This window comes from Njordella calcicola (assembly GCF_056494125.1).
In genome coordinates, this window is the sequence record NZ_CM151396.1 from 2,710,561 (window position 1) to 2,768,231 (window position 57,671).

Sequence of the window (57,671 nt, forward strand, 5' to 3'; positions counted from 1 at the left end):
CATTTGGAAGTTCCCTTGAGCGTTCTTGCCTACGGTCGCATGCGTCAGCTTACCTTCGCTCTGTAGCAGCTTCAAAGCGTACGCTGCTTCGGAGATGCCTTGATCTTCGCTAATAGCCAGTATCTTGTGAGCAATCGAGCCGGCTGGTAGGTAGTACAGCGATTGACTGGTAAGGTTACTTAATCGCAACTGATGTTCGGGTGGCATCAGATGAAGGATCGAGTCCATTAAGGTGGTCTTACCGGCTGCGCTGTTGGACCTCACGAGGATCGCCAGTGGCTTGTCTAGCAAACGACTGGTTGCCGCCAGGTACGCAGCGAGTTTATTGAAGGGCTCGCCCACCATGCCACACTGATCCAGATCGCTAATGATGCGGCTGATCAACTGGGGATCGCTCAGCAAGCCCAGTGCCTGCTGCTGCTCTTGCGGCGATAGCTCGACGGGTTTAGTAATCCCCTTGGCCGCTTCGATCTGGCGATTGCGCAGCTCTTCAATATGGAGTAAGACTTGGCCGAGATCACGCTTGATGGTGTCCTCCTCGCAGTACAACTCCACAGCGGTTGCGCGTTGGAAGCTATTGCGCGATTGAGCTTTCATCAGATCGACCGTGTCGACGTGAATCAAGTCCGCTCGCGCTGCGGTGACGTTGACCTTCAAAGATAAGCTGGATATGTTGCGATCCAGCCCTCGGATGCGATAGCTGCGGTCACCGCGTGTGATCAACACCGATTCAGATTCCACGGTGAAGCTGACGCCGCTGCCCGGCGGAACTTCATTCGTGCTCTTGCTCGTGCTCGTGCTCGTGCTCGTACTCGTGCTCGTACTCGTACTCGTACTCGTACTCGTACTCGACCCATCGCCCGTCACTTCTTGTACAGCCACTGCATCTTGCAACACTTCCTCTTCCTGAAGTCTGACTCCTGAAGCCTGATCCCTGTTCAGATCCCTTCTCTCAAGCTTGCTGCATCCCGTACCAATCACAAGCCGCTGGGGGTTCTTGCTTTTGGCATCCAGCCGCCAGCCTTCGATGCCCGAGATCACGCCAGCTTCATCCCACAGCGGGATCGTCACGTAACCACGCATCGTCTCTCGGCCATTGTCCTTGTAGATCCCCAACTGCGTTAGTCGATTGCGAATCTCTTGGCCCAGCTTCACGCGATTGCTTGGAACTTCACTGCCCAGCGAGCGATCGGAGAAGCCGACTTGGTACTGAGCCGCTTGAGCGATCGAAAGCCCAAACTGTTCCTGCAAGAAAGTTATCAGCGCCGGTCGATCCAGCATCCCTTGCAGACTATCGGCATAGGCTTCGACGGTCGCTTGCCATGGGGCTGTCAGAAAGACCTCTAAGCGTGGAAAGCTATCTTGATAAGTTCGTGATCGTTGAAGCATGAGAGCGGGTCCATCAAGAGTGTTTGTGTGGGCGATAGATGGAATCAAACAGAAGTTCTTCAAAGCAGGCCCCTTCAGCAGAACGGGCCAGCAAGGCCTTGTGCAAGGGCTGATGATGAAGAATCAAAAGAATTCTTTGGAGGCCATCGATCAGCGTCGGCATCATAGTGCAGGTCATGCTCTACAATGCAGCTACATGCGTCGCAGTTATGACGGTACTTTTACTGAATCAGTCAACAAACGTGAGCACCAAGACGATCTCCTGCTCGCTGAATCATCGTTTACCAGGGGAACCAAGCGAGAATGTACTTGCAGCTCTGCGTCACTATGGCAAAGCGTACTTGTACGATGATTCTATTCCACGATATGCGAGACATGCGCTGGACAAGATCCTCGAATGCCGCTCCGGTGCGTATGGCTCCAGTTGGTTCCGCTGCGGCCAGTGTGATTCCAAACGCATTCTGTATTCGCCATGCTCCAATCGTCATTGCCCCAACTGCGGCTGGCTCAAGCGTAAGAAATGGCTCGATACGATCCAGTCCTGGGAGCTAGATACGAAGTACTATCACGTCGTCTTTACCGCGCCGCATGAACTGACCGAGCTATTCGGAGACAATGCGGCTGAGAGCTATAAGCTGTTCTTCCAGTGTGCGCAAAAGACGCTGCTAGAAACCTGCCAAGAAGCTTTCGGTTGCCGTCCTGGGATCTTGATGACCCTGCACACGTGGGGGCAACGGATGCTGCCGCATGTTCACATCCACGTCATGATGACTGCCGGTGGCATTGACCAGGAAAGTCGACAGTGGACAGAGATCCCTTCCGATGCGCCGGCGATCCAGCCCAAGCGTCTGGCGCAGGTCTTTCGAAAGAAGTTCATCCGAGGGCTCAAGAGTCTCTTTCGACGTGGCAAGTTATTACTAAAATCCACTGCTGAGCAATTAGAAGTTCCAGACGCTCAGTCGTTGGCAGAATGGTTAACACCGATCGCGGCCAGGAGCTGGGTCGCAGATGCTCAGCTCACTCCAGATGTACTTGCCACCAAGCGACAATGCGCGGTCTACTTGTCGGAGTACGTGCAAGGCACGGCGATCAGTGACCAGCGGATCGTCAGCGATGACGGACAAAGTGTTACGATCAGCTTGTGGAATTATCGTAAGGAGCAGTACGAGAAAGAATCGATGCCCGGCGGCGAGTTCGTGCGACGCTATCTATGGCATATCGTTCCCAGAAGCGTTTATCGCATCCGTTATGCAGGCTTATTCCAAGCTCAAAACCGCAAAGCAAACATTCAGCAGACACGTGCCGCGCTGAACGCATTTAACCATCCGCGTTCAGATGATGATACGGACGATGATGACGATGTGAATATAGTTCGACATAAGTCATTACTGCAATCGAGCATTAAGGATGCAAGCAAGCTGATCGAAGAGAACCAATCGCCAAGTACCAAAGCAGAAGTCGATGACCATGCGCCGCGATGCCAACAATGCGGAGCGGAGGGCATGAGCTTCCAAGAGTATCGCAGTCCCTGGCATACGCGTGGTGATATGGGAACAGTGTATTACTTGATCAGCTACTTCGCTGTTATCTGGACATCGCTGGACGATCGCGTGCGAGAGGTCTGCACCAAGGCACGCAAGAACATAAAGTTCAAGCAACTGAGTTTCGAAGATGCTCGGCTGCTTCGATCCGAAGCCAATATTTATTCAGCGTTCGATGTGAAGTTATTAACAGATGATGTTCGCGTCATTACTGCTTGCAGCCGCATGAGCTGCATCAATCAATCAGATACTCAACTACCATTACCGGAGATTTAAGTTGAAAGAGTTGCTTAACTCTCCCGGCCAGGAGAGTGGCGAGTCTTGCGAGCCGAGAGGGGGCGTTCGAATCATAGCCCGCTTCGCTAACAAGAATTGCATTATGAGTAACGAGAGCAACTTGCCTTTAATGGCTGAGCAATTCGAAGATCCGTATCAGTCAGAGAAATCCGCATTTAATGGACAATCATCAACACAAATTCTGGCCATTAAGCTGCGTTCTGGCTCGTTCTTGAGCCCTGCAAACAGCTACTGCAAATTAGATTAGTAGCTGGTAATTCTGTAGAGAAAAACATTGAACAACCGCAAAGCTGGGGAGAAGGACCGTCCACAGCTTGCAGCCGTTTTAATCACTCGTTGCTATCTCTTACTTGGTGAACATTGCTTCGGAGGGATCCACACAATTGACGATAAAACAACTACTATCAATATAACTATATATCTGATGCTAACGACTGCGATATGATTCTCATCGCGGAAAATGTTTGTGCTCGTAATATCTGCGGCCCCTTCACTATTTCCAATCCGAAATGGCGGAAAATACTCACCAGAAGAAATATCTGATTGTCGATCCCATGGCACGGTGTAAAAAGAGATCTCTACCCCTCCCGGCGAGAAAAGTAGCCTACTGTCTGGTGGATAATAAAACGCGATGAATACAACTTGCGTAGCCAACAATACAACAAAGTTTAGCAACGAGCAGCACAAATGATTGATCCTAAGGGCTATAGCAATCCATGAAATAGACGTTCTCCAAGTGCACCTAAGTATTGCAATCGCCATACTTAACACGCAAATCGCGAGAGATAAAGCATATCCCCCTGCAGGATGCGCCAGGAAAATCGCTACCCAAGTAATTATGCCAATCGAAAATACTGTTGACATTATCTTTTCGGGTCTCCACTACTTTCTCCTACAAACGAGCAGCTAAAATCCTTACAACATTCCCAGTCAAGATCTATTTTGTATTCGCCTTGTCCTTCGCCCTTATGATAATCCTGTATCCAGCGGTTGCCAGTTTTCGGGTTTTCTTCCCACCCATCTCCTCCCGCTGGGAAATAACAGCAATTTGTCGGATACTTAGAAGGAGGAACGAGTTTATTTGAAAAATCCGGCGGTAGATCGGTTGAACAATAATACCGCAGAGTGACAGAAAGTGTAAAGCTGCCGCAGCCACTAGGGCTACCACCTTGTGCTGGGCTCTCTGTGAAAGGATAGTCGTAGCTCTGATCTTTTGCGAATTTTTGAACTTGCATTGCTTCAGTGCGTCGGGAGGTAAAGCCGCCGCATTCACCACCGTTGCATGGTGCATTCTTGCAAGTTGCCCTGATGAACTTAATCAAATACCCTTCGCAAGGTGCTGAAAATCTGACATAAAAGTCAATGTTTAAATTATCTTGACAATCGCGCTTATGCCGTTCACTGCCTCCATCTCTTGTTTGCACAATTATGCTAGTTCCCAAAGGATCAACATTTTCGAAACCGAAGTACGGGATTGCCAAGTTCCAGCCATCGGCGTAGCCACGGGAATCTCTTCCCAAAAACCTACCACTATGCCCACTCATCCATCTAGCTCGGAAGTAATGCAAACCGACGGTATGATCCCACTCGCGGGAAGTATAGGTGTACCTGTTGTTATAGGCGCTGGTGGCTATGACTGAGACGGATGCGTTGAGCACTGTTGGCTGACCGTAAGCGGTATAAGCGTAGCGCTCTACAACGCCGCCGCTGGAATTGGTCATAGCGTAGATCGAGTACTGTTGGTTGCGATGATAGTACAGGATCGTACCGCCAGTACCGGTCTGTTTGCGCACGACGGGCTCGTCGATGTAGCTGGCGAAGACATAGCGGTACAAGGCGTTGCTCGGTCCTTGACCAATCACGTAATCACACAGCGTTTGTTGACCTGCTTGCACAAAGACCCAAGATCCACTGCTGTGCGAACGTGTAACTCGGCGACCTAGTGCATCATAGGTAAACGTCACATCCGGCGTGCTATCCGCGTTGATATCAGCCGACTTCATACGGTTATCAAAGTCCCAGACCAGATTGAGCGCCATGCTTGCTCCAGTTTCTCGCAAGTTCACCGGAATAGACGTCATGTTCCCCTTCACGTCGGTCGTGACGCTCTGAGCAGATGCCGATCCGATCTTGTTGGTCAACAGCTCGTGCGTTGGACCATGCGTGCGTGTATGCGCTGTACCATTGATCGTCGTGCTGCTCCAGTCACCGACATCGGTTAAGCTCCAGCTTTGCGACAACTGTGATGGAGCCGATGCTCCTGCGCGAGCATAACCGGTCAGGCGATCTTCGTCATCGTAGCTTGTGCCACCGGAGGTAAAGCCCCAGTCGGCCATGGTGCCGCCGATGGTCTCGCTGGTCTTGTTCTTGTTTGCATCCCAGGTGTAGCTCAGATTGCCAATCGCGGTGCCGGTACCACCAAAGGTGATCGAGGTTAGCAGATTGTCGTTGGAATAAGCTCTGGTCTCTGTCACACCATTACCCAGCGTTTCGCCTGTGAGTCTGGTGCCATCGTCGTAAGTCCGAGTGCTGACAGTATTACCATCCAGCTTAAGCAGATTAAGTGCTCCGGTGGCGTGATACGTCCGCTCCTGGATTGAACTATCAGGATAAGTGTATTTAACAAGTTCACCACGCGTGTTGTACTCGGTGCCAATCGTGTAGGTCTGGCCGTTGGTCGTGATCGCTTCGGTCGCTTTGCGACCGACTAGGTCATAAGTATAAGTGACCGTATTACTGTAACGACCAGAGACAGCGGTGAGCATGGCTCCGATACGATTGTAAGTGAACGCATCGCTATCGGCGATCGTGCCCGAGGGCGAGTTCACTTTCGTTCGATAGTCGCGCTGAGTCATTCTTCCAGCCAAGTCATAGTTGAACGTGCAGGTGTCGCCAAGCTGATCTTGCTTACGCAGTAACCTACCGGCATTGTCATAGACGAAGGTCACGATACCGTAGGTGGAATCTCCAGGATTGCCACCACTGTGATCCGGGTAGGTTTCGGTGAGCTTCTCACCGCAGTCACTATAAGTATAACTCGTCGTCTGGCCTTCCGCATCTGTCAAACTGGCTTGTTGGCCCAAAGCGGTAAAAGTAAACGTCGTCGTGGCACTGATGCGATCGGTGGTTTGCTTTCTGCGTCCCCGAGCATCGAAAGTGATAAACGTGTCGTTGTTCTTGGCATCGGTCTGTTTGATGGCATTACCCGCTTTGTCATAAGCAGTCTTGGTCACCGCACTGGCGGTATCGGTCCGCTGAGTATTTCGACCCAGAACATCATAGACCATGTCAGCTCCCACATTATTGGGATCCCGGACGGTGAGCTGATTGCCAGCGGCGTCGTAAGTTATGGTGGTGGCTTTATCCAATTGGTCGAAGCTTTTGAGAGTTCGGCCCGCCGCATCGGTCCAAGTGCGTGTAGCGTAGCCCAGCGCATCGATTGACTTGCTTTCCAGAACGGTGCCGTCCTCTTCCGACCCAGATTTTCGACCCGACTACAAGTCGCGCTTATTGCGTGATCGATAGTCGTATGTTAGCCGAATTGGAACGCCGCTCCGATTTAGATGCTATTTGCGACAGAGTCGGTGACATGCAGGCGGGTCATTCCGTTTCCATTGATCAGGCGAGAACGACGGATAGAGCTTTTCTGGTTGAGCGTTTCGCTCAATGAATTATGGTTTGTCAGAGAAAAAATCACTCAACTGCAAATGTCTGAACATAGTAACTCTGGTAGAGCATCACGGTTCACATGCTGCGAAACTACTGCGCAAAGAAGGCATACTTCCAGCCCAGACGTTAGAGCTTATTGAAGGAAAAGTTGTCAACTTTGCAAAGAATAGATCACGCCTTTTCCGGGGGTTTTCGATATTTTCGGCAGGTTTTTAGCGGATGGGGAGGGATTCGAACCCCCGGTAGGGAAACCCTACTCCGGTTTTCAAGACCGGTGCATTAAACCGCTCTGCCACCCATCCATCGCTGCGCGCGGTCCGCGCAAAAACAGTTCGCGTCAGATTCTACTGCAGCCATAATTTTGTCAATTGTGGTTGCGCCTGCAATCAACACAGGAATTCCGACGAAGTTGGCGGTTTCCAAGCTCCGGCGTCCAATCCTGCCGCCGAGATTCTAGCGTCGTTTTTCTATCGTGACGAGGGGGTTTTGTGTTTGTTTGTGATGCAGCTTGTCAACTAAATGCCCTCCAGCCTTCCCTGGACGTAGCTTTTCGTATCCTCATATTGATCAAAAAACTGCGACACCTTCGCTTCGATCTGCCGACCATCAACACCGCCCAGATGTTGCGACACTGATCCGCCCAAAAACGATGCCGCTAAAGCGCCCATCTGCTGTGATTGTGCCTCCACACTGCCAAGCCAGTCGATGCCATTGAGCACGATCGCATCCAAGCCCATCGCCAGATATGCGGCCGCTTCGTAACCGCCACTCAACGGTGCTTGAAGCACAATCTTTAATTCTTCGCGCCCCACGGCCTTCTTGGCTCGCTGTAACCGAACCAGCAATTCGGTCAAAGAGTCTGCCATCATTTCATAGGCCGGGTGCGTCGGAGCCAGCAGCGATGTTGGAGCAATCGCAGTCACATAGTCAATCGATAGCGTTGATACGATATCAATGTTGGCGATCAATGCTTGGATCGGCAATGCGATTCCCACGGGGACCGATAAGCCCACGCTGTTTCGAAGTATTTGAATGCGCTGTTGCAAACGCGTTGTTTGATCAACATCCATCGGCCAATGCACTCGCAATGAAGCCAATCGGTCATTGGCCGATGCCACATCCGCAGAAATGAGGACCCATTCCACTCCAGCGCAATGTTCCAAGCAACTTGCCCGACAAATCACTTCCGATGCAAACGAGTATACAGGTATGCTCGGTGGCTTCAGTGCACTTAGGGCAGCCTGCGATCGGGGACTTACCACTGCTGGCGGGGGGATGGATTGGTCCAGTTCCGAAGACTCGCTCGCCTCCTGCAGCGTCGACCAATAGGGGCTGCGATCGTTTTGTACGACGCGGCACGAACGCTGCAGCAAAGCTTCGATGAGTAAGGCTTCGATTTGAGGCTGTCGGTTGGTCGCGCGGTACCAAAATGGACTGCCCGCGATGCCCTGCCGACTTGTACGGATAGGCTCGTCTTCCGGGAACCAGTTAGGTTGCGGTAGCTTGCTGATGTTTAACATGGTTTAACGCTTAGATTAGCTCTCCGGCTTTAAGACGCGAAAGTCCTTCGCCTTGGCATCAAAATTCGCTTGTGCAAGAATCAAGCTCAGTCGCAATCGGTCTGGCTCCTTCATGCGTCGCTCCGAAACATGTTTGGCAACCGAGCCCGCTTCGCCAAGCAAATAGATGACACCGCCAGTGGCATTCAGTCCTAAATCGTCGCCACAAGTACCTTGCACAACCAACGCTCCGGCTCGCATTCCATAGCCAGCCTGATGGCCGACAGTTCCCGAAACGCAGAGATCAGCTCCGCCCAGCGACGCACCGCCCCGGTCTGCCACTTTGCCGTGGACGACGATTACGCCGCTTGCCCCTTGCAACCCAGCCAGCGGGCCGACAGAGCCATTCACATGTACAATTCCGCCAGCGATCCCCATGGCGAGTGCATAGCCCGCATCGCCGTAGACCGTGACGTCGGTCTGGTCATGATAAGCCAGGGCGTAGTCGCCGACGCTGCCTTGAATGACAAGTTTCCCAGGATGGTTCAAAGCGGGAAACAAGCAGTCGACCACACGCGGCAAAGTGATCTGTACGCCCTCCTCGCCGCTCAGCTCTTGGTACAGCAGCGAACGCCACTCCGGACCGTCGGGAGCTGCGATCAATTGCTTCGTGTTTTCGTGCAAAGTTGTCATGGAATCGATGATAGCTGCCGCGGCGGATTGACGAAAGCTTGCGAATGTTGAATTACTGCTATTCTTACCGGCACGCAACGACGAACTGACGGTTGTATGGGGCCGGCCAAGTCTGCCTGCAATATGAAAATGCTGGCAAAAGAAAGTTTTCCAAAACTTCGAACTTTGAGTAGAGCTGCTCTGGTTCAGCGCCGAGGCGGTTGCCTAGACTCCGGCTCCGCAGCGGGCAAGGATGTCGCTCGCAGAGATTCGCTGCACTGAAGAAGCAGCGTGCCAACAACCAAAGCGAATAGATCTGCATGGACGCTCGATCTCTTTTGCTGCTGATTGCAGCAGCGTGGATGAGTCTGCAAACAACTGCCCCGTTGCTCTATGGTCAACTGCCGCCGGGAGCTTCCATGCCCAATGGACGGCAGATTGGTGCGGCTCGGGCCAGGGCCGAATCGGATAACTTTATTGTGTTCGCGGCCAATCAAGCGATGGCCGATCAAACCGTCGCCGCGGCGGAGTCCTATCGTGCCGAATTAGCCTCGCATTGGCTGGGACGCGTGCTGCCGAACTGGTCGTCCAAATGCCCTATCGTCGTGGTCGCTGGCGATAACCTGGGCGCAGGCGGAGAAACTACTTTCACATTATCCAATCGTGCGATCGTCCGCTGGCAGATGCGTGTGCAAGGCAGTTTCACTCGCATTGTTGACAGCGTCCTGCCCCATGAGATCACACACACTGTACTGGCTTCTCATTTCGCTCAATGGGACAAAACGGTTCCGCGCTGGGCCGATGAAGGAGCGTCGACAACCGTTGAGCATATGGAGGAACGTGGAAAGAACGATCGCATGTTGACTCAGTTTTTGACCAGCGGTCGCGGCATCCCATTCGCCACCTTGTTTGCGCTAAAGGAGTATCCTTCCGACATACTGCCGTTGTACGCGCAAGGATACAGCCTGTCGATGTTCCTGATTGGACAAGGCGGTCCGCGCAAGTTCGTTCAGTTCTTGGAGCAAGGGGTGCAAACCGAGGACTGGGTCAGTGCTCTGCACGATCATTATGGCTATGAAAAGTTAGGTCGATTGCAGACCGCTTGGAACCAATGGGTCGCCGATGGAGGAGGACCTGTGGAGCAGTACACGGCGATTGCTATGAATGGATCCGGTGTTGTCCTGGCATCGGCCACGACACCAGCTTCGCAAAGCAACGTGGCCACCAACGCGAACCCTGGCGGATGGACAGCAGTAAGCAATTCGTCAGGAAGCCCAGTTGCAAGAACAGCTTCGTCGAGTAAAGACCAAAGCAAAGTGCCGCAAGGAAGACTGGCCGTGGGACGAGCCCCAAGTGTGCTGCAAGCCAATGTTCCTGCAGCAGCAACCGCTCCCGCAGTCGCTTCGGCATCAGGTGGATCGCTGACCATGAGCGATGGATTTGAGCCTGTTGGTACGAGTTCTGCGCCAGTCGCAGCAGTTCAGCCACCGGCCGCTCGTGTCGCTGGCGGACTGGAGCCATCCAACCCGGGTTACAATTTTCAGCCCATCAGTCCGACGGCCGATTACTCTCGAGCCTTGCCACAAGAGTACCAAGGGATCGGTAGTTCTCCGGCGGCCATTCAATTTGGACCTGCTGAGCCGTTGATTCGCTAACGCAGAATTGGAATTCCGATCACGAAGCAAAACAAGGTCGGTCGTAGCCGAGGCTTGAGCTATTGGATTAATAAGCGATCGTTGTTGTCGGATCTTGCGCCGACGGCCGCTGACAGACGGGCATTCGCTATTGAGCTCGTTGGGGAGGTTGGGCGAAAACGTGAATGGGCAAAAAGATGAATGGACAGAAAGATGAAGGCATCTTTATCAGCTCGCCGTGCCAGATGATGGCAAGCGCTAGGCAGTAGAAATGAGGTTACTCGGATTCTTTATTGCGATTGCGGCAACCGCTATGACACTACAAGCTTTGAAAGCTTTCTTGTGTTACAGGCGAGCATGCCTTGCGCCCAAGTTTGAAGGTCAGATAGTCGACTATTGCATTGACGATATGTCGGAGGGTTTTGGCTACCGGCCCATCGTCCGTTACAAATGCGGAGACAATGAAGTAGTATTTCAGTCAACGCTTTCCTACGATGACAAATCGCAGTTGATTGGGACTAAGGTTCTTGTATTCCAGATCGGCGGAAGCCAAGGAGCGGAGATTGGCGATTTAGCAAGATTGAAGTTAAATTATCGACAAACTTTGTTCGCAAGCATCTTGGGTTATTTGGTTTCGCTTTTTCTGATTCTGTTTTAGGATGACGCAGTAGTCTCTTTGATCGTTAGACGTAATTGCGTACACACTTATTCACGAAGTCTGGAAGTTCGTGAAGCAATGTGGAATCTTTAAACGCCATGCAGTTGACGTCGAAAGACAAAGTAGACGGCTCCCAAGATGCACAGACATGCCCAGACGTAGTCCCAACTGAACTTTTCCTTCAATAGCAGTACCGCGACAGGCACAAAGACCGTCAAGCTGATGACTTCTTGCAAGATCTTCAATTGTCCCAGCGACATTACCGTATGTCCCACACGGTTGGCTGGAACTTGTAGCAGATACTCAAACAGCGCAATGCCCCAACTGACCAAAGCTGCGATGACCCAAGTCTGCTGATGGAGACTTTTCAGGTGTCCGTACCAAGCAATCGTCATAAAGAAATTGCTCAGGACGAGTAGAAAAGTGGTCACAACAAACGGATTGCTGAACATAGGAATTCTGTGGAAAGTGGTTGGTCGGCATCGCCCGAGAAATGGAAAACGCACTATAATCGAGGCTTCACTCGATTTGCAATCTGACTTCCTTCCTGCGACGACGGGAAGCCAACGTTTGCTCGCGGTTGTTTCCTGGGCCTAGAAAAGATCAATGGATAAACTTCAGATCAGTTTTGAGTATCCAGCTTATCTGCTGCTGTTGTTCGTCATTCCGCTGATAGTCTGGATTGGCCGCCGATCACTTTCGGGCTTGGGGCCTTGGCGATCGGCGATGGCTACCATTTTGCGATCGACTGTTTGCACCTTGATCGTTTTTGCAATTGCAGGTTTACAATGGGTTTGGACCAGCGACAAAACGACGGTCATCTACTTGTTGGATCAAAGCGATTCGATTCCACCGCTGAAACGGCAGTTGATGCTTGACTACGCGATTGCGAGTGTAAAGACCCATCGCAACGCGACGCGGAATGATCAAGCGGGCTTGATCATATTTGGACGTGAAGCGGCCATCGAGTTTCCGCCGCTGGACGAGAACTTACCAGACATCGATCGCCCCGAAAGCTTTTTTGGTGACGCGGATGCCACCAATTTGGAGGCGGCACTGAAGTTGGCTCAAGCGAGCTTTCCTGAGAATACTGCTCGGCGTATTGTCGTACTGACCGACGGCAATGAGACATTGGGCAATGCCGCTCCTACAGCGAAATCGCTGGCCGACAGCGGTGTCGGCATTGACGTTGTTCCAGTGCAGTTGGACAGCCAAGCGGAAGTGTTGGTCGAAAAGATTGATATTCCTGGAAATGTGCGGCAAGGCCAACCCGTGGAAGCTCGTGTCGTGCTGGAACGTTACAGCGAAACCAATGAAACCGTCAAAGGTCGCCTGCGCGTCGTACAGAGTGTGGGCCGTAGCCAACAAGTCTTGACCGACCAAGAAATCGAATTGGATCGCGACATCAACATCATTTCGCTGCCGCATGTAATCGACCAGCCAGCGGGCTACAGTTACGAAGCGGTCTTTATTCCGGATGATCGATCGAGCGATGCGATTTCGCAGAACAATTCAGCGACAGCGTTCACTTATGTGCAAGGCAAAGGCCGGGTACTGGTCATCGAAGATGTTTCCAAGCTCGGCGACTATGACAGTTTTATCGATGCCCTGCGCCGCAGCAATATCGAAGTCGACGTTCGCGACACTTCGAATCTATTTACCAATTTGATTGAACTGCAAGCTTACGATGCGGTGGTGTTAGCTGGAACGCCGCGGACGTCGGGCGAAGCCGCTTCGGATGTGCAATCGTTCTCCGATGCGCAAGTTGACATGCTGGTGCAAAGCGTCCAGCAATTTGGAATCGGTCTGTTGATGTTGGGTGGCACCGAAGCGTTTGGAGCGGGCGGTTGGGCAAATTCCAAGCTGGAAGAAGCGATGCCTGTCGACTTTCAGATCAAAAACCGCAAGGTCGAAGCGGTCGGAGCGTTGGCCATGGTCATGCACGCCTCGGAGATTGCCTCGGGGAACTACTGGCAAAAGCTGATTGGGCGCGCGGCCCTCGATTCGCTTGGCCCGTTGGACTACTGCGGTGTAGTCCAGTACGACGCGCTGGGCGATAAATGGTTGTGGGGGGGGCGTACTGGAATGCTGCCCGTCGGTGAAAACAAACAAGCAATGTTGGCGAGGCTCAATATGATGTCGCCAGGTGACATGCCCGACTTTCAACCGGGCATGCAGTTGGCCTTTAACGGCTTGAGCGCAACTCCGGCTTCGATGAAACACATGATTATCATCAGCGATGGTGATCCCAGCCCACCGACCAATGCGATCTTGAATAACTTTGCTTCGGCAGGCATCAAGATTTCGACGGTGGCGGTGGGGGCTCATGGACCAGCAGGCCATCAAACTTTGCAAAAGATTGCGACGACGACTGGTGGAAACTATTATGTGGTCACCAACGCTCGTGCGCTGCCAAAGATCTTTATGCGTGAAGCGAGGCGCGTTTCGCGGTCCCAGTTGTTCGAAGATCCAGCAGGCATCGGTGTGCAAGTGGTCGCGGGGCACGAAGCGCTGACAGGGATCTCGCGTGAACTGCCAAACCTATCGGGCTATGTGCTGACACAGTTGAAGGACAGTCCGCTGGTTGAGCGGCCGATTCAAGCCAGCAAGCCGGGCGAAGATGACGTGTCGACAATTCTGGCCACATGGACTTATGGGCTTGGTCGCACGGCTGTGTACACTTCGGATACGGGTCGGAGATGGGCAGCCGATTGGACTCGTTGGCCGCAGTTCGATCAATTCTATAGCCAGCTCGTGCGCTGGATGATGCGGCCCACCAAAGAAGACGCCAACTACTCTATCTTTACTACGTATCGCGACGGTCGTATTGAGGTTGTTGTCAATGCAACCGATGCCGATGATCGCTATGTAAACTTTTTGGAGATGGCTGGGGCTGCCGTCGGGCCAGATCTAAAACCTTTCTCGATAAAGCTAAGCCAGCAGAGCGCCGGGCGATACGTGGGCTCCATCCCAGCCGACCAAGCTGGCTCGTATGTGTTAAGCATCGTGCCGGGGGCTGGGCAAGCTCCGTTGACGACCGGCGTCTCGGTGCCATTTTCCGCAGAGTATCGAATTCGCCAGACCAATACGCGTTTGTTGCAGCAGCTCAGCCAGCTTCAACCGGTCGGCGGGAAGTCAGGTGCCATGACGGCTCCGCTGGAAGAAGCTCAATTTGATACCTTGGTAAGCTTGAACAGTTTTCGCTCGGGCGTGCCTGCCGCTAGATCACTGCAAGACATCTGGCCTTGGGCCGTCCTGTTGGGTTCGACGCTCTTTTTTGCTGATTGCTTTGTGCGCCGCGTTTCCATCGATTTGACCGCCCCGCTCAAAGCGATGCGTCGTCGCCAAGAGAAGCAAGCGGCAGCCGACGCCGCTGCCGCCAATCGGCTGGAACGCCTGCGTTCGACAAAATCGGATGCCAAGGATGCCACAAGTATGGCAGTCGATTCAGGGGCAGCGACCGCCAATCGCACTTTTGAGAGCGCCGCCGATGCGCCCGCTGACACTGTAGCGGGCGAATTCGGGACTGCGGCGGATACGTCCAGCAAATCGACCGCCAAGAAAGAATCGCAACCAAAGCTGTCTGGAGATCCCGAGGAAGGGCTTTCCTACACCGAACGTTTGTTGCGAGCCAAGAAAACCGGCAAGAACGACTCGTCCAGCTAAGAACGTGTTTTAAAATGAGGCTGACCTTTATTTGGAGCAAAACCTGATTTTAGGGGAGCCAAATCGCGGAAATGGAAAGAAAACGCTGATATTGTGCCCCTAGCCTTGATTCAATAGGTTTTTGCAGGGACAATTGAACGTACTGTACGCTCTATCGACGTTAACTGGCAGTGCTTGGTTTTATTCTCCACATGTTCGAAAGAACCTTGAGTTATGCTTAAGCGAAACAATCGACTGGACGACCAACGCCTAGACGACGAGCGGCTAGAAGTGCGGCTTGACGACGAACTGGCTGGCAATCCCGATTGGGAAGCGGTCGTCGCTGAAGCTGCAGACGACGAATTGGACGTTGCGGATGAGCAGCCCGCGGTCTTTTTTGACCGAGATAGCATCGCTTTTTTTGCCAGCCTGCTCAGCCACGTCGGTTTGATTCTGGCGTTTGCTGCGATTCCAATCATACGCGAAATCGCACAGCCGGAGCTGGTGATTCGATCCGTGCCGACAGAAGAAACCATCGAAGAGTTCGAGGTGATCAGCGAAATTGTTTACAGCGAAGATCCGTCGACCAAAATCGGGGCCAATTCCGTAGGGCAATCCGAAGTCGCACTCAGTGCTGCTCCCATCTTGGCCGAAGTGAGCGAGATTGTTACGCCGGATTTGACTCCTTCGCCAATTTCCAACATCGATTTGTCGCTGAATATCCAGCAAGCTGTCGCACTCACGGAATCGACCAAAGCCGTACGCGGGATGACTGGCTATGGTGTGTCTGGAACGGATGGGGCTGTTGATCGCATCACATACGAAATTATCAAGTCGATTGAAGAACGTCCGACGTTAGTCGTTTGGCTGTTCGACGCTTCGGTTTCGCTAACCAAACGCCGCGATGAAATCCGGGACCGATTCGATAAAATTTACGAAGAGATTGGACTGGTAACCGACCAGCGAATTCAGCAAGGGCGGATTGGTGCTCAAGATCCGTTGTTGACCAGTGTCTTTTCATTCGGGAATACCGTTAACCTGTTGCTTGACAAACCCACTTCCGACCTCAGCCAAATTCGCAACGCTATCGACAACATCGAAGTGGACTACAGTGGTGTAGAGATGGTGTTTTCTGCGGTCCACATGGCGGCTGACAAATTTAAGCGTTTGCGGATCGATCGTGGCAGTGGTCCAGAACGGAACGTCCTGCTGATCGCGGTTACCGACGAACGTGGCGACGATACGCAAGGCATGGACCAGACGATTGCTTTGTGCCGTCGCTATGCCATCCCCGTGCATATCATGGGTGTTCCAGCACCATTTGGTCGAGCGTTTACGTATATCAAGTATGTCGACCCAGATCCAAAGTATGATCAGTCGCCGCAGTGGGCTCAAATTGACCAAGGGCCTGAGACCTTCATGCCTGAGCGAGTTCAGATCGGCTACAAGGATAACTTTTTTGAAGAACCAATCATCGACTCTGGCTTTGGGCCCTACGCTCTGTCGCGACTGTGTTACGAAACCGGTGGCATCTTCTTCACGATCCATCCAAATCGCAATTATGATCGCGATGTGGGGCGTGGTGCGACAGAGGCGTTTTCCGCGCATCTGCAACGTTTCTTTGATCCTAACGTCATGGAACGCTATCGCCCTGATTATTTGTCGGCCGCCGAGTACGAGCAGATGCTGCGCAAAAGTCCGTTGCGATCCGCTCTGGTGCAAGCATCTCAACTGGCGCGAACCGGCGTCCTGGAGCAACCACGGCTGCGCTTCGTTAAACGCGATGAAGCGGCCTTCGTTAGCGAACTTACGACTGCCCAGCAGGCGGCTGCCAGGCTCGATCCCGGTTTGACGATGTTGTGTCAAATATTGAACCAAGGCGAATCGGGGCGTAAATCGGAACTTTCAGGGCGTTGGTTGGCAAGTTTCGATCTATCATTCGCCACGGCCAATGCCGAACGAATTCGTAATGAAACATACAACCAAATGCTTGGCAAAGCGAAACGAGGCATGAACTTCGCCGATGCCAAGAACAACACTTGGACTTTGGTTCCAAGCAAAGAGATTTCGGTCAACAGTCGCCTGCAAAAAGAAGCTGACGACATTACGGCCACTTTCGAGCGAATCGTGAACGAACACCAGGGCACGCCTTGGGCTTACCTTGCGCGGCGCATCTCGAATTAGAGCGTCCCATCGGTTGGGAGTGGAAAGAGTCCTACACCGATTTGAATCCGCCGCGGCCTCGCCCTAACAACCCCAACAACAATAACAATATTCCTGCGCCGCAGGACGATCAAGCGCGCATGTTGGCACCGCCACCTCCAACGCGTCCGATTCCGAAACTCTAGTTCGACCGTCGTTGGATTCGCCCTCCTTCTGGGCACGGGCTTCCAGCGTTTAACCGCATGGCCAACGGACCGCGTCATTACCCCGGGGCACAACCAGACGTGGGACGATGCCCAACGCGGTTGAACGATACGCTGCCACGCCCAAGGTTGTGTCGAAGAACACTGCGTTTGTTTTTCAAAAACTTTTCCGTTTGTTGCACGGATTAGGTTCTCTGAGGCCACTATTCAAGTAACGAGCGAGTTCAAGATGTTCCAGTAGCTCGGTTTCCTTTCACTTGAACTTTGTACTTTGCCCAACCACGGCTGGCTCTTACGTCTGAGGGACTCCACCACATGCGCCTGACACTTCGAACACTCCTAGCCTACCGAGACCGAGTTCTTAGCCCCAACGATGCGCGAGAGCTGGAAGCGAAGATCCGCCAGAGCAAGCTTGCGCAGCACACGATGGAACGCATCGACGGGGGCTTGGCCAGCCGCAGTTTGGGTTCGCCATCCAATAATGCAAAGGGCAAAGAGCAAGATCCCAATGTGGTCGCCGAGTACTTGGATAACACAATGCCCGCTGACGAGGTGCCGCAGTTCGAACGCCACTGCTTCGAAAGTGACATCCAACTGGTGGAGGCTGCTTCGGTGCATCGCATTTTAAGCAGCGTACTTAGCAGCCCTGCCGAAGTCTCCGATGCGCTGCGTGACCGGCTGAAGGCGTTGATCGCTGACCAAGCGTCATCGTCCAACCGCATTCCAAGCCCGCCTATTCAAGCTCCTGGAAAGACCAATGGGCTTGCCACACAATCGGGTTTGGCTGCCAATCCTGCGTCGCATGCGGTCGAAACGAAGAATGGGCAGTACTTGCGAGTCGACGACGCTCATCTCTTGGCCGAAAGTACGCAGGCAGAGCACGACGCCGCTTCAGATCCCGGCCAGCGGTCGGCAATGGCGGAGATCCAAACCCATGGACTCGATCTGTCGGACCATCGCACCAATGCTGTACCTGAATATCTGCGAGATCGTTCCGAAGGGGTCTTGATGCAAATCGGCTTGGTCGCATTGCTGCTGGTAGCTTTAGGGCTGGTCGCTTGGAAGACTATCGGGCCTCTAGACGAAGTCTATTCCATGTTCAGCAACGCGCAGCAACCTCGAATTGCTACAGCCGATGGCAGTGGGCCAGCACCAGTCGCTAGCATAGCAGAGCCACCGATTGTCGCTGAGGATTTTGCCCCTCCACCAATCGCGGCCAGTACGACGCCTACCAACGAAACTGCGGCGGTCGCGACGGCGACGCCCAGCTCACCGCAAGATTTATCGACCAGTTCTGCGGCCGTTCCAGGCACCGAGATGGCAGTTGCAGAGGCGGCTCCGCCGGGAATTGGATCGCTGGCGACAGTCGATGCAGCAACAAGTGATGCAGCGACCGAAACGTCGCTGGCGGAGGCTGGTACAGATGCCTCTTTGGCTACTGACCTCCAGCCTTCCAGTGTAGCGGTTAGCGATAGCGCGCCGCCTTCGATGGCGAGCGTTGGTGCCGCTAGTGTCGCGCCTCCTTTGCCTAACGGGTCAGCCGTGGTCGCAGAAGACATGGCTCCGCCGATACCATCGATGAACCCTATATCGCAAGAGGGTCAGTTCAGCTCGATCGCTTGGCAGCCGGAAACGAAAGAGTCTGCTGCGGCGGTGGTAATGGCTTACGCAAACGAGAAACCAGAACTGGAAAGTGTTCGGCTGGTGAACATCGCGGAGATGTTGCCTGCGACCGAGCGCTTGATCGTACCGGATGCTTATCGGACTGAATTGCGAGTGCAACCTGGTTTGAAGTGGGTCGTCGCTTCCGCAACCGATTTGCAAGGTCAGCAGGGCAGCGAGCCGAAGGTGGCTTATGTTCGTTTGCGGATCGGCCGTGCGATACTGCATGCCACGGCCGACTGCACGACTGTGGTAGTTCGCATCGGTAACCAAGATTACAAGATCGCGATGGATTCGCCGACAGCGATTGCGAGTATCGAACTACGCTACTTCCCCAAGACCGGTGTGTCGATTGAATCGACGGTTGCCCAAGCCGAATCAGGGGCTGAGCTTTCCACGACCGCTTTGATGAGTCCCGTAGTGACGATCGGTTGCGTGGCTGGTAAGGTCCAAGTCCAAGCCAAAAGTGCGGCTAGTTGGTCGCTGCCCGATGAATGCGAGCCTGGTGTGGTGATCGCCTATGTCGATAGCCAGCGCAAGCGATTGCACACGTTAACCGAAGTCCCTTGGTGGTATCGAACGAGTATTGAGCGTCCGATCGACGCAGGAGCTGCCCACGATTTAGCTCTTGAACTTCAGACTATCTCTTCCGAGCCGATCGACGTCGAAGAGGCCGTCGCAGAAGAAGCGATTCCTCAAGAAGGCTTGCTGACGATTCTGAAAGAGACCACGGGAGCGCGTCGAACGGAAACCGCTGCCCTGGCCGCTCGGACGCTAGCGCTGTTGGGACATTACGATGCGATCTTTGGCAAGGATGCATTGATGAACCAAAGCTCCTCTCGTCCACATCGAGCCTTGGTCCTTGAATCGGTTATACAATCCCTGGGAATCGACGCTCAGCATTCAATGCAATTGGTCGAAACCTTGAACCAATATGACCCACCCCGCGGAAGTAGAATTCTGACGATGTTGATGTTGCCCGACGCGAAATCGCTAGCTCAGACCGATGGTGCCAAGCCTTTTGTCGATGCGCTATCAAGTTCGTATCTCGATGAGCGTGCCGTCGCCATTTATCAACTGACGAAAATCACGGGTAAAGAGTTTGCCTATCAACCCGATCGTGTTACCAGCGAAGCCCTATCGCAGTGGCGGAAAAATCATAACGCGGGCAAAATCATATGGAGCGCCGCTTCGGCCAAACCATTAAACTGGGATACCCCTTAAGCCGAATTGAAAATACATGGATGGAAAATTGTGAACGACGCCCCTGATTCATCAATCGATCCTACGGATGACCGTAACGCCGAACCGGCTTTGGACGTTTCGTCGGTCCCCGAGGTAATCGCTGATTTGACGCACAGCGGCAACGTTGGATTCCGCCGCGCCGCGGAGAAGGTCAGAACGTTCCCGCAATCGCCGGGGGTATATCTGATGAAGGATGCCGCTGGAGTGGTCATCTATGTCGGCAAGGCAAAGAACCTACGCAATCGAGCCGGCAGCTACTTTCAAACCACGGCCGCACGCGAAGCTCGCACGGCCGACTGGTTGCACGAGATTGCAGATATCGACTTTCTGGAGTGTGCGAGCGAAGTCGACGCTTTGCTGACGGAGAGCCGGCTGATTAAGGATGTTCAACCTCGCCACAATAAGGATCTCAAGGACGATAAAACCTATCCTTATCTGATGATTACCCAGCAGGAAGATTTTCCACGCGTCGAAGTCACACGCACTCCCAAAGCAACGGGTGCCAAGCTGTATGGCCCGTTTACCAGTGCTGGCCAATTGCGTGGCGCGCTGCAAGTACTACAACGCGTATTTAAGTTTCGCACTTGTTCGCTGGATATCGAAGCCGATGATCCGCGTTGGCAATGGTTTCGCCCATGCTTGTTGGCTAGTATTCAACAATGTACTGCCCCTTGCAATTTGCGTATCGACAAAGAAGCGTATCGCCGCGACATCAAGCGATTGCAAACCTTCCTTGACGGTGGCAGCGTGCGATTGCTGAAACAAATGCGCGACGAAATGACTGCCGCTTCCAAGGCGATGGAATTTGAGAAGGCGGCCAAACTACGCGACGAAATCAAGCTCTTAGAAAACCTTGATCGCCGCGGTGAAATCGACACGCATGTGCAACCGGAAGTATTTTACATCGACCCCAAACGAGGCATGCGTGGACTGAAGAAAGTGTTGAACCTGGACAAGGAACCTCGCATCATCGAAGGCGTGGATATCGCTCATCTGGGTGGTAACGACACTGTCGCATCACTCGTGCAATTTTTGGATGGCTTGCCTTTCAAGCCAGGGTATCGTCGGTACAAGATTCGGGGTGTACAGGGCGTTGACGATTTTCGAAGTATCCACGAAGTGATCTCGCGGCGCTTTCGAAAGTTAAGTGACGATCAAAGCGAGTTTCCGGATCTGCTGATGATTGACGGCGGGAAAGGTCAATTGAACTCCGCGATCGCTGCGTTTCGTGATCAGGGCATCGAACCGCCCGCATTATGCTCGCTGGCCAAGCGCGAAGAAGAAATCTTTTTGCCCGGTCAGTCAGAATCTATCCGCTTAGGACGCAATTCGTTTGCCCTGAGACTGCTGCAGTACGTGCGCGACGAAGCTCACCGATTCGCTCAGCACTACCACCACATCTTACGTCGCAAAAGCACGTTGGATGAGAGCTAGAAAAGTGTCAGAGAGCTAGAGAAAAGTGTCAGGCGGCATGGATTAAATAGCTTACGCGTTATCGATTCCCGACACCTTTTCTAGGGTCGAAAACCGGTCGGTCGTCACATGGAATTGTGGCTCTTCCGCGAAAGAGACGGAGATAAGGTCCTTGGCCTTGCAAATCATCTGCCTGCACTCCTCGCTAAGATGCGTCAAATGGAGTGTCTTTCCAAGTTGTTGGTATTTCTTGGCAACGACATGGATCGCTTCCATTCCCGAGTGGTCATAAACCCGTGTGTAATAGAAGTCAATCACGACGGTATCTGGGTCCTGCCGTGCGTCGAACAACTCTTTAAATTGGGTAGTGGATGCGAAAAACAATGGCCCATGAAGCTGATAGACTTTGGTGCCATGCTCTGTAACCTTGATGTCCGCGTTGATGTTCTTTGCATGCTTAAAGGCGAACGCTAAAGAAGAAACAATGACTCCTATGATCACGGCCGAAGCAAGGTCATGCATAATGGCGGTGTAGAGCGTGACGATGACCATTACCAGAAAGTCCGTCAGCGGAACTTTGCGGTAGAGCTTCAACGACGCCCATTCGAACGTGCCGATCACAACCATAAACATGACGCCGACGAGAGCTGGCATTGGGATCATTTCAATCCACTGCGAGAAAAACATCACAAATGTAAGTAGGCAGCAAGCAGCAAAGATTCCAGACGTACGACCTCGCCCCCCCGATTCCACATTGATCAACGATTGCCCGATCATGGCACACCCTCCCATGCCACCAAACAAGCCACAGATGATGTTCGCCGTCCCCTGTCCGAGGCACTCGCGGTTGCTGTTGCCTTGCGTCTCGGTAATCTCGTCGATCAATGTTAGAGTCATCAGCGACTCAATCAATCCGACTGCCGCCAACACTACTGCGAATGGGAAAATGATCCACAGCGTGGCCAGAGTCACAGGCGGCAGTTTGAATGTTTGAAAGAACAGCGTTGGCAAGCCAGCGCTGATGCTAGTAGCTTTAGGATCAATATTATCCATCGCCGCAGCAATCGATTCGGCTTGTCCTGGCGTGACATCCGCTGATTTTAGCGAAGGCCCAGGCTGACCAACTTGGTTGATGGATGTTGTCGAGTCTGTGGCAAGCACTCCTTTTGCAGCAGCAACTTTCGCATTGGTCGCCAACATATCGCCGACGGTCATGACGACATGACTTTGGTTCTGGGCAGCCATTTCAGTAGGCAAGAATCGGTTCGATGCAATGCCGATACCACTGACGACAAGGATAGCGGCCAACGAAGCAGGTACCGCCTTGGTCCACTTGGGAAGCAGCCAAATGATGGCCATCGTCAACGCAACCAGAACCAGCATGATCCACAATGCAGGCCCTTGCATAAATTCAAGTGTTCCAAGGGAACTCACCGTCTTGAAACTGCCAAACTGGGCCATACAGATAACAATTGCCAAGCCATTGACGAACCCCAGCATTACCGAATGAGGTACCATACGAATCAGGACACCTAATCGCGCAAAGCCAACTAGTAACTGCAGCAGCCCGCAAAGGATGACTGTAGGAAACAAGTACTCGATACCATGAATCGCGACCAAGCTAACGACGACAACAGCCATCGCACCCGTTGCTCCGGAAATCATGCCCGGACGACCACCGCATATTGCGCAGATCAGCCCGATGAAGAATGCGGAGTACAGGCCGATGATCGGCGACACTCCTGCGACAAACGCGAAGGCGATCGCCTCGGGGACCAATGCGAGTGCGACTGTGAGCCCAGACAGCAATTCGTTTTTAAGATTCTGAGGCCGTGAGCGAAATAGATCGAGCATTTATAGACAAAACTTCCTAGTGGTTTGCAATGGCAATCAAACAACCGCAACCTACCATGTCACGGGATGCCAAATGTTGGAGAGTCAACAACACGAAATAGACTCGACGCGCCTTGCGTTAGGGCGGAGTGACAGATGACTTAGAGATCTGTACTTGAAATGTCATGTATTGAGAACCTTCGGGCATGGCTTGGATTTCAGAAGGCTACCTCGCGCGTTGCTACTTAGCAAGGTCAATGCCGGACGCAAGCTTCCGTCCTAAACACGATGGCACGTTGCGTTGGCAATCAAGGGGAGGCATCGCAACTGTATTGCGATTACAAAGAGGAGTCAGGAGGCATTGCCTCAAGCAGATTTTTTTATCCAAAACGACGACTTCACTAGCTTAACAGCATGCTAGGATCAGCTCCCAGCATGCGAACAGTGAAGTCACCGGCATGGACTTTTGTGCGTCACTTAGGCAATCGCTCGAAATTGGAGTACCGTACGACGAACTTCCAAGTCCGTCGATACTTCAACGGACAAAGATGTCCGTTGGTACATCTATTGTGAGCAGTTGCCTTAATCTCGATCGCGGCGTTTGAAAGCGTCCGCCAGCGATTCGTCTTGGCCGACAATCCAACGCTGGCCGTCGGTTTCAAGCTCTACAAAAGTCGAGCCAATCTCGGTCACTTTGCCCGTGATACCAGCCAAATCAAACTGATCGCCGACTCGCACCGTGATAACTTTACCTTCGATCCGTGAAGTGAACCATGCCTCGGGCCCTTTGCTGCCGCTTACCAATCCGGTGACTCGCGTTTGAGTCGCGATATCGAATTTTGGCTTGGGAGTCGTCGGAGGAGGAGGTGGGGGGGGATCGGTAACGTTAATGGCAATGGTTTGAGTGCTGGAAGCTGCGGGAAGACCTGTATCGGTTGCTCTTACGACCACTTGGTACTTACCCAATTCGCGTGGTGACCAAACCAATTTCCCATTGCTGATTTTGGCACCTGGGGCAGTACTGCTGACCAACTCGTAATTGACGCTTTGCGTCTGATCGGGATCCTTCGCCGATAGATCGTAGCTCAAGGAACTGCCACGAACGGCATTGGTCGATGCAGTACGAGGCCACGCGGGTGGCAGATTCGCAGGATAGAAGATGTTCCGCTGGGCAATGGCAGCCAAATAAGCGTCTGCGGGCAGGTCCATTAACTTATAGTCCTTTGGATTCGGCGGCGCTTGTTTCTCGCTGGCTTCCTTCATCACTGCGACTTGAATGTCTAACTTCAACGTCATGACGCCGTACGCAGCCTTGGGCTTGGGAGCCAAACTAAAGCCAGTGATTTTGTGCAAATAGGGATGATCGTAAAAAGCATGCAGCATGCGGACTAAGTCGTCTAGGCGTGCATCGCCTTCCAGTTTGTAGGTCAAAATGTTAAACGTCTTGGTCTGCGAAAGGATGTCGCTGATATAGAGAGGTTTCGCATTCTCCAACTTCGAGGCACTCGAGAATTTGATCAACCATTCCGAGTACGCAGTCTTGGCACTTTCGACGTTGCTAGGCAACGATCGCAGCGCTAGTTCATTGATGCGCTTGCGAGCCAGAGCCCCTTGGGTCATCGTGGTTTGATTCGTCATAATCGTCTTCTGCAGCGAATCGATCGTCACGCGCTTTTCAATAAAACCTTCGCTCAGACGACTCCAACCCATATACAAGACTACGAAGACAACCAGACCGCCAACGGCCATTGCCAGTTTCTTTTCGCGATCATTCATTATTTCGCCTCCCCTTCATTGGTCTGACTATCGGTCGCCGATGCCGAGGCGTCCTCAGCGGCTTCAGTAGCTTCAGTAGCTTCAGTAGCTTCAGTAGCTTCAGTAGCTTCAGTGGCTTCTTCTGGCACTGATTCCTCGCTGCTTGGTTCACCGGCGTCTGCCCCGACAGTGTCAGGTGCGACGGTTTCCTTAGTCATATTTGCGTCGGAACTGGCCATTGGTCCAGCCCACTGCGTTTTGGTACCACCTGGAATCATGATCGTAGTTGTACCGAAATAGCGATACGTTGCGTCTTGCGTACTGGTCATGCTCCATCCCGCTGTCGTCACTGAATGATTGGGACCGCGTAGCGCCCGTTCGAAATCAGGCCCTAAACGCTGCTGGACCACGCTTGCGTTGAACAACATTTTGCCATCGCCGGTATTCGCAGCGGTCGTCACCGTGATGGGGCCCACCACAGCTTGTTCGGCAGGTAGCGCTTTGTTGGATATGTAAGCCAGTTCGTCTAGCCAATTGATGCCGGTACTGAGGAAGGAATCGATGTCTCGCTGGTTCACAACCAAGGCATTGGAAAGTTTGACACTGGCAGCGTTATTATCAACCTCCAGCTTCAACGCGGCTATCTGGCTGTTCAAAGTTCCATGGGACCAAAAGTACCACAGGACTCCACTTAGCAGCACAAAGGCAACGCCGGAGGCCATCGCAATCATCTTGGGCAGCGAACGCTGCTTGATGATCTCTTTGCGAGGATTCAAGAAGTCCACTTCGCGAGAATCGATCGGTCGTTCAATGCGAGCGGTCGCTGGTTCCCCCAACGCCATGGCCAGCGCAACCCAACCGCCTTTGGCGACTTGATCTTCGTCCGCTTGGTTGATTCGGCTCAGGTCGATCAAATCGTTGACGGAAACGGCCGTTACCGGTTGCTGAACAATTTCTTCTAGTGCAGCAGCGTGTTCTGGATTCACACCGATAGCCACCAAGCTATCGAAGTGCGTGGGCAGCTCGCCGTCGGCGGCCGCCATTGAAGTTCGCTTGATTTCACCCGCGAAAAGTTTGACGCCGCTAGGGCTTAGATTCAGGGGCGTGCGAACGTTGCGCAGAAAGTGTACCTTGCCCGCTTCACAAATCGTCAATTCCGTTCCAGCTTCATAGCCATCTGCAATTAAGAACGCGTTTTCCGCCTGGACTTTGATGTTGGGAGATCGCAAGACCGCGTTGGCCAACACGACCGGTGCCAATAATACGCTTTGCAGTTCCAAACCGGCTGCATTGCAGCAATTGCGAAGCTGATTGATGATGTTTGGCGATATTGCCATCACCAGCGCATTGGTCTGCTCGACGCCCTCGGTGGCGGGCGTCAATTCGGTACGTGGCAAGACCAGAAAGTCGATTGGCCATGTCTCTCCGGCAACCGCAAACAGTCGGCTGGCGGAAAATTTGACCATCTCCGGCAGTTCATTCAATTCGTTGGTCGGAAGATTCGCGGCACGAACCTCCGTGTCAGCTCGACGGACGATCGCCACACATTTTCCGCCGCGAACCCCAGCCGACTTCACCAATTCGCTCAATGCCGAAGCTGCTTGGCCCGGTTCCGTCAACGGTTTGTACATCAGCCGCTCCATCTGGACTTTTCCACCAGCGGGGGAACCGATGGCCAGCCAAACGCTCGACTTGGTTATTTCAATTGCAATATGACGCATGAGAGATCAGATTCGGGGGAGGGCTAGGAAAGGCAGATCCAATGTTTAGTTTAGTTGGAAAACATCGGAAATCGTAACAAGTTTCGCTCGCAGACGCTCGGAATCCCTTAAAGGCCTCCGGTTGGAACGCCTAAATTCGTCATCAGGGCACGCTGCCCCAGGGTTGGCAAATCAAATCCACGCCCCAAGTGATCCATGCGACGGTACGAAACGATCTTGGGAGGCGAATCGGTGGCATCCACCACGATCTGCAACCGTGCAAACGATGCTCCCTGTTCGAAATAGCCGACCACCTGGGCCGAAAAAACACTGCCAGCATTGGTGAGCAGCGGAGCCAACTGCCGCATCTGGTCCAACGTGATGATGCCTTCCACCACCGGCCACGTTTCGAACTGGCGATTTTCGCTGTCCGAGGGCTGCGATCTCGCTTGAATGATTTGGTCCACGATCTCGGTTGTCATTCCCGGGAGCCCCGACAAAATCTCGCGCGGTGCCTGCATTAAATTAATGCGACCGGGCAACGATGGCGATTCTGACACGGTCAAAAACTGCATCAGAGCCGGCATGTATTGGCCCATCGATAACGGATCATCGCTGAAAGGTGAAGTATAAGTGGTCGTTTGGTCGCCTTCGGTAATTGCAATCGACGACCCGATCAAATCGAAAATTTGAGAGATTTGATTCGAACCGCCACTGGCCAAATCCAGTTCCACCGCACTGGCCGACCATGGACGTGGGGGTTGAGCGACCTGCTGGACTGCACCCACGCCCTGTCCTCCACCGCCTTGTCCTCCACCGCCACCAAAACCACCGCCGCCTTGACCGCCACCTCGACCACCGCGACCACCACCTTGTCCACCGCGTCCGCCGCCGCCCATGTCACCGCCACCTTGACCGCCCCGACCACCGCCAAAATCTCCGCCGCCTTGACCGCCTCGACCACCGCCAAAATCGCCGCCACCTTGACCGCCGCCACCTTGACCGCCGCGTCCACCACCGCCGCCTTGACCGCCACCGCCCCCGCCGCCTTGACCGCCGCCAAAATCTCCACCACCTTGTCGTTGCATCCAGACCAACCGCCCAACTGGCGCAGCCGAACTTCCATTCAAATTCAAGGCAGAGCGGCCACCACCGCCACCTGGAAATCCACCGCCACCGCCTGGGCCGCCACCGGGAAAGCCCCCGCCGCCTGGACCGCCACCGCCTGGACCGCCACCGCCTGGACCGCCACCGCCTGGACCGCCACCGCCGCCGCCTTGGCCACCACGGCCGCCTTGGCCGCCACCGCCGCCTTGGCCGCCGCCGCCGGGACCACCGCCACCTTGGCCGCCGCCGCCGTCTCCTGTATCGCCTCCGGGAATCCCTACAACTCCAACCGCTGCTTGCTGATTGGCTGCGTTGCCGTAGATCCGATAAGCCAGGATGTAGCTAACCCAGTCTTCGTTGGGGATCACTTCCTGCAGTTGCGTTTGCAGGGTCTCCAAGTCCTGCGAGTTGATATTGATACGAGGGTTGCCAGCCAAATCGACATTCTTTTCGCGAGAGTGCAACGTCAGAAAAGGTGCCCAGCCTAATTGCGAAATGGCACCGCCGCCCACCATGCCTGGCATGGCGGTGGCCTGGCCATTGGCCGCCGCTTGGCTCGCTTCGGCTGGATCCAGCACGCCGTTGCGATTCAGGTCAAGACCGTACAGCAACTCCGGTGTAACGCCTTGTACTAAAAGCAGCTCTTCGATGCTGCGCAAATTCGAGTTGGCTGCTTCATAAGGAATAGGCAGTTGCTGATAGTATTCATTCTCAGCTCCAAATTCCCGCACCTCATCGTCAGAATCAATCCAGTCCAGAATGCAGTCTGCGATCTGCTCGGTCATATTCGGCAAACCCATAAGCAATCCGCGTCCTAAACTGCCACCTCCACTGCTAGCTACGTTTGACGCAGCAGAACTTAATTCGCTGGGCAGTCCCAGTGCCGCCATGCCGCTGACGTCCTCGCCCCCCCCTAACACACTTCCGGCCATACTGTAAACGCTGTCAATCGTTGCCAGTGCATTCAAGTTCAATTTGGCCGATTCGTTCTGCAATCCGTAGCGAATCCCCGCATACTGGCCATTGACGTCCAAAGCCGCTGCAAGGATAGAAAAGTTCGCAACGTTGTTCAAATTCGTGTCCGGCACAACGTTGATCGCTTGGAAGTACCCTGGATTATCCCAAACACCGCCGGCATTGTTTTGGTCGATCGGAGGCCGGGACAAAAATAGTCGCACGTGGTCAATGCCAGACTCGGCCGTCAAGCGTGCTTGGGTCGCACGGCCCAGCAGGATGCTTTCCTCGCGGCTAGCCAGCATGCCTTCTGAAAAGCCGAGTGCTGCCAGCGTCACTGCCGCCACCACCAACAGCACCATGATCAGCACAAAGCCCGCGAGCTTTGCTTTTGACAAGCCGCGCTGGATTCGTTTCTTACTGCGGTGCATCGTTTTGTTCTCCATCTTTCAAGTACTTCGTCATTCGGCACTTCATAGCCCAAGTTGTGCTGATCCATCGTCTGCTGTGGCGGGAGAGGCGGCCAGGGCTGCCCCCGGTACAATCACCAAGGTGGAGTAAATCGTAATACCGCTCTCCTGCAAACTGGTCGGCGACATCATGCTCATATTCAGCGGCGGTACCATACGCTGCTCCGGTGGCGTGTTGGGGTTTTGCATCGCCAGCGTCACACGCACGACAATGGGCAACCCTTGCGTGGACGAATCCCAGGTCTGCAGCCATTCCATCCCATCATAGAACTGGAAATCCAGGCCAACGACTTCACGCGCAATCAAGGTCCCGGTTCGATTGATCCGGTCCGACTCGCCGTCCACATATGCTTTTTGCAGCACATTCCGCGCGATCATGCGCCGCACCAACCCACTGGTGGTCGCATTGGCAGCACTGGAGATCAATACATCGGACGACAGCGATGACAGCGAATCGGTCACTCCGTCAATCTGCTGGCCTTGAACATAATAGGTTACGGTCTTGATGTCCGTCGGTAAGTCATTCAGCGTACCAGCCATGATATCCGGTTGCTGCATAATGCTTTCGTCCACCCGCGGCGGACGGGAAATGTCAACTTCAATGCTGGTCGCGCTGCCGATGATCCCCGGTGGCAAACTAGCCGACCCGGAAGATTCCATTGCGCCACCACCCGTCATCCCAGAACCGCCAGCCATTCCAGAACCACCCGACATTCCAGAGCCACTGAGCATCGAGGACATGTCGCCCATGCTGCTGGCAGAGCCGCTGGCACCCATCGACGCCCCCCCCGCGGCGCCTAGGCTGGACAACGCTTGACCGCCAGCGGTGCTTTGAAGCAACGCCACCAAGGGCTGAACATCAAAAGGCTCATCTCGTACTACGCCGCGAATATCGTCAGCAATCATGCTCAGGATCGTGCGAGCTAGCCTTAATTGTTCAAAGGTTGTGTCGGCTTGAGTGCGATTCACGACATACCATTGCATCAAACCGCCAATCAAGCCAGCAATGACGGTGGTCAGCGCCAGCGAAATCAAAATCTCGACTAACGTCATCCCCTGTCGTACACGCGATGCTCTCCGTCGAATCGTCATCTACAAAGCCCCCCCTGTGCTTGAGTTGCCAGTGGAACTCGTCCCGCTCTCTGCCGCAGGAATATCCATATTCAACATGGGATTGATAAACCAACGAGTCAGCGTTGCCAGCGGCTTGGCCTGATTCTGAGCAGACACAGCATCACCAACAAAGACCGTGACCGTCATAATATCCGGTTGATTGGACTGGATGGCATCGATACGAAAGTACCATTCTTTCGTGGAAAAGCTTTGATCGGTCACCAACGCCCAATCGCTGGACTGCATCGGAATCGACTGTAAAGCGACCTCCGCGAGTTTCGATTCGCAAATCAAATTCGCCTGCAGTTCATCTCGCGAGTCGATCGCATTATTGGTCGCATTCTGAATGATCTGAGCCAATAGGGCTGCCGACATAGCTAAGATGCCGATCGAGATCACCACTTCCAATAAACTGATCCCTCGATGTTTGGAATCGCGTCTGCGTTGTTTCATGTTCATTGTGGTGCTCCTGCAGCGGGAGTAATCCCTGCTCCTGGCACTAATTCCAGAACTTGAGTTGAACCCGTGACGCCGCGTATCTCGACCGCAATCCGACGCCCTCGCTGATTCGCAATCACGATTCTGGCCGTGCTGGTTGATCCATCGGGATAAAACAAAATGGGGCTTGAAAGCCCAGATGCCGACGACATATCGACAGACCCCGTTTGCACGGCGCTGCGAAGATCGGTAAACACTTGAGCGGCTTCAAACGCAACACTCTCGCCAATGCTCCAACTGGTACCATTGACAGACCCGACACTTTCGACCGCCCCCATCGCATCGGTACTAATGACTTGCCCCAGCTCCGTCATCACCGTTGCGCCGCCCGATGCGCTGGCTGAATCGTCCGCGGATAGCCACGGCTGCAAGGTCACGGCACGACCGCCTAAAGCGACCTGCATCATCTGAATTTGTCCGGTGCGAATCGCCTGCAGCCGGGCCTTGCGGACCTCTAACTCCAAACGTCCAGCACCGCCCGTGATCTCGTTAGATAGAATGTAAGCCTGATAGGTCGGGATAGCGAACCCTGAGACCATAACCAAAATGGCCAGGACTAAAATCAGCTCCAACAGTGTGAATCCGCGTCTCATCGTACTTCATTGTGGATGCTGGGCAGGCAAAATTAGGGAACTTTGCAAATGGGACCTTCTGAAAATCTCCAATCCAAAAGGAGCTGGCTCGTCGCGACACAAAATCATGCCGCTCGAACACCATCATGCCAGCTCTCTGTCGGGAAATTCTAAAAAGCGATGTTTACTTCGGCTTGCTAGAAATATCGTCTGGCGTGTTAGGTTGGCCATCGGGACCGTTGCTGCGAATCTCGAACTGCGAGCCACTCACCGTGTAAACGTACTCGTTGCCCCAAGGATCAGGACCGATCGGTTTGTCGCTGACGGGATCCCATTTAGTAGGATCCGCCAAATTCGAAGGCTGCTCATAGAGATCCTTGAGAGCCGTCGGAAGATTGCCATTCATCAACAAATACGTGTTGACCATGCTGGAGAGCGAGGAAACCTGCGTCGCGGCAGTCTGCTTTTTGGCACCACCCAGAACGCCTGCGGTGTTAACAATGACCAGACCAGCCAAAATCGAAATGATCACCAAGACCAACATAATTTCGGTCAAAGTGAAACCGCGCCGGCTTCTGCGAATTCGACGGGATTGGGACGAGCGTGTTCTCATAGCTTGTTTCCTTTCAAGATCTTTAAGATTATTTGATGGAGTTATTTAGGCGGGATCAAAGAGGTACGAGGTTATAACAACCATCCACTTTGCGAAGTGTTCCGCGATTATTTTGCAATTTCCGCGACTTTCACTTCCCTTCATTCTACTTTAATTTGCCTCAGCATCAAACGGTACGCGTTAATATTTGCCTCCGCCCACTATTCCAGCAATGCGGCTAGCTCGCCCAAGATCAACGCCGTTGCCCCCCAGACAAAATAGTCGTCCAGCTTGAATCCAGGGGCATCATACTGACAAGTCCCGCGCTGCATCGTGCCGACTACCAGCGAATCTTCCCGAGCCAGCTCGCTGATTGGCAGCAACAGCAAGCTCGATACTTCTTCTTCATTGGGGCGAAATTCCGCTGGCTTGTGATAGACCGTCAAAAATGGTTGCACCTGATGGTTGCTCGCGAAAACGTAAATCGGAGTCAATGGAGCAAGCAATTCGAGCGCTTGGCCATCACAGCCCAACTCTTCTTGAAATTCGCGTATCCCAGCGTGCCAAGCACTTTCACCAATTTCCAAGCGACCGCCAGGCAAAGACACTTGGCCACGATGGTCGCCAACCTTGTCGCTGCGTACCGTCAGTGGGATGCAGTATCCTGTCGGCGTCTGGCAAAGCGCAACAATGACGGCTGCTTCATGGGCGGTCTTGGAAACGGGACCCCGATGCCTGCCATAGGCCATTTCGGGTGCGAACTGCGAATGCGACGCGAAACCTGGCATGGCATGCCGACATCGCGCTCGCAAAGACGCTAAATCAAAATCGTTGCTCGTCACGCTCATCAATCGCCTCATTCACATCCGCAGCATTTGGAACACTGCGTAGGTATCGTTTTCAAATAGAATAGGAAGTGCTAGGGGGCTAGGGTCGCTGCGGCGGTCCAGCAAAATGTAATCGAACTTGAACTCACGACTCAAATCGATCGCTCGCACTTGGTTCATCGCTTTCGGTCCACCGCGCGGGTCTCGCGCAAATACCAATTTGGTTCGACGATGCCATTCAATCAAGTCGCGAGCGTTCTGTGGCGAATCTTTCCAACAAACTACCTCTGCACGCTGGGCATACCATTTAAACGTCTGCTGATTGCGTGGCGTTAACCACAAGGAGTCCGACGGTGTAGCGGTCTTTATCCAGTAACACACATCCTGCCAGTCTTGTAGCGTGGATTTCGCTCGCGGAGCACTCGTATTGGCAAAAATCAGCGACTGGTAATCCGCCGGCGGAATCTGATGTCGATTCAGTTCGGCCATCTTTTGAAACACCAGCCAAGACCCTGGCAATAACAGGACCGACCAGCAGAAAACTTCTGCCGTTAGTTTCCAAGGCGTTTCATAGCTGATTTGCCTTAATCGATAAATGCTGGCAAGTGTCAGCGTGCAGATCGCAACAGGCCACGCCACATCGTTCCAGCGGAACCAATAATATCGCAGCAGATTGGCGGACCAGTTGATCGCCCACCCCTTCAACGACACATCGATGATCGCTCCGATGATCGCAAACACCACGCCAAACACGCAGGTAAGCAGCAGCAAAGCGTAATCGGGGCTCCAGGATTGAGACGCTTCCGTTGGGGATTGTGCCTGAACGCGGTTGTCGGAGCGTGTCATCCGAAAAATCCACCCTGTGACGCCGGCTACCGCGAGTGTGGCTGCCACGAGTCCTGCATGCTGCCACCAACGCTGGTTAGAGAATCCGTACACTCGCAAGTGGTGTGGCAAACGTGCGAAGACATAAATCATTGCCCCTTTTTCTGCAGTGGCCGCATCGGCGTCCGCATTCATGGCCAGCGCAGGCAGCAAGCCAACTAAGAAGAAGACAATGGCAATCGCTGCGGCTGCAAGCGACATCGCTCGCGAAGATCCGAGCTCTTGGGCCATCGCAGTCTCGGACGATGGGCCGATATTTGGCGAGCGAATGGAAAGGGAGCTGCGTAAGCACCTACCGACGTCAGGCCAGCATGCTTCCAGCAATCGGCGCGAAACAACGGCGGCTAACAAAGCAAGCCCGATCCAACCGCCGGTGATGACGTGGAAAGCGCACGCAATGCCGAAATGTATCCAAACCCATGGCCAATTCGATCGCACTGCGGCAGCCAACGCCATGAACGCGAATGCGTAAGCCATGCATTTGGCTTCACAACCACCCACCACCCACTCGCCGGACAAATGTCCCCAATGGATCGCTGCTAAGAATAGCAGGATCGACGCAGTCCCCATCATGCGAATCGGTGCCAGCGTGTCAGCCAGCTTACACCAACCACACGCCAAACTGAACCAGCAGACCAGTCGGCCAATCCATGTGGCAATGGCCAACGAAGTGAACTTGGTGGCTACTCCGAAAGTTGCAAAGAAGAACCAATGCGCGTCACCAGATTCGAGAAACAAATCACCTGGACAGAAAGTGGGATCCCAAAAGTTTTTCGCCTTGGTCATGTAATGGGATTCATTGACGTCAGGGCAATACGTCCCGCCATAGATCAAAAGGACGCCCATCGTGACGATGACATCTAACCATAACAAACCGCCTCGCACCGATCTCAATGTTTCGCCTGCCGTCTTTCAAGTGTCACTCATGCTCGGGATCTGTGGATTCGCGTCCCAATTGTACGCGGATTTGTTGTAATCGTTTCGCCAGTTCCGCCTCCAACCCCCGGTCCGTGGGATGATACAACCTGAGGTCGCGGTCCATATACTTCTGGTCGGCAACCCCTCCATCGTAATCATGCGCATACTTATATTCAGCCCCAATTCCTGTTTGTTTGGCCCCTGCGTAATGAGAATCTCGCAGATGTTTGGGGACTGCCTGCAATTTGCCTTCGCGGACTTCTTTGCGAGCTGCTGAAATCCCTGTTGTCGCTGAATTGCTTTTGGGAGCCAGCGCAAGATAGATCACGCATTGGGACAAGGTTAGTTGAGCTTCCGGCAATCCAATGAACTCGCAAGCTTGCATCGCTGCGACCGCGACCATTAAGGCTTGAGGGTCCGCATTCCCGATATCTTCCGAGGCCAAGATCACTAGTCGACGGCATAAAAAGCGAACCTCTTCGCCACTTTCTAACGCACAAGCTAGCCAGTACAGTGCTGCATCAACGTCGGAGCCGCGAATGCTTTTGATCAGAGCGCTCGCCAAGTCGTAGTGTTCATCGCCAGTGCGATCAAAACGAATAACCTTGCGTTGGATCGATTCTTGGATTGTCGCTTCATCGATGACCTTTGTGTTCGCCGGCAACGATAACGCAGCGATCTCCAAAGCACCCAGTGCGCGTCGAGCATCGCCTTCCACGACACTGGCTAAAAACTGCAAAGCGGACGGCTCAATCGTCAATTGCCGAGCTCCCAGACCGCGCTCACGATCGCTCAACGCCCGCGACAAGATGATTGCGATATCGTCTGCTTGCAACGACTGTAGCTCGAACATCTGCGATCGACTAAGCAACGCATCGTTGATGGCAAAGAAAGGATTGCTGGTCGTCGCACCGATCAACGTGATGACCCCCGCTTCCACATCGGGCAGCAGTGCGTCTTGTTGTCCACGGTTGAAGCGATGGATCTCATCAAGGAACAAGACAGGGCGTTTGCCCGTGGCAGACAGCTCATCAGCGGCCCAAGCAAGCACTTCACGCACGTCCTTGACGGTCGCCGACACGGCGCTCAGCGATCGAAACTCGCCATCGGTCTCTTTCGCTAGAATGCGAGCAAGCGTCGTTTTCCCAGTTCCCGGCGGGCCATAGAGCAACACCGAGCCCAATCGATTGGCTTGCACCAACCGCCGCAGCAACTTGCCGGGGCCAAGTATGTGCTGCTGGCCGATCATTTCGTCCAGGTTGCGTGGACGCATGCGGCTGGCTAGTGGCTCGCTGGCTTGGAGGTTTTTCGATTCTAGTTCTTGAAACAGATCCATCTGCCGCTCATTTGGAATCCGAACGAACTGGTAATCGTAAACAGACCGCTTGCTTGGCATTTCGCATTAGCAATAAATCGCCGGCTAGCGTCGGGATGTTCCATGTCACGCCATCCAAGACTGCCAGCTTTGCCAGCTCCCGAAACTGTTGGGGTTCGGCGGCCACTAAAACCAATTCGCCGTCCTCGCTGGAGATCACTAACGTATCGCCACACAGCAACACTTGGCCGTGACCATAGCGACCTTTGATCCATTCGCGTTGGCCGCTGACTAAATCGACGCATTCGAGACGACCATCGTTCAATCCATAAGCGTAATCGTTTCGGATGATCGCTGATGTGAATTTGGTCTTGAGCGATTTATCGGAACTCCATGCCTCAGTTAAATTCCATTGGTCGCCGTCACGAGTTAGTGTCAATCGTGCACAGCCTTTGAAGTAACCTTTGCTCAGGAAGATCTCGTGGTCGTTGATCGCCGCCGCTTGGGAAACGCTCGCATCCGCATTGCTATGGCTTTCCCAAGGATGCTCCCACAATCGATCGCCAGAAACAATGTCGTAGCCTGCGACCGTTTTTTCATCGACGTAAACGATCTGGTCGACGTCCGCGATGGTCATGCGTTGCGGCGACGCGTAGCTGACTTGCTTCTTGCCTGATTTCCATCGCACTTCGCCAGAGTTCTTGTCGACAGCGATCAGCGTAGCGGCTTTTTCAGAAGCCATATTACCGCCCATCGGTGCGATCACTAAATCATCGACTACTAAAGGCGAACCGCTGCGTCCCCAACTGACTTCCTTTTCAAATGCCGCTTGGTCAATCCCCGCTTCTTGCAGCAAATCGATCTGCCACTGAATGCGTCCGGTTGCTAGCTCGATTGCCGCCAGTTTGCCAGCGGAAGTGTTCACAAACACGGTCGATTCGCTGATGCAAGGAGTCGAACGCGGTCCCGCACCGCCTTCGATGCGATAATGCGAACCAGACAATTGAGCTAACCAAAGCGGCTGGCCATCGGATAACCGCAGTGCTAAGACGTTTTCATGCTTGCCATCGATAGCTTGCTCCAGCGTGACTGCAATTCCTGATTGGATTGCAAAACTTGCCCAGCCGCTACCAATCGGAACTCGCCATATTTCTTGCGGCCGTTCTTTCGTCCAATCGGTCACTAACGCGACATCCTGGCTGATGCCATTGCGGTCGTTGCCTAAAAATTGCACCGATCGATAGTCGTAGAACTCGCTCCCCACCTGCGGCAAGGCAGCGCTGGCCACAGGACTTGTCGACGCAGCGGGCGAAGCATCATCGGTGGCAGGGCTGTTGGTATTTGCCGAATCTACGGAGGCCAACGCCGACGACACGGAAGGCTGCTGAGGCGTCCAACGCGTGCGAAACTGAGGGACTAATTCGCCTGAAACGCCTTCAAAGCGAAACAGAGCAGCCACCAGCCCAATTGCCACTAGCGGTAAGGTTGCAATCACAGTTCGTCCAACCAGCGGAATACCGCGGTGCAGCACCAGCCACAGGTACAACGAGCCGAACGCGAACAGGGCACCTATCGCAAAAACGGCGTTACCGCCGGCATGATCGCGTTGGTAGACTGCATTGCCGATAACGGCCGCCAATGCGAAGAGGACTACGGCAGTCACCAGCCCTGAATAGTGCCACATGCGCCCAAAGATAGAGCGGCGAGCAGGGGGCAACGGCGGAGCGTTTGAAGGTTGCGACATCAGGAGCAGTGCTCGGAATCAAGGTCCAAATCAACGGTTCGACTGCTGTTATAGCAAACTTTTCCATTCCAATCTAATGCTAAGCCAAGCGAGACTAAGTCGAGAAGCCTTTGCAGTGGATCTTGCGTAGTGGCACTTGGGCAAGATCCACTTCAGGTACGTCTGGAGATCGCGGAGGCCGGATCAAGAGAAGCGACCCGGTTACAGGCCTTCGAAGAGCGATTCGGCAACGTTTTGGTTAACCCCACGCCTCAGAGGCTCGCGAATCTGATAGCCATAAAGTTCGGCAGTGTGAAATGTTGCCAGAGGGGCTTTAGCGAGCTCCGCTACCTAGTGGCGCGTCGAGTACGTTTTGCTAAGAAGATGGGATTTCACAACGGGCCTTGTCGAAAAGATCGATCGAGTTAATCTATCGATATTGAGATTTGATATCAATAAGGAAAGTATGGACTGACATTAATGAGTAGTATGAAGAAGCCGACTTCAGGATTCACGTTGGTTGAGTTATTGGTGGTGATCGCGATCATTGGCATCTTGGCAGGGTTAATCATGCCAGCGATCAGCCAAGCGCGTGAGTCGGCTCGCAGGATGAGCTGCAACAGCAACATTCGCCAGTTGCAGATAGCCACGGCTAGTTTTGAGTTGCACCAGCGTGTGATGCCTAGCTCATGGCGAAAAGCATTGGATTCGGGCGACGGGTGGTCCGCTCAAGCTCAGTTATTGCCTTTCATGGAGATGAAAGAGCTGTATTTGAATTCGAATTTCGAGAAAAGCTATAACCATTCTACCGTGCGGATCGGGGCAAACTCGACGTCGATGCCCATTGCGGCCTTTCGCGTACCGCTGCTGCAGTGTCCTTCCAGCGACAAAGATCGACCGCGTTTGGATAACACTGGCAAGCGAATTCATTATCCGCTGAATTATGCGGTCAATCTTGGGGAGTGGCTGGTTTGGGATCCGGAGTTAGAGCAGGGAGGCAATGGCGCATTTGTCCCTGGTCGACGCGGATTGTCATCGGCAGCTTTGACGGATGGTTCCGCGAATGTTTTGGGGTTTGCAGAGGTCGTTGGCTACACTCCCTATTTTCGCAATGCAAGGTTGCCGGGAGATCTGCCAATGCCAGTGGACGATCAGATTTGTGGATTGGGAGGGGAGTTCAAAAACGACTCAGGGCATACCGAATGGGTTGACGGGCGCGTGCATCAGATCGGATTTACGACGGTTTACGGACCGAATGCAAAGATAGTTTGCAAAGTGGATGGAAAAGATTATTTGCCCGATTGGACCAACGCGCAAGAAGGGCGGTTTTCGGACACGAAAACCTATGCCGCCGTAACTGCTCGCAGCCACCATCGAGGCGGCATCAATGTAACCTTTTGCGATGGCCGCACGCAGTTTCTCAGCGAATCGATCGACCTGTATACGTGGCGAGCTCTGTCGACTCGCAATGGTTCCGAATTGATTGTGAATCGCGACTATTAGCAGTTGTGATAGCAGTTGCGACCGAGCCTAGCAGCTTACGCAATCTTCCCAATTTTCCAGTCTGGAAATTTATGGTGGAAAGTGCCCTAGCTTGCGATCGGAATTCGTTGATAATGCCTTCCCATGGATGCCATCGAAGCGGAGATAATGAAACATCTGAAACGTCTGGTTGAAGTCGATCCTCGACCCGGCGATTCGCTTGCGCTTATTGGTTTGGACAGCGTTGCACTTGCGGAACTCACGTTTGAACTGGAAAAGTCGTTTCGAATTCGTTTTGATGAAGACATTGTCGACATTGAAACGGTCCAAGAGTTGATCGATTATGTACGGGACAAAAAGGGCGTGAGTTAACGGTTCATCGCATCGTTGTTTCCGGGGCCGGTGCCAAACGCGGCTCGGGAGTTTGGTTATTGCTGGACATGTCCTGTAAGTGCAAATCCAATGCGACGACGGATATGCGAATCTCCATAATCGACATTGCCAGCGAAATAATCAATAACACCAAGCTGCTGGCGAATAAGAATTTGCTCACCTGAGCCCAACCCAGGAACAGGGTAAACATGCAAACGGTGCACAGCAGCAGGCTGAGCACGCCGAAAGTTTGCATGTCGCGGATCAAGCGAACTCGCAAGCTTAAGTTTTTGATCTGTGCAACATAGACCTCTTGAGGGGACGCTTTGTGGTCCTCATGCAGCTTGCGAATGATGCTGGCTAGTCCCAAGAAGCGGTTGGTGTACGCTAGCAGTAGCAGGGAAATGGTCGAGAAAAGTAATGCGGGCGTCGTCAATTCAATTTGCATATCTATTGGACTTCATCGAAGAAAGCTGACTTTGATGCACTTGGAAATACGCTATAAAGCGAGTACCCAATCGAGTCTCTAACCTTGCTTTCCACTTCACGCGACGATCGAACTATGGCAAATTTCTGGCGAAGCTGGTTTGGAGAGAAACCTCAGGCGCAGGACGAGGTGCGTCAAGAAGTCAAACAGTTGGCGGAGAAAGCCCCGATCCCTTTATTGTGGTTGTTTGGCAAGACTGGCAGCGGTAAAACGTCGATTGTACGATATTTGACGGGTGCCGACGATGCCATCATCGGGTCCGGGTTTCGCCCCGAAACGAAAGCTTCACGGCGATACGATTTTCCGACCAACGAAGAGCCATTGCTCAGCTTTTTGGATACGCGTGGCTTAGGTGAAGCGGCGTATGATCCACAAGTGGATATCGATCAGTTTTCGAAATCCACTCAAGTGTTGCTGGTCACCACGCGGCTAACCGATCATGCTCTGGATCCAATCATTGAACCATTGCGTAAGATCCGTCAGGCTCATCCGGACCGACGAGTGCTGCTGATTATTACGTGTCTTCATCAAGCGGACGCGTCGATTGTATTTCGATCGGACCAAGATCCATTTAAGCCGCGGGACGCAAAACATAATCCGCAACCCGTCGAACTGCCGCCGACGTTTCAAGTGTTGTTGGATGAGAAAAGGAAGCAGTTTGCTGGGCTGTTTGATGTGTTCATTCCGGTCGATCTAACGCATCCAGACGATCACTTTGAGGACCCCAATTTCGGCGGCGATCGTTTGAAGCAAGAGATTGTGTCCGCTTTGCCATATGCATATCGCCAGTCGTTGATAGCGCTGGACGCAGGCAAATCGACTTCGCAAAATACGCGACAGCAGAAAGCGAGGTGGCAAGTGCTCGCTTCCAGTTCGTTGGCTGCGACGGCTGGAGCGGTTCCGATTCCCTGGATCGATATCCCAGCGGTGCTAGCGGTCCAGACGCATATGGCCTACAAGATCGCGGAGATTTACGAGCAGGAGATTACGCCCGCGAATTGGGCGACACTTTCGGGCGCTGTAGGTGGTCAGATTGCCCTGAGGCTAGCTTTGCGCGGCGTCTTGAAATTCATTCCATTCCTAGGGGTGGCCGTCGGTGCCACAAGTTCTTTTGCTTTTACCTATGCGCTTGGGATGTCGTGGGACTGGTACTTTGCGACCATTCGTAACGGTCGAGTTCCCAGTGTGGATCAATTGCGAGAGGTTTTCGCGGAACAGTTGCAGCAAGGTCGTAAACTGTGGGGACTAAGCAGCGAATGATTTCATCTACACGACCAACCTTCCGCACGATCGTCTTGTTCATTCTGTGGACGGCGCCGGTCATACTTTACATTGCGGTCGCGGTAGTCGCTTTGTTTCAAACCGGTTGGTTGGGCAAGATCGCCCTTGCGTTGCCTGTACTATGGGGCCTAGCGTGGATGGTCGCCGCGATTTGGAAGCCATCGAATAATGGGAGTCTTAAGAGCTTGCCCAAGTTCGAAGCGCCTGAGTTTTGGACGCAAAGCGATACCGAAGCGATACAAATCGTCGAAGGATACCGCAAAGAAGCGAGCATTGACCGTATTGGCTTGATCGATCCGGATCGTTACGTCAATGATGCGAAGGAAATTGCCGCTCGACTCTCGCGGCATTATCATCCCAAGGATAGTGACCATGCGTTTTATCGCGTGACAGTCGTAGAAGTCCTAGCCGTAATTCACTTGGCAGCAGAAGACCTTGAACAGTGGACCAGCACCAACGTGCCAGCAGGAAACTTGATCAACGTAGGGCACTTTGCAAAGCTATCGGATTACGCCCGCTATATCGATAATGGTCAAAAGGTTGCATTTCTACTTACCGCTGTCGCGAATCCGGCGAAGCTACTGTTTTATCCTTTATGGCGTAAATCAGGCGTAGTCACTTTGGAGCTTCAGAATGAACTAGCGCAAATGTTGTATCAACAGTACTTGCGCAGCGTCGGACATTACTTGATCGAAATGTTCAGCGGTCGCTTACGCGGCGGGGCAACGGAGTATCGCAATCGCTTTGGCAAGTGGTCTAATGCGATGCACTCTGGCGGTGGTCGGCGCGATTTACTGGATGAAGCTGAGCCCAGTGAAATTGTGATTGCCGTGATGGGGCAAGTGAACGCTGGGAAATCAAGTTTGATCAATGCGTTATTGCAAAACAAGCAGGCGGCGACCAACATTCTGCCTGAGACCAGACAAGTGCAACGTTACGCTTATACTACACCTAACGGCGTCAATGTTGCGTTGTTAGATACCCCTGGCTACAGCGAAGCGGACGTTTCCAAACGTCAACGCCATGAAGTGGAAATTGCTAGTGAAGCGGCTGATATTATCTTGCTGGTCATGGCAGCCCATACTCCAGCCAAAGATGCTGACGTCCGGATGGTGCGAGATATCCAGCACTACTACCGAGAACGATCGCATCTTAAGATGCCGAAAATTGTCGCCGTCCTCACGCACATTGACATGCTGCGTCCTACGCGGCAGTGGGAGCCGCCGTATCAATGGCGTGAACCGCAAAATGCTAAAGAGCAAAGCATGTATGACGCGGTAAGTTATTGCAAAGAATTATTCGGTGCAAACATTGCTGATTATGCCTGCGTTTATACCGGCGAGCAGTACTCGGATGTGACCGCGGTGATGGACGAACTTGTGCCGTTGATCATCGAGCAGCTTGACGAGGGCGAAGCGACGGCGTTGCTGAAAGCGTACTATACGCAGTTGAGTAAAGAGCGGCTGACGCGGCTAAAAAGTCAGTTCGCGGGACTCATTAAACAAGTAGGCCAAATGTTCTTCGATAAGTTTAGCCGCTAGGTTGTCTTGAATTCGGCGTTATGTGAGCGGCAGCAATTATTTGACAGTAGTGGAATTCGCCAGAACTCTATTTCTACTTTGGGAATTCTGGCGAATCCCACTACTTCGGGTATGTATTCATCTGCCGCTCGCTTTAGCGATTACATCAAGTTCATACCGCAGCGTACTTCCGCAGAAGTTCTTCCAACTGGTCAGGTTGGATAGGCTTCGTTGCACAAGCTTCCATGCCAGCGGTCAGGCAGCGATTGAGTACGCCGTCGATTGCGTGAGCGGTCATGGCGACGATCGGCAGATGTTTGCCGGTGGTTTGCTCGCGAGCACGGATGGTTTCGGTCGCTTTCAGGCCGTCCATGATTGGCATTTCTAGATCCATGAGCACGAGATGAAAGTCTTGCTGAGCGGAAGCTTCGACGGCCTCCAGCCCCGAAGCGGCTCCTAAAGCTCGGTGACCAAAAATTTCAAGCAAACCGATCGCGACTTCGCGGTTGATCATCGAATCATCGACGACCAAAATATTTAGAGGTTGCTTCTGCGAAAGCACTTGTCCGGCTAGGCCATCAGCGGGTTGATGGCTGTCCGCTGCGTGGCGAGCGTTCATTGCTGACTTATGAATCACTTCGGAGACAACCATGCGCAGTTCACTGGGTGTCGGGGCCTTGGTCAAACAAGCGCCGAATCCTTGATATTCCTCTTCCGAAGCACCAATTTGGTTGGCTGGAATCGCACAGATGGTCCGCTGATGTAGATTCGCCAAAGCTCGGCAGTTGGCGAACCAATCTGCGTTCGCCGCTTTGTCGAATCCACAGTCGACGATAACGGCTGCAAGCTCATGCGCGGCGATGTTGCCAAACAAGTTGTCATCCAGCGACGGCTGGGATTTCTTCATGGGCAGACAGACAAGTGGCGTACTAGACAGAGCAGCCGCGTAGCTGTGATAGATCGCCTCGCAGTCGGTGACGATCGCGATGGTCGCGGCCTGAGAGGTAGGCCAATCATTCGAGCAGGTATCCTTTTCAACCGCTGCCCGTCGAAGTGGGATTTCGGTATGAAATCGGCTTCCAACTCCCACTTCGCTTTCAACCCACAGTCGGCCTTGCATGAGTTCGACCAGTTGAGCGGAGATGGCCAGTCCCAGGCCAGTGCCACCGTACTTGCGTGTCGTAGAGCTGTCGCATTGTTCAAACGAATCGAAGATCAACTCGCGTTTCTCATCGGGAATACCAGGGCCCGTATCGATCACTTCAATATGCAATCGTTCGGACGTACGCGTATCGCCGGCTGGCAGAACAGAGCAACGCAATTCAACATGCCCGGTGTCAGTGAACTTGATGGCGTTCCCAAGCAGGTTCAAAACGACCTGTCGTAGTCGAACCGGATCACCGGTGATACGTTGAGGGACATCCGGTTCGATATGGACAATTAGCTCAACTTGTTTGTTGGCGGCATGAACCGCTAACAGTTTCGCCACACCACAGATGATTTCTTCCAATTCGTAATCGATCTCTTCCAAGTCGATCTTACCTGATTCGATCTTCGACAGGTCCAAAATGTCATTCAACAAACGCATCATCGCTTCGCCCGACTGACGCACGGTCGACAAGCAATGGCGTTGATGAGCGTTGAGCGGTGTTTTCAATGCTAGTTCGGTCATACCGAGTATGCCGTTCATCGGCGTTCGAATCTCATGGCTCATAGTTGCCAGGAAGCGACCTTTGGCGGCGTTTGCGGCCTCCGCGATATCCTTGGCCGCTCGCAGTTCTTCTTTGGCGCTAAGCAGTTCGTCGGCCGTACGTTGCAGGCGTTCGTAAGAAGTTGTCAGTTCGTCGGCTTTGGCTTGAACGGCTGCTGTTCGTTCGCTGACCTTTTGTTCCAACGTCGCATTCAAGTTCTCGAGGCGCAGAAAGCCTTCCGCGTTCTCTAGAGCTGCACCAGTGATGGTAGCAATAAAGTTTCCTAGATGTTCATCGTTGGCACCAAAGAAGTTTTTGATTCCGCGTTGGCTGATGTAAAGGCAGGAGACAAACCGTTCTCGGACTTTGATTGGAACGTAGATGGTCGAGCAGGTCTGTTGGCTGCGATTAGGTGGCGAGACGGAAATGTTCGATTCCGTGTAGGACTGCGTCTGCCCAGTTCGTAAAACCTGGCGCAAGTTTTCTACGGAGTAACTTGCGTATCCGGCTACTTTCTGGAGATGTTCGTCGTAGTCTACGTCGCTGGGCAAATGGATTAGGAAGCAGTTCTCGCAACGCAAGAGTTGACTTGCGGCCGCTTGCACCTCTTCGTAGATCCGCTCGACAGTCAAGGCTGAGGCGATGCGACGACCGTAGGCCAAGACGAGGTCGAAGCGATCGGCAAGTGCAATCTGTTTGGTCGTTTCTTGATCCTTTTGATACATCTTGCGTGGACCAGAAGCATCCAAGATAGCGAAGATCTTTTGAGCTTCGGCTTGATCGTTCTGATAACCATCCAGCCCAGCGCTCTGGCGAATCTGGTAGCGGCTGTAAAGAGATTTTGCTAACTCAAATTGCGTGCCGATTTGTTTGGCAATTGCGATGCTGCGTGCCAAGCATTTCATGGACTTGGTGATGGATCGTTCCGACGCGTAAATGATCGCCAGCTCTCGCCAAGCGCGAGGCAGATCATTCCTGCAGATGCGTCCTAATTGAATAGCTCGCTTGGCTGCTCGTTTGGCGTTGTTCAGTTCCTGTGAACGTTTCCAAGCATCGTGGGGAGAGGCTTCGAAGGCTAGTTTTCGGTGGGCGGTGGCAAGCCATGAATGGGTAGGAATCGTGTAGCCATTATGGATTTCCGCTTGGTGCGCAATCTGAGCCGATTCCTTCAATGCCTCGATGGCTTGTGGTAAGCGGCCTTGTGTAAGCTCATACATTCCTTTTGCGAAATGGATTTGAGATACGCTTTGCACATTATGGTGTGGCCGTTTAAGTTCCTTGCTGAATGCAAAGCTGTCGATATCACCGTTGGCGGCTCGCACCCAGACGTCAAAGATGATTCCGGATGCGAATTCATCGCCGAGTGCTAGACCGGATTCGTAGTTTTTGCGACATTCGAGAGTCGCTTCGTCAATGCGGCCCAGATGATAAAGCGAAGCGGCGACCTGATATCGAGCAACGTGGACTTGCCAATAGTCGCCGGTGCGTTCCAGTAGTCGGATTGCTTCGCGCCCTTTCTCAATGCTTTCCTCGAATTTTGACGCATAGTAGAGTACGCAACTGTAGAACGTCAGAGTCTGGCCTTCGCCCCAGGCATCGTTCAATTGCCGTCGCAGCGCAAGTGATTTCTCCGAGTACTTGATTGCGCGACCGAACAATGGCACCAAGCACATGGCTGGCGCATGTTCGGAGTAGGCGTGAGCAAGTTCATTGGTGGGGCGTAATCTTTCGGCCATGTTCAAGCCGCGGAGATGAGCTAACAGGCATTCGATTTTGGTACGACAGAACCAGCAACTATAGGCATATTTGCTGAATAGCTGCATCGCCAGAGTTTCAACAGGCGTTGGCTTTCGATTCCGTCGATACAGCAACAGGCTTGGTAGAGCAGTATGAAGAAGTTGTTGGATGCCAGCGCATACAAGCATGGCGATTACAGCCAGCTTTGATTTAGGAATGCGAAAGTTCAGAAGTTGCAGCGCATCTTCAAACATGACGGTGGCATGCTGAGCGTCACCACGTTTGAACGACAACTCGCCCAATTTACTATAGACCTCCGCTTCAGCAAATTTGTTGCTCGCGAGCTGTGAAGCTTGACGCAAGTACTTTTCTGCTTCCATATAATTGCCACGGAGCATCAGCGTACTGCCAAGTCCTTCGGCGATTTCGTAACGCACATGATTCGGTTTATCCACCGCGCCCTGCGCTGCGATACGATACAGACTCTCGGCGCTGTCTAGTGAGTGTTGCTCTCTGGCACGTTTGGCGGTGTCCAATGCGAACTGAAACGCGAGTTGAGGTGCGCCGGCCAAATGGTAATGGTGAGCGATTTCTCCAGAGCGACTTCGCTCGTGCTTGGCCCAATAGTTCGCGAGATTCAGGTGGATGACTTTGCGTTCATCCTCGGAAAACAATTCTTGAGAGACCTGGCGAATCTCTTCGTGAGCAAAGACCAGTGAATCTGAATTGCGTTTCTTCCACAGGAAGCCGCGATCCACGACAATTTGCAACTGTTGTAGCGCAACCTGTGCTTGGATACCTGACAATGCGATGATCGTTTGCGGCTCGAACTCTTTACCGATCAAAGCTCCTAATGCAAGTAGACGTTGGCTCTCCGGTGGCAGTAGATGAATGCGTTGATTGAGAACTTGAGTTACTTCCTGCGATGTATGCATCTTAGAAAGCAACTCTTGTCGCACGATCCAACCTCGGTCATGCGGAACCAATGCACCGTTTTCTAGAAGTGCTCGTAGGACGCTGATCGCGATGTAGGGATTACCGTCAGCAAGCGTTTGAATCACCTCCATCGGCTCTGGAGGTAATCGGCCAGTCATCGATTCGATCAGCGACGCGGTTTGGTCAGCGTTCATTGGGTCCAAATGAATCGTTTCGCATCGCATATCATGCTGAACCGAGCATACGGCGTCATCTTGCGTGGCCGTGAGGATCGTCAGATACTGGCGTTGTGTTTTAGTTAACGCATGCCAATGTCGCAGCAATCGCCGCACGACAGGCGTTGCCCACTGAAGATTTTCCAGCACCATTAGCACTGGGCGCTGGGAAGTACCAAGCACTTCCAAAAATTTTAGCATTGCCTGGATACATCGGTTTTCGCCAAAGGCTTCCGGTCCCAGTTGTTGCGGATCAATGTGCGTGAACAGTGCCGACGATATCGGAAACAAGGAAGCTAAAACGCCAGAGCTATGTTTGGCGGAAGATGCGAAATGCTCTTTAATACGATGGCACGTTTCCGCATCCTGGATTGCATGCTGGACAATATCTTCGAAGATGCTAAAAGGGCCTTGATCGATTGTCTCCTTCGCTTCTCCGTGTAAGACCAGTTGTTTACGCGCATTTGCGATCAACGAAAGTTCGCCGAGCAGGCGGGATTTTCCAGCCCCGGCGGGGCCCTGCACATCGATCAGTTGACCGTTGCCTTGGGCTGCTTGTTCTAATGATCGTGTAAGCTGCGCAAGTTCATCGCCGCGCTGTATAAAGTACGGCTCAATGATCGAAGTTCGCTTGTCTTCGCGGCCAATCGCAATGGCGTCGAATGAGACTTCGTCTTGAAGCGCTGCCTGGATTTGGTTCAAGTCATACAGTAAGCCAGATGCAGTTTGGTAGCGATCCAACGGCGACTTTCGCATCAATCGCTGAACAATATCGTTCAATGCGCGTGGAATCTGCGGATCGAACACGCGAAGGTCAGGCACCTCGGTCGAGACTTGAGCGAATAGCAAGTCACGTAAGTTGGTTACATCAAAGGGCTGCCGTCCGGTGAGCGATCGAAAGAGAATGACTCCAAGTCCATACAAGTCGGCGGCTGGCCCGATTTCAGCGTCGATCGTTCCGAGTTGTTCGGGAGACATGTAGAACGACTGCTCAAGATAGTCGGGCGATTCTATTGAGACAACTTCTGCATATTGAGCGAGGGCAGGAAACCCAGACAATCGAACGCGTGGCGTATGCAAATCCAGCTTGCTAACGCATTCGATATGAGCCGGATTCAAGTCGCGATGGAGTATGCCAAATCGATGCAAATGCTCCAGCGATGAGGCGATACATATCCCAAGACGCACGGTTTCAATCAGGGTTGGACGCGACTGCTGCAAAAGCACCTGCAAGGATGCGGACGCAGGGATCGACTCATGGATTGCGTACAGATACTGTGGACGGACTTCGTAGCTTAAGACCGGATAGACATGCTCGGTCACCAAGCTTTGGCGTGAGCGAGCTTCGCGTTCCAGCAGACGCAACGAGTTCTTTGAGAGTTCGCTTGTACTGACTACCCTCGCAATAACATCGCGTTCTGAAGTGCGGTCTTTGCACTTGACCACCATTGCGCGGTTGGACTGGAACGCAATTTGGCACTGATCATAAAGCGCATGGATCGATGCAAGCGCAGCTTCACCCCAGAAAGCAAGATTAGGTTCTTCGGTTAGAAGCACCGGTTTTTGCATGGCGAGTTGAATTGTTGGAAGCTACGGGGCAAGGTACAGCTTAAAGAAGCGTGCGGTATACCGAACAATTGGTATCACTTGTACAACCCTTGCAGATAGGGCTTAAAAAGCATGAACCATGTTTAGTTGCGTGCCTCTAAAAAACCGCAAATGCAAGAAGCTTTGCGCGTAAATCTTCGCCAACCGAATCAGCTTGCCTAATCGAATCGATTTTGGGGGTTTCCGTACCGGTGATTTCAACCGGAATTAAGCAGGCGATTCGTTTTATGGGTAAGTGTTGATGTGTTGCTATTGCAGATCGATTCGCGAGGGATTCGTGAAGATCCGCAGGTGTTCCTAACCAATTAAATAGACGAGCAAAACTATGCACTTCACTTCGAGCATGGCACGCGAGAATGCGCATTACGTTGAACAGTTCTTTGAAACGAACGTCAAGCGTTTCACTGATGGTTTAGCGCAACTGGACAGTGAGATACCTGCCAACGCCCAGGCGGTGGCGGGAGACCAGTTCCATCAACGCGTAATCGACTTGCTGAAAGAATCACAAGCAGATTGCCGCATCTTTGAGGCGTCCTTGGGCGACGATCAAGAGAGTCTCCAGATAGCACGCAAGCGATTCCTGGCAGAAACAGACCCCTGGCTGCGGAAAAGCTGGTTTGCAAATCGAGCCAGAACCAAGCCCAGCGGTTTTTCTGGCGATTTCGATATGTTAGTGAAAATCTACGAATGGGCGACGCCTGCCACCGGACTGGGCGCCTATTTGGACATGGTCTTTATGGAGATTCCATTGGCCTGCGCTGTCCGCGGAAGAATGAAATCGGTAAGGCAGTTTTTGCTCAACGAAATGCAGCAGCGGACTGGTGAAGTCAGAGTCCTGGATGTGGCCAGCGGACCATGCCGCGAATATTTGGATTGGCCGGTGTTTGATGCAGATCGCAGTATGCACGTATTGACAATGGACAACGACCAACCGGCGTTGGATTACGTGCTGGAGACGGTTGTCCCGCAACTGCCTGATTCGACGAAGCTTTCGCAAGTTCGCTACAACGCTATGCGGACTCGATCGGCAGAATCGACCATTGAGAAATTTGGCAAGTTCGACATCATCTACAGTGTTGGCCTGTGTGACTATTTGACTGACGAACACCTCATCAGCTTGCTGGGCGCGTGGCACAATACGTTGGCCGATGGCGGTACCATGTTTGTCGCGTTCAAAGATACGCGTCGATATGACCATACGCCTTATCAATGGCACTTAGATTGGTTCTTCTATCAACGCACCCATGAAGATGTGTTAGAACTTTACTCGCAAGCAGGATTCGATACATCGAAAATGGAATTCGAGCGTGACGAATCGGGCGTAATCATCAACTATATCGCTCGACAAGATACGGCCACACATATGCGTGTAGACTTGGCACACTCGTTGACCAAGCGCGCTCGACGCGTTCGACGTACTGCCGACCATATGGCAGAGAAGTTAGACTAAGCGTTGCGAAAACAGCGAAGTCCAGATTGTGGTTATTCCGCGAAAGCTTCAGCATTACAGAGCTTTTGCATTAGCAGCCGAAGGAGAATTCCTTTGGCTGTAATTTTTTGAGGGTAGCAGGAAACGCAGGTTAAGCAAATGACCAACTCGAAGCGACAACTGGCGCTTCGTGTGGCAATGCAATGATCGATGTTGACTCGTCCCCGATCGCATCGATCCTAGATTTCGTCATAATGATTTGATCCTCGATCTCGAGGAAAGCGTCGACGACGGTAGGATCAAAATGTTGACCGCGTTGCTCAATGATGAGCTCGCGAGCCATCTCATGCGAGTAAGCGTCCTTGTAGACTCGCTTAGTAGTCAATGCATCGTAGACATCGGCAACGGCAACAATTCTAGCTGCCAGCGGAATCTGTTCGCCGATCAATCCTTCAGGATAGCCCGTACCGTCGAAACGTTCGTGGTGGCTAGCGGCAATGTCGCGAGCCAACTTCAAATACTGGGCGTTGGGATCTGCGTTCACGCTGGCGTCCAATGTATCACGGCCGATGATCGTATGGTTTTTCATGATCTCGAACTCTTCGGCCGTCAGCTTACCTGGCTTGAGCAGAATGCTGTCGGGAATGCCCACCTTACCGATGTCGTGCAACGGACTGGTCAAATAAATGGCGCGAATAAAATCGGGCGTGATTTCATCTTGGTATTTTGGATTCTGCTTTAACTGCGCAGCTAGCATGCGAGAATAATCTCGAATGCGTTCAAGATGAGCTCCGGTGTCTTGGTCGCGGGATTCAGCTAGCTTCGCGAGGGCGAACACCAACAAGTGCTTGTTTTCCAAACCGACAACCCGTTCAGCCACATTCAAGCGGACGATTAGTTCTTCCTTGTCACAGGGCTTGGAGAGGAAGTCGTCAGCGCCACATCTTACGCCTTCAAAAAGATTCTTCTTGCGATCCAAAGTGGTCAATAAAATAAAGTACACATAGTCGCTGAGAATTCGCTCGCGAACGCGGCGGCACAGTTCGATGCCGCTGACTTCTGGCATTTGCCAATCGGAAAGTACAATACGAATATTGCTGGTGCAGATCAGATCGAAGGCTTCTCTACCATTGCGAGCAAGCATGACCGGATAGCCTAGATGTTCAACGATCGCTGCGAGAATTTCGCAGCAAATCGGATCATCGTCGACTAGCAGTACCGTCGGCTTTGGATGGCAACTGGGCGTACTCATGGCTGCTTGATTCTAGTTAGGAGAAAGGAAATCACGGATGCCTGCAAAGCTGGCGGATAGGTGACTGACAAGTGTTTGCGACTCGGTTTCGGATTCACTCAACGCGGCTTGCTCAAGTGCTTTAGCGGCTTTGGCCAGTGGTTTAGCCGAAACGGTTAGTGCGGTGCCCGACAATCGATGCGCGATACGAGCTAATTCCGCGCTGTTCCCGCTTTGCAAAGTGAGCTCAATCTCCTCAAGCTCTTTTTCTGAGTGAGCTACGAAGTTGTTCAGCAGGCGTTCCATCAATTCAATTCGTCCCATGCAACGCTCTAGCAACTCTGTCGTATCGATTGCAACGGAATTGTCATCTGTAGCTCTCGTATCGATTAAATCCATAAGCCAATTATTCTGAACGAAGGAATTCTAACTCTTGCAACGCGATTTCGGTTTCATGACTCTTAGTGAACCTATGCTGGGGCATTGTGAAACGCTAGACCGCAGTCAAGCTGAAGTCAAAACGGAATTCGGTTGTACGAACTAATATTACTTGACGAACACCAGTTTGTTGGCTGCAGTATTGGCAGTTTCCCTGCCTATGATAGATTCAGTTCGCTTTCGGCCGACCGGAAATGAACAAAGGCTTGTAGTGTCTGAAGAATTTAGTTTGAACTCCCCTACCCTGTGGCTTCCACTGGCCGCTGCGATTTGCTTCGCTATCGCGTCGGTGGTGGTCAAGCGAGCGAGTTCCCTGGGAGTGGACATATGGCGGATTTGCTTTGTGTCCAATATGGTGACCACCAGCAGCTTTTTGCCATTTCTCTTTTTCGCTGACACCTTGCCCGCCTGGCGTTTATGGTGGCAACCCACGCTTGTGGCAGCGCTCTTTATTATTGGGCAAGTGTTTACTTTGGTTGCGATGACTAATGGCGAGATCTCTGTCGCCGCTCCGGTGCTGGGACTGAAAATCATCTTTGTGCCGATCTTTTTGAGCTGGCTGCAGATCGCTGCGTTGCCCAGCGCCATGTGGATCGCATGTGCTCTGGCCGCTCTCGGCATTGCTTTATTGAATGTTACCGATCAGCGCAGTGCCCGCTCGCGGGTATGGTTTTCGGTGGTTTGCGCTAGTTCTGGGGCTGCTGCTTACGCCTTATTTGATGTGTGTGTACAAGAGTTTTCGCTGCATTGGCAACAGGCGGCGTTCCTGCCGATAATGCTGATGATTTGTATGGTGATGTCGATCGGCTTCATTCCATTTTTTAAGGCGCCTATCCGGGAGATTTCGCCGGCTGCTTGGCGAAGCTTACTAGGTGGCACCGTGTTGTTTGCCATTCAAGCCTTAGGGATCGTCGGTGCGATCGCTTTTTGGGGGCATGCGGCCGAGGCCAACGTGGTATACAGCACCCGGGGACTTTGGGGGCTGCTGTTCATATGGTTGTTGGGATCCAAGATGGCCGTGGCTGACACCAGCCTCAGTAACCGAGTCTTTATGATTCGTTTGTTAGGGGCGGTCTTTTTGATGCTCGCTGTCGCCGTGGTCATCCATATGGGTAATCCATAGTTTTTTCATAAAAGTAAGTAACAATCGATTGACGATGCACGGTAGGTCGCTAAGAATACAGGCAGGGTTCCTCCCTAAATGCGAATTAGCGTTCCGTTATCGTTCGTAGTGCTCTTCTGTGACCGCTCCAATCCACATGTTGTCTGATGGTTTCGCCGTGCAGCCCAATCGGGGTTCGTGTCGGCGTGTGCTTGGACTGGTAGCCGCAATTTGCTTGCTTGTGGTCCTGAACTGCACCCATTCTTTTGCAGGTTGCGCGCGGGAACGGGACCCATTCAGCGAAGTCAATATCGCTCAAATGACTGGTTTGCAATCGCACCAGTTGGTTTTGATGCCGCGTTGCTTTTGGAAATATACCGACGGCCAATTGATCATTGATTATGGTACGCCGTGGGTACCTTGCGACGGTCCAGCTTGTAAACCGCCGCGAAGGCAAAGTTCCAACGATTTGCAAACGGCCGCTACTGTAACCAGCCGATTGTCTACGGAGCAACTGGGAGGGCAAGTTGCATTGTCGCCACCGGAACAGCAAACTCCTGACTATCGATTTCTCGACAGCGATTCTACGTTCACCTCTTCACACCGCTCGCCTCTTGAGCGTCCTCCCATTCTGGCCTAGGGCAACATCGGGCCTCATCTGGCTATGGAAAGACATCCACGTTCTGTAATCGCAATTCGTTGCGATTAACGTCACTGGTGTCAAGGTTCTGGCTACAGATCCTGACGCTACAGGTGGAATCCTTAACAGGATCGACTGCGTCTTTACCGTAGTAGTTCTTGAGGCCTTCGTTATTGACCCCCGCGTCCTCCTGCGCTCACGTAAAACTTTGCTCGTCGAGTATTGTTTGCCTGTTGCACGCAGAGGTGCGGTTAATTGACCTCGCAGAGTTCGCTCTGCGCGTGGCAAACCAGTCGGTTCCTTCTTTTGTAATCGTTCGCCTATTGCCAAGAACGGTTTCGTTCTTTTCAACAACAGCAGCTATGCCCAAGGTATTCCTATGTTTAATTCCTATTTGAAGCGACAAGCATTTACGCTGGTCGAACTTCTCGTTGTCATTGCGATCATCGGTGTGTTAGCTGGCTTGCTTTTGCCAGCGATCAGTCAAGCTCGTGAGTCAGCACGAAAAATGCAATGTTCCAGCCATATTCGCCAGATTCAGTTGGCGGCACTACTGTATGAGAACTCTTACAGATGCTTGCCGGCGGCTATGGTTTCGAACCAGTTCGACCATAGTTCCGGTCTTCCCAGGACTCTGTCCGACATCTCTTTGCACGCAAGAATATTGCCACATATTGAAGAGATGAGTATTTACAACACCATCGACTTTAACCTTCGATATAACCATCCGATAAATGCGCAGGCCCAGCGCTATACCGTAAGTCTTTTTCGTTGCCCCTCAGACCCCGGCAAGTTTATTCCGCGGTCGGTAGGAGCGATCAACAATTACTATGGCAACTCAGGCACAGTGCCTTTGTACACTCGAACCGTTGGCAACGCGGCGGCGTTAGCAAATTTGCCAGACCACGACGGCGTATACTTTCATGATTCCTATCTCAAACTCTCTGCAATCGTCGACGGGATGAGTAATACGGTTGGATTTTCCGAACGACTTTCGGGTGACTTCAGCAATCGAGTATCTTCGCCAAAGACGGATACTTTTCAGCCAGGTACAACCCCGGCCGACGCAGATGAGGCGTTAGTCCAGTGCAATGACACCAACCTGTCCGATCTATCGCGTCAGGGTTTTTCGGAAATTGGAGCTCCGTGGATTCGAGGCTACCATTCGACCACAACGTATTATCACATCAATGGTCCCAACGGACGCTCGTGTATGTATCCGCCTGGTCGCATAATGACGACAGCTTCTAGCTATCACTTTGGCGGGGTCAATGTGGCATATATGGATGGTTCAACGCGAACCATTTCCGAAAGCATTGATATTCCTACTTGGCGTGCGATTGGGACGCGAAGTAATTCTGAATCGATGCTCTTCAGCCCCAATAACAACTAATTCGATCAGCCGCCGTTAGCTCTCACGTTCAATAAGATTTCGCAAACTTAAGGCACAGGATTCACAATGAAAATTTTCTCACATCTCTCCGCTCAAGTCCTCGGTATTTTCGCGTTAGCATTCGCTTCTGCGTCGAACGGTTTTGCACAGGTCAGCGAACTGCCGAAGCCTATTCCCAAGAATCGTGTCGACATCAAGCACAATCTGGAAGCGTTGAAGGAACGTTCGCCGCGATTGAAAATAGATCTGTCACCTGCGGACCGCGCTGGTGGCGCCTCTCCCAGTGTGAATAATGCTCGAGCTCGCGCGTACTTTCTTCCGCAGGAATGGTTTGCTGGTGAGCAGCGTACGGGCGGCCAGCAGAACGACGGGCAAGTTGACTATCGATTAAAGACGCAATGTTTCTGGGTCGTCTCACGTGGAAACAACTGCCACTATTGCTTGGGGCATCAGGAACATAAGCTAGCCATGCTGGAGTTAACCGATGACGAAATTGCGGCGTTGGATTCTGACTGGAGCGAGTTTGATGATCGGACGCGCTCAGCTTTAAAGTTGGCTCGCACGATGACTCTGGAACCACATCAGATTCAAGATTCGGACATTGAAGTGCTTAAGCCACATTTTTCCGATGCTCAGATCATCGAACTTGTCTACACCATTGCGAGATTCAATGCCACGAACCGTTGGACCGACTCGTTGGGATTGCCGCAAGATCATGAGATGCGAGGCTCCGCGATTCATTTTACCAGCCAGACTTCCAATCGCTGGTTATCGGCCCCGTCGATCGTCGCACCAGATCCAAGTGCCCGGCGAGTGTTGCCCAGTCAAGCGGAAGTTACAGCAGGATTGGAGCTGGCAGCAAAACGAAGCCCGCGAGTCGCGTTGCCCTCACCTGAGCATTGCCGAGAAGTATTAGGGATGGAGGATACTGATTCAATGAACGATTGGCATCGTGTTGTGGTGGCCTTGAATAATGCGCCCGCTGCGATGCTGAACAATCATGCCACCATGGTGCAACATGAAGAGCTTTCGCCAGCGTTAAAACTGGCGGTCATGCGTCGCTCGGCGTTGTTGAACCGCAGTTGGCTGAGCTACGGGATGGCGGAACGCGATTTGAGTCACTTAGAGGGCAGCGCGATAGCAAGTGCGACTCAGGATGCATCGTTCGAGCAAGCGATTGAATTCACCGACAAACTTACTTGCCAGCCGTACGCCATCAGCGACGCTGACATTGTGGCTTTGCAGAAGCACTTTAGTGACCGCCAAGTCGCACAATTGGTGCATGTCATTGCGACCGCCAACGCGATGGACCGGCTCTGTGAAACATTGGGGTTAAAACTGTAAGCTTATTCCACTGTACAACGAGCTCAAAAGCAGTGTATCTGTGGATAGAGTCGCTTGCCCGGAACTCAAATTTACAGCGGTAAGTTGCTCGGCAGCACGGACACTGCTGGAGAGCCCGAAAAGTTGAGCGCCGATTCGGATCGACAGGTTTTCGGTTAACGCCATGGCTAGTTCTGATTTCGCATCGACGAAGCCTGCAATTCGAGTGCGTTCAGCTTCAATATGATCTCTTGCATTGACGATGCGTAGAAGCGTCGTTGAACTCGATCCCAACGTCGCGCCAAGTCCGGCGCTGAAACGGTTAGTCCAAATCCATCTGTATCCGACCATGCCGCGTTGAACACCGATTTGGAGAAACGGGCTGTTTGCCTTCGTTTCATTCGTCCACATGGCACCGTTGGGCTCGACTCGCATTCGCAGCCGGTCATCCTGGTATACCCAGCGCATGCCAGTGAAAGCGTATTGGAAAGGGTTGTCGCGGAGCAGAAAGTTTAATTGGCCAATCGCGTAGGTAGCGTTGCGATCGATCGACACATCGTGCTCAAGAAAAGAAACTTCCGGAAAGGTTGCAAAGCCAGAGATGTCTTGGAACCGCTTCGCCTCGTTATAGTTCGCATAGTCGAGTAAAAATTCAGTGCCAATCCGGTCAGTCCATTGATAAGCCGTCCGAACCTGAAAACCGGGGGCACCAGTCCAATCCCAACGTTTTGAATTGGCCCAATCTGTGTTGGTTAAGAGTTCGTGATTCGTTCGACTTTCAAAGTACCAAGCAGTGTTGAATTGCAACTCAATACGGGAGACATCGTCTTCGTC

The 57,671-nt window shown here is 52.7% G+C and carries 39 protein-coding genes and 1 tRNA gene (2 of these 40 only partly in view); 17 read left to right on the plus strand and 23 right to left on the minus strand.

Annotated features, from left to right (window positions below; translation table 11 throughout):
- A protein-coding gene (locus SH302x_RS10185; protein ID WP_479364652.1) for an MTBMA_p00010-related P-loop-containing protein crosses the window boundary here: on the minus strand, nt 1-1,389 show its 5' portion. It extends 702 nt beyond the left edge of the window; the window shows 1,389 of its 2,091 coding nt (coding positions 1-1,389); it begins with the start codon at nt 1,387-1,389; the stop codon falls past the left edge of the window.
- 209 nt (nt 1,390-1,598) lie between these two features.
- Here SH302x_RS10185 and SH302x_RS10190 point away from each other — a divergent pair, with 209 nt between their 5' ends.
- The gene (locus SH302x_RS10190) at nt 1,599-3,206 is read left to right on the plus strand and encodes an IS91 family transposase (protein ID WP_479364651.1); all 1,608 of its coding nucleotides are present in this window, start codon (nt 1,599-1,601) and stop codon (nt 3,204-3,206) included.
- 103 nt (nt 3,207-3,309) lie between these two features.
- Nucleotides 3,310-3,474: a hypothetical protein gene (locus SH302x_RS10195; protein ID WP_479364650.1), complete on the plus strand. Its 165-nt coding sequence runs from the start codon at nt 3,310-3,312 to the stop codon at nt 3,472-3,474.
- 616 nt (nt 3,475-4,090) lie between these two features.
- On the opposite strand, the gene SH302x_RS10200 is transcribed toward SH302x_RS10195, so the two are convergent.
- The 4 genes from SH302x_RS10200 to SH302x_RS10215 all read right to left on the minus strand — a co-directional run bounded on the left by SH302x_RS10200 (nt 4,091) and on the right by SH302x_RS10215 (nt 9,088).
- Nucleotides 4,091-6,595 (minus strand): RHS repeat-associated core domain-containing protein, encoded by a 2,505-nt coding sequence (locus SH302x_RS10200; protein WP_479368611.1) that lies wholly within the window; start codon nt 6,593-6,595, stop codon nt 4,091-4,093.
- Between the two features lie 517 nt (nt 6,596-7,112).
- Nucleotides 7,113-7,198 (minus strand) — tRNA-Ser (locus SH302x_RS10205).
- Between the two features lie 213 nt (nt 7,199-7,411).
- On the minus strand, nt 7,412-8,416 hold the full coding sequence (locus SH302x_RS10210) for a hypothetical protein (RefSeq protein ID WP_479368612.1): 1,005 nt from the start codon (nt 8,414-8,416) through the stop codon (nt 7,412-7,414).
- A 15-nt stretch (nt 8,417-8,431) separates the two neighbouring features.
- The gene (locus SH302x_RS10215) at nt 8,432-9,088 is read right to left on the minus strand and encodes a hypothetical protein (RefSeq protein ID WP_479368613.1); all 657 of its coding nucleotides are present in this window, start codon (nt 9,086-9,088) and stop codon (nt 8,432-8,434) included.
- A 299-nt stretch (nt 9,089-9,387) separates the two neighbouring features.
- Between SH302x_RS10215 and SH302x_RS10220 the strand changes: the two genes are divergently transcribed.
- Entirely contained in the window at nt 9,388-10,722 is a 1,335-nt protein-coding gene (locus SH302x_RS10220) for a gluzincin family metallopeptidase (protein WP_479368614.1), read from the plus strand.
- A gap of 250 nt (nt 10,723-10,972) precedes the next feature.
- Nucleotides 10,973-11,359: a hypothetical protein gene (locus SH302x_RS10225; protein ID WP_479368615.1), complete on the plus strand. Its 387-nt coding sequence runs from the start codon at nt 10,973-10,975 to the stop codon at nt 11,357-11,359.
- An 89-nt stretch (nt 11,360-11,448) separates the two neighbouring features.
- On the opposite strand, the gene SH302x_RS10230 is transcribed toward SH302x_RS10225, so the two are convergent.
- The gene (locus SH302x_RS10230) at nt 11,449-11,811 is read right to left on the minus strand and encodes a DMT family protein (protein ID WP_479368616.1); all 363 of its coding nucleotides are present in this window, start codon (nt 11,809-11,811) and stop codon (nt 11,449-11,451) included.
- Between the two features lie 154 nt (nt 11,812-11,965).
- Between SH302x_RS10230 and SH302x_RS10235 the strand changes: the two genes are divergently transcribed.
- The 4 genes from SH302x_RS10235 to SH302x_RS10250 all read left to right on the plus strand — a co-directional run bounded on the left by SH302x_RS10235 (nt 11,966) and on the right by SH302x_RS10250 (nt 21,711).
- A complete protein-coding gene (locus SH302x_RS10235; protein WP_479368617.1) occupies nt 11,966-15,025 on the plus strand; it encodes a VWA domain-containing protein in 3,060 nt (1,019 codons plus the stop codon).
- Between the two features lie 213 nt (nt 15,026-15,238).
- Complete coding sequence (locus SH302x_RS10240; RefSeq protein ID WP_479368618.1) at nt 15,239-17,188, plus strand: vWA domain-containing protein; 1,950 nt, start codon at nt 15,239-15,241, stop codon at nt 17,186-17,188.
- 497 nt (nt 17,189-17,685) lie between these two features.
- Nucleotides 17,686-20,256 (plus strand): hypothetical protein, encoded by a 2,571-nt coding sequence (locus SH302x_RS10245; RefSeq protein WP_479368619.1) that lies wholly within the window; start codon nt 17,686-17,688, stop codon nt 20,254-20,256.
- Between the two features lie 90 nt (nt 20,257-20,346).
- Nucleotides 20,347-21,711 (plus strand): excinuclease ABC subunit UvrC, encoded by a 1,365-nt coding sequence (locus SH302x_RS10250; protein ID WP_479369260.1) that lies wholly within the window; start codon nt 20,347-20,349, stop codon nt 21,709-21,711.
- Nucleotides 21,712-21,762: 51 nt separating this feature from the next.
- On the opposite strand, the gene SH302x_RS10255 is transcribed toward SH302x_RS10250, so the two are convergent.
- The 12 genes from SH302x_RS10255 to SH302x_RS10310 form a co-directional block, all read right to left on the minus strand.
- Nucleotides 21,763-23,544 carry a SulP family inorganic anion transporter gene (locus tag SH302x_RS10255; protein ID WP_479368620.1) on the minus strand — a complete coding sequence of 594 codons (1,782 nt, stop codon included), beginning with the start codon at nt 23,542-23,544 and terminating at the stop codon, nt 21,763-21,765.
- 561 nt (nt 23,545-24,105) lie between these two features.
- Nucleotides 24,106-25,299, minus strand: a complete 1,194-nt coding sequence (locus tag SH302x_RS10260; RefSeq protein WP_479368621.1) for a cadherin repeat domain-containing protein — start codon at nt 25,297-25,299, stop codon at nt 24,106-24,108.
- Entirely contained in the window at nt 25,299-26,999 is a 1,701-nt protein-coding gene (locus SH302x_RS10265) for a hypothetical protein (protein ID WP_479368622.1), read from the minus strand. The genes SH302x_RS10260 and SH302x_RS10265 overlap by 1 nt, the downstream gene beginning before the upstream one ends.
- Before the next feature lie 107 nt (nt 27,000-27,106).
- The gene (locus SH302x_RS10270) at nt 27,107-29,485 is read right to left on the minus strand and encodes a type II secretion system minor pseudopilin (protein WP_479368623.1); all 2,379 of its coding nucleotides are present in this window, start codon (nt 29,483-29,485) and stop codon (nt 27,107-27,109) included.
- A gap of 27 nt (nt 29,486-29,512) precedes the next feature.
- Nucleotides 29,513-30,601, minus strand: coding sequence for a PulJ/GspJ family protein (locus SH302x_RS10275; protein ID WP_479368624.1), 1,089 nt, complete (start codon nt 30,599-30,601; stop codon nt 29,513-29,515).
- A complete protein-coding gene (locus SH302x_RS10280; protein ID WP_479368625.1) occupies nt 30,602-31,081 on the minus strand; it encodes a type IV pilus modification PilV family protein in 480 nt (159 codons plus the stop codon).
- On the minus strand, nt 31,078-31,713 hold the full coding sequence (locus SH302x_RS10285; RefSeq protein ID WP_479368626.1) for a pilus assembly FimT family protein: 636 nt from the start codon (nt 31,711-31,713) through the stop codon (nt 31,078-31,080). Before SH302x_RS10285 ends, SH302x_RS10280 begins: the two co-directional genes overlap by 4 nt.
- 163 nt (nt 31,714-31,876) lie before the next feature.
- Nucleotides 31,877-32,305, minus strand: coding sequence for a type II secretion system protein GspG (locus SH302x_RS10290; RefSeq protein ID WP_479368627.1), 429 nt, complete (start codon nt 32,303-32,305; stop codon nt 31,877-31,879).
- A 200-nt stretch (nt 32,306-32,505) separates the two neighbouring features.
- Nucleotides 32,506-33,132 (minus strand): NUDIX hydrolase, encoded by a 627-nt coding sequence (locus tag SH302x_RS10295; protein WP_479368628.1) that lies wholly within the window; start codon nt 33,130-33,132, stop codon nt 32,506-32,508.
- A gap of 12 nt (nt 33,133-33,144) precedes the next feature.
- Nucleotides 33,145-34,881, minus strand: coding sequence for a DUF6798 domain-containing protein (locus SH302x_RS10300; RefSeq protein WP_479369261.1), 1,737 nt, complete (start codon nt 34,879-34,881; stop codon nt 33,145-33,147).
- A 34-nt stretch (nt 34,882-34,915) separates the two neighbouring features.
- Nucleotides 34,916-36,250: a replication-associated recombination protein A gene (locus tag SH302x_RS10305; protein ID WP_479368629.1), complete on the minus strand. Its 1,335-nt coding sequence runs from the start codon at nt 36,248-36,250 to the stop codon at nt 34,916-34,918.
- Between the two features lie 7 nt (nt 36,251-36,257).
- Entirely contained in the window at nt 36,258-37,973 is a 1,716-nt protein-coding gene (locus SH302x_RS10310; protein WP_479368630.1) for an outer membrane protein assembly factor BamB family protein, read from the minus strand.
- A gap of 459 nt (nt 37,974-38,432) precedes the next feature.
- On the opposite strand from SH302x_RS10310, the gene SH302x_RS10315 reads away from it, so the two are divergent.
- Nucleotides 38,433-39,455 carry a DUF1559 family PulG-like putative transporter gene (locus tag SH302x_RS10315; protein WP_479368631.1) on the plus strand — a complete coding sequence of 341 codons (1,023 nt, stop codon included), beginning with the start codon at nt 38,433-38,435 and terminating at the stop codon, nt 39,453-39,455.
- Between the two features lie 147 nt (nt 39,456-39,602).
- Entirely contained in the window at nt 39,603-39,806 is a 204-nt protein-coding gene (locus SH302x_RS10320) for an acyl carrier protein (RefSeq protein ID WP_479368632.1), read from the plus strand.
- Between the two features lie 4 nt (nt 39,807-39,810).
- On the opposite strand, the gene SH302x_RS10325 is transcribed toward SH302x_RS10320, so the two are convergent.
- Nucleotides 39,811-40,254, minus strand: coding sequence for a DUF2721 domain-containing protein (locus SH302x_RS10325; protein WP_479368633.1), 444 nt, complete (start codon nt 40,252-40,254; stop codon nt 39,811-39,813).
- 114 nt (nt 40,255-40,368) lie between these two features.
- Between SH302x_RS10325 and SH302x_RS10330 the strand changes: the two genes are divergently transcribed.
- Nucleotides 40,369-41,553, plus strand: a complete 1,185-nt coding sequence (locus tag SH302x_RS10330) for a YcjF family protein (RefSeq protein WP_479368634.1) — start codon at nt 40,369-40,371, stop codon at nt 41,551-41,553.
- Nucleotides 41,550-43,115: a GTPase family protein gene (locus SH302x_RS10335; protein ID WP_479368635.1), complete on the plus strand. Its 1,566-nt coding sequence runs from the start codon at nt 41,550-41,552 to the stop codon at nt 43,113-43,115. The genes SH302x_RS10330 and SH302x_RS10335 overlap by 4 nt, the downstream gene beginning before the upstream one ends.
- A gap of 151 nt (nt 43,116-43,266) precedes the next feature.
- Here the strand turns inward: SH302x_RS10335 and SH302x_RS10340 are convergent, their stop codons facing one another.
- Nucleotides 43,267-49,242 carry an ATP-binding protein gene (locus SH302x_RS10340; protein WP_479368636.1) on the minus strand — a complete coding sequence of 1,992 codons (5,976 nt, stop codon included), beginning with the start codon at nt 49,240-49,242 and terminating at the stop codon, nt 43,267-43,269.
- 364 nt (nt 49,243-49,606) lie between these two features.
- Between SH302x_RS10340 and SH302x_RS10345 the strand changes: the two genes are divergently transcribed.
- A complete protein-coding gene (locus tag SH302x_RS10345; protein ID WP_479368637.1) occupies nt 49,607-50,731 on the plus strand; it encodes a class I SAM-dependent methyltransferase in 1,125 nt (374 codons plus the stop codon).
- Between the two features lie 130 nt (nt 50,732-50,861).
- Here SH302x_RS10345 and SH302x_RS10350 read toward each other — a convergent pair whose 3' ends face one another.
- Together SH302x_RS10350 and SH302x_RS10355 are read right to left on the minus strand one after the other, a co-directional pair.
- Nucleotides 50,862-51,962 (minus strand): HD domain-containing phosphohydrolase, encoded by a 1,101-nt coding sequence (locus SH302x_RS10350; protein ID WP_479368638.1) that lies wholly within the window; start codon nt 51,960-51,962, stop codon nt 50,862-50,864.
- 12 nt (nt 51,963-51,974) lie between these two features.
- A complete protein-coding gene (locus SH302x_RS10355) occupies nt 51,975-52,340 on the minus strand; it encodes an Hpt domain-containing protein (protein ID WP_479368639.1) in 366 nt (121 codons plus the stop codon).
- Nucleotides 52,341-52,608: 268 nt separating this feature from the next.
- On the opposite strand from SH302x_RS10355, the gene SH302x_RS10360 reads away from it, so the two are divergent.
- From SH302x_RS10360 to SH302x_RS10375, 4 genes are all read left to right on the plus strand, one after another.
- Entirely contained in the window at nt 52,609-53,502 is an 894-nt protein-coding gene (locus SH302x_RS10360; protein WP_479368640.1) for an EamA family transporter, read from the plus strand.
- A 298-nt stretch (nt 53,503-53,800) separates the two neighbouring features.
- On the plus strand, nt 53,801-54,121 hold the full coding sequence (locus SH302x_RS10365) for a hypothetical protein (RefSeq protein WP_479368641.1): 321 nt from the start codon (nt 53,801-53,803) through the stop codon (nt 54,119-54,121).
- Nucleotides 54,122-54,500: 379 nt separating this feature from the next.
- A complete protein-coding gene (locus tag SH302x_RS10370; RefSeq protein WP_479368642.1) occupies nt 54,501-55,514 on the plus strand; it encodes a DUF1559 family PulG-like putative transporter in 1,014 nt (337 codons plus the stop codon).
- Between the two features lie 66 nt (nt 55,515-55,580).
- Nucleotides 55,581-56,858, plus strand: a complete 1,278-nt coding sequence (locus SH302x_RS10375; protein ID WP_479368643.1) for a carboxymuconolactone decarboxylase family protein — start codon at nt 55,581-55,583, stop codon at nt 56,856-56,858.
- On the opposite strand, the gene SH302x_RS10380 is transcribed toward SH302x_RS10375, so the two are convergent.
- Nucleotides 56,847-57,671: the 3' portion of a hypothetical protein gene (locus SH302x_RS10380; protein WP_479368644.1), read on the minus strand. Its footprint extends 339 nt past the window's final position; 825 of the gene's 1,164 nt are visible here — the last part of the coding sequence; the start codon falls outside the window, past its right edge; it ends in the stop codon at nt 56,847-56,849. The two genes, SH302x_RS10375 and SH302x_RS10380, sit on opposite strands and share 12 nt — an antisense overlap.

What these genes read in the sequence shown, in the direction of transcription:
- SH302x_RS10190 (WP_479364651.1), top strand. Translation starts at nt 1,599, where the DNA reads ATGACGGTACTTTTACTGAATCAGTCAACAAACGTGAGCACCAAGACG.
- SH302x_RS10195 (WP_479364650.1), top strand. Translation starts at nt 3,310, where the DNA reads ATGAGTAACGAGAGCAACTTGCCTTTAATGGCTGAGCAATTCGAAGAT.
- SH302x_RS10210 (WP_479368612.1), bottom strand. Translation starts at nt 8,416, where the DNA reads ATGTTAAACATCAGCAAGCTACCGCAACCTAACTGGTTCCCGGAAGAC.
- SH302x_RS10215 (WP_479368613.1), bottom strand. Translation starts at nt 9,088, where the DNA reads ATGACAACTTTGCACGAAAACACGAAGCAATTGATCGCAGCTCCCGAC.
- SH302x_RS10220 (WP_479368614.1), top strand. Translation starts at nt 9,388, where the DNA reads ATGGACGCTCGATCTCTTTTGCTGCTGATTGCAGCAGCGTGGATGAGT.
- SH302x_RS10225 (WP_479368615.1), top strand. Translation starts at nt 10,973, where the DNA reads ATGAGGTTACTCGGATTCTTTATTGCGATTGCGGCAACCGCTATGACA.
- SH302x_RS10230 (WP_479368616.1), bottom strand. Translation starts at nt 11,811, where the DNA reads ATGTTCAGCAATCCGTTTGTTGTGACCACTTTTCTACTCGTCCTGAGC.
- SH302x_RS10235 (WP_479368617.1), top strand. Translation starts at nt 11,966, where the DNA reads ATGGATAAACTTCAGATCAGTTTTGAGTATCCAGCTTATCTGCTGCTG.
- SH302x_RS10240 (WP_479368618.1), top strand. Translation starts at nt 15,239, where the DNA reads ATGCTTAAGCGAAACAATCGACTGGACGACCAACGCCTAGACGACGAG.
- SH302x_RS10245 (WP_479368619.1), top strand. Translation starts at nt 17,686, where the DNA reads ATGCGCCTGACACTTCGAACACTCCTAGCCTACCGAGACCGAGTTCTT.
- SH302x_RS10255 (WP_479368620.1), bottom strand. Translation starts at nt 23,544, where the DNA reads ATGCTCGATCTATTTCGCTCACGGCCTCAGAATCTTAAAAACGAATTG.
- SH302x_RS10260 (WP_479368621.1), bottom strand. Translation starts at nt 25,299, where the DNA reads ATGAATGATCGCGAAAAGAAACTGGCAATGGCCGTTGGCGGTCTGGTT.
- SH302x_RS10265 (WP_479368622.1), bottom strand. Translation starts at nt 26,999, where the DNA reads ATGCGTCATATTGCAATTGAAATAACCAAGTCGAGCGTTTGGCTGGCC.
- SH302x_RS10270 (WP_479368623.1), bottom strand. Translation starts at nt 29,485, where the DNA reads ATGGAGAACAAAACGATGCACCGCAGTAAGAAACGAATCCAGCGCGGC.
- SH302x_RS10275 (WP_479368624.1), bottom strand. Translation starts at nt 30,601, where the DNA reads ATGACGATTCGACGGAGAGCATCGCGTGTACGACAGGGGATGACGTTA.
- SH302x_RS10280 (WP_479368625.1), bottom strand. Translation starts at nt 31,081, where the DNA reads ATGAACATGAAACAACGCAGACGCGATTCCAAACATCGAGGGATCAGT.
- SH302x_RS10285 (WP_479368626.1), bottom strand. Translation starts at nt 31,713, where the DNA reads ATGAGACGCGGATTCACACTGTTGGAGCTGATTTTAGTCCTGGCCATT.
- SH302x_RS10290 (WP_479368627.1), bottom strand. Translation starts at nt 32,305, where the DNA reads ATGAGAACACGCTCGTCCCAATCCCGTCGAATTCGCAGAAGCCGGCGC.
- SH302x_RS10295 (WP_479368628.1), bottom strand. Translation starts at nt 33,132, where the DNA reads ATGAGCGTGACGAGCAACGATTTTGATTTAGCGTCTTTGCGAGCGCGA.
- SH302x_RS10305 (WP_479368629.1), bottom strand. Translation starts at nt 36,250, where the DNA reads ATGGATCTGTTTCAAGAACTAGAATCGAAAAACCTCCAAGCCAGCGAG.
- SH302x_RS10310 (WP_479368630.1), bottom strand. Translation starts at nt 37,973, where the DNA reads ATGTCGCAACCTTCAAACGCTCCGCCGTTGCCCCCTGCTCGCCGCTCT.
- SH302x_RS10315 (WP_479368631.1), top strand. Translation starts at nt 38,433, where the DNA reads ATGAGTAGTATGAAGAAGCCGACTTCAGGATTCACGTTGGTTGAGTTA.
- SH302x_RS10320 (WP_479368632.1), top strand. Translation starts at nt 39,603, where the DNA reads ATGAAACATCTGAAACGTCTGGTTGAAGTCGATCCTCGACCCGGCGAT.
- SH302x_RS10325 (WP_479368633.1), bottom strand. Translation starts at nt 40,254, where the DNA reads ATGCAAATTGAATTGACGACGCCCGCATTACTTTTCTCGACCATTTCC.
- SH302x_RS10330 (WP_479368634.1), top strand. Translation starts at nt 40,369, where the DNA reads ATGGCAAATTTCTGGCGAAGCTGGTTTGGAGAGAAACCTCAGGCGCAG.
- SH302x_RS10335 (WP_479368635.1), top strand. Translation starts at nt 41,550, where the DNA reads ATGATTTCATCTACACGACCAACCTTCCGCACGATCGTCTTGTTCATT.
- SH302x_RS10340 (WP_479368636.1), bottom strand. Translation starts at nt 49,242, where the DNA reads ATGCAAAAACCGGTGCTTCTAACCGAAGAACCTAATCTTGCTTTCTGG.
- SH302x_RS10345 (WP_479368637.1), top strand. Translation starts at nt 49,607, where the DNA reads ATGCACTTCACTTCGAGCATGGCACGCGAGAATGCGCATTACGTTGAA.
- SH302x_RS10350 (WP_479368638.1), bottom strand. Translation starts at nt 51,962, where the DNA reads ATGAGTACGCCCAGTTGCCATCCAAAGCCGACGGTACTGCTAGTCGAC.
- SH302x_RS10355 (WP_479368639.1), bottom strand. Translation starts at nt 52,340, where the DNA reads ATGGATTTAATCGATACGAGAGCTACAGATGACAATTCCGTTGCAATC.
- SH302x_RS10365 (WP_479368641.1), top strand. Translation starts at nt 53,801, where the DNA reads ATGACTGGTTTGCAATCGCACCAGTTGGTTTTGATGCCGCGTTGCTTT.
- SH302x_RS10370 (WP_479368642.1), top strand. Translation starts at nt 54,501, where the DNA reads ATGTTTAATTCCTATTTGAAGCGACAAGCATTTACGCTGGTCGAACTT.
- SH302x_RS10375 (WP_479368643.1), top strand. Translation starts at nt 55,581, where the DNA reads ATGAAAATTTTCTCACATCTCTCCGCTCAAGTCCTCGGTATTTTCGCG.